This is a genomic window from Stenotrophomonas sp. Nf1, assembly GCF_003028475.1.
Taxonomy (GTDB): domain Bacteria; phylum Pseudomonadota; class Gammaproteobacteria; order Xanthomonadales; family Xanthomonadaceae; genus Stenotrophomonas.
This window is the reverse complement of record NZ_PYTV01000005.1, coordinates 171,653-229,323: the sequence shown is the minus strand read 5'-3', so window position 1 is coordinate 229,323 and position 57,671 is coordinate 171,653. Positions and strand designations below refer to the sequence as shown.

Here is a 57,671-nt window from a genome sequence, read left to right as displayed (position 1 = left end):
GGGCGCAAAGAAGTCTGTACAAGACGCCAGACCCGGCCAGTTTTCCGCCGTCATTCAGGCGGTTGCGGGCGCAGGGCGGGCCCGGCCAGGCACCCGCCCGGGGTCGATTGCGCAGGAAATCGCTTCCACAAGCCTATACTTGGGGCGGCGATGTCGGGGTAGAGTCGCGCTTGCTCGACTGCCCGGTCTGTAGAGTCGAGCTTGCTCGACTGCTTTGGTTTCCAGAGCAGAGGCAGTCGAGCAAGCTCGACGCTACGCAGCGCGGTTCCGATGATCGGGGGAACATCGGCTACGCTGTCGGCCACCGCCGTCAAAACCCAGTTCCAGGCAGCCAGAAGGGGAGTTCCGGCGTGTCACCCAGTGCTTCATTGATTGACCGCATCGAATCGATCCCTCGGCGCGAGCTGTACTTCTTCGCGCTGTACCGGGTGCTGATCGCCGCCGTCATCGCCGGCCTGCTGTACAGCCCGCTGTCGGCCATGGTCGGCGAAGCCCACCACCCGCGCCTGGCCGATACCGTCGCGGTGATCTACCTGCTGCTGTCGTTGCTGGCCCTGGCGATCGGCCGCAATGAACGCTGGCTGCGTCCGATCGTGGTCAGTGGCGTGCTGGTGGACATCGTCGCCGCCACCCTGCTTTCGCATGCCCTGCCCGGTGCCAGCGCCGGCATCTCGATGTCGCTGCTGTTCAACATCGCCGCCGCCGCTACCCTGCTACCGCTCAGCCTGGGCCTGGGCCTGGCGCTGGCCGCCAGCCTGGCCACCGGCGTGGAGTACACCTGGAAACTGCTGGAGGGCGGTGACCCCACCCGCACCCTGGCCGAACTGGCGATGTTCGCCACCAGCTACCTGGCCCTGGCCTTCATCAGCTACCAGGTGGGCAACCGCGCCCGTCGCAACCAGCAGCTGGCCAACCAGCGCGGCGACGAAGTGGCCAACCTGTTCCAGATCAATGAACTGATCATCCGCCGCATGCGTACCGGCGTGCTGGTGGTGGACGCCGACAACCGCATCACCCTGGCCAACGAAGCGGCCTCGATGCTGCTGGGCGACAATGACGGCAACGGCGAAAGCGGCCGCCTGGATCTGGCCAGCGCCGCGCCGGAACTGGCCCGCCGCCTGCAGCGCTGGCGCAATGGCTGGGCGCAGGAAGAACTGCCGTTGCAGCTCAACCCCGACCAACCGGAAGTGCAGCCGCGTTTCGCCCGCCTGCTGGCCGGCAGCGATCTGGCGCTGGTGTTCCTGGACGATTCCAGCGTGGTCTCGCGCCGCGCCGAATCGCTCACCCTGTCGGCCATGGGGCGCTTCTCGGCCAGTCTGGCGCATGAGATCCGCAACCCGCTGGCGGCCATCAACTACGCCGTGCAGCTGCTGGAGGAAGGCACCGGTTTCAACGAGAGCGACCGCCGCCTGCTGCAGATCATCCGCCAGCAGTGCCAGCGCACCAACGGCATCGTCGAAAGCGTGCTGGGCCTGGCCCGGCGCGAACGCGCCACGCCGGAGAACGTCGACCTGGCCGCCTTCGTCCGGCGCTTCGTGCTGGAGTACAAACAGGGCCAGACACTGGAGACGGACAGCATCGAGCCGATCATCAACGACACCTCGGTGATGGCCCAGGTCGACAGCAAGCACCTGTACCAGGTGCTGACCGTGCTGGTGCACAACGCGCTCAAGTACGGGCGCATCGGCCAGCAACCGGCACGCGTGCGCCTGCGCGTGGCCCAGCACGAACGCAGCGCGGTGATCGACGTGATGGACCGTGGCCCCGGTATTCCCGAAAGCGTGGCCGCGCAGCTGTTCCGGCCGTTCTTCACCACCTCCGAGCACGGCACCGGCCTGGGGCTGTATATCGCCCGCGAACTGTGCCGCGCCAACCAGGCGCGCCTGGACTACATCCCGGTGCCTGCCGGTGGTTCCTGCTTCCGCCTGGTGCTGCCCGGCCCGCACACCCTGCTGCCCACCTGATTCCGATTCTGTGCGTCAAACATTTGTCGCTTCCAGCCCCCTCGTTTATCTTCTCCGCCCATGAACGAAACCCGCAGCGCCCTCGTCGTCGACGATGAACGCGACATCCGCGAACTGCTGGTCCTGACGCTTGGCCGAATGGGGCTGCGCATCAGTACCGCGGCCAACCTTGCCGAGGCGCGCGAGCTGCTGGCCAGCAATCCGTACGACCTGTGCATCACCGACATGCGCTTGCCCGACGGCAACGGCATCGAGCTGGTGAGTGAGATTGCCCAGCACTACCCACGCACGCCGGTGGCGATGATCACCGCCTTCGGCAGCATGGACCTGGCCGTGGAAGCGCTGAAGGCCGGTGCCTTCGACTTCGTCAGCAAGCCGGTGGACATCGCCGTGCTGCGCGGGCTGGTCAAGCACGCGCTGGAACTCAACAACGCCGACCGCCCCGCACCCGGCCCCAGTGCCGAACAGGGCGCGCGGCTGCTGGGCGCCTCGCCGGCGATGGACGTGCTGCGCACCACCATCGGCAAGGTCGCGCGCAGCCAGGCGCCGGTCTACATCCTGGGCGAATCCGGGGTCGGCAAGGAGCTGGTGGCACGCACCATCCACGCCCAGGGCGCACGCGCGGCCGGCCCGTTCGTGCCGGTCAACTGCGGCGCCATCCCGGGCGAACTGATGGAAAGCGAGTTCTTCGGCCATCGCAAGGGCAGCTTCAGCGGCGCCCATGCCGACAAGCCCGGCCTGTTCCAGGCGGCGCATGGCGGCACCCTGTTCCTGGACGAAGTGGCCGAGCTGCCGCTGCAGATGCAGGTGAAGCTGCTGCGCGCGATCCAGGAAAAATCGGTGCGCGCGGTCGGCGCCGCCAACGAAGAACCGGTGGACGTGCGCATCCTCTCGGCCACCCACAAGGACCTGGCCGAGCTGGTCGAGGATGGCCGCTTCCGCCACGACCTGTATTACCGCATCAATGTGATCGAGCTGAAGGTGCCGCCGCTGCGCGAGCGCCGCCAGGATCTGCCGGAGCTGGCCGCAGCGGTATTGGCGCGCCTGGCACGAAGCCATGGACGCGGCACGCCGTTGCTGGCGCCTTCAGCCCTGGAGGCGCTGGCCCAGTACAGCTTCCCCGGCAACGTACGCGAACTGGAGAACATCCTCGAACGCGCACTGGCGCTGGCCGAAGAAGACTGCATCGGTGCTGATGACCTGCGCCTGCCCCAGCATGCACCGCGCGCACCGGGCAGCGCCGCGCCGGCTGAAGCCGTGGCCGACCTGCAACCCGGCAGCGCCGCCCTGCCCTCGTACATCGAGCAGCTCGAGCGCAGCGCCATCCAGCGCGCGCTGGAAGAGAACCGCTGGAACAAGACCCGCACCGCCGCGCAGCTGGGCATCACTTTCCGCGCGTTGCGCTACAAGCTGAAAAAGCTGGGCATGGAGTAAACCCAGGCTCGGAGCCCTTTCCAAGGGAAAGGGCTCTGACCCGACGGCGGACCGTGCCATCTACGCATGGCGTGGATCTACCCACCACCGTGGTAGTGCCGGCCGCTGGCCGGCAACCCCATGCATCCCGCATCCACGCATGGCGTGGATCTACCGCATCAATCCTTGGTCACGCGATTGATCTCGGCCAGGCTGGTGATGCCGGCCGCAGCCTTCTTCAACGCCGACTGGCGCAGATCATTCACTCCAATCTGCTGCGCCGCCTCGGCAATCTGCAGTGCGTTGCCACCGGCCAGCACAATGGTGGCGATCTCATCGGTCATCGGCATGACCTGGTAGACGCCGGTACGCCCCTTGTAGCCTTCGGTGCACTCATCGCAGCCCACCGCCTCATACAGCTCGATGCCGGCATCCAGCTGTGCCTGGCTGAAGCCTTCGGCCAACAGCGCGTGTTCGGGCAACTGCGCCGGGCGCTTGCAGTTCGGGCACAGGCGGCGCGCCAGGCGCTGGGCGATCACCAGCGTCACCGAACTGGTGATGTTGTACGGCGCGATGCCCATGTTCATCAGTCGCGCGATGGTCTGCGGCGCATCGTTGGTATGCAGCGTGGACAGCACCATGTGGCCGGTCTGCGCGGCCTTGATGGCAATCTCGGCCGTCTCCAGGTCGCGGATTTCGCCGACCATGATGATGTCCGGATCCTGGCGCAGGAACGAGCGCAGTGCGGCGGCGAAGGTCATGCCGCGCTTGTTGTTCTGCTGCACCTGGTTGACGCCGGGCAGGCGGATTTCCACCGGGTCCTCGGCGGTGGAGATGTTGCGGGTCTCGTCGTTGAGGATGCCCAGCGCGGTGTACAGCGACACCGTCTTGCCCGAGCCGGTCGGGCCGGTCACCAGCACCATGCCGTAGGGCTTGTGGATGGCATCCATGAACAGCTTCTGCTGGTCCGGCTCGTAACCCAGCTTGTCGATGCCCAGCTTGGCCGCGCTGCCATCCAGGATACGCAGCACCACCTTTTCACCGAACAGGGTCGGCAGCGTGCTGACGCGGAAGTCGATCTGCTTGGTCTTGGACAGGTTCAGCTTGATGCGCCCGTCCTGCGGCACGCGCTTTTCGGCGATATCCAGCTGCGCCATCACCTTCAGGCGCGCGGCGATGCGCTGGTTCAGCTTCACCGGCGCACGCGCCACCATCTTCAGCAGACCGTCGATGCGCAGGCGCACGCGATAGTCGTCTTCGTACGGCTCGAAGTGGATGTCCGAGGCGCCCTTGCGGATGGCATCGACCAGCACCTTGTTGACGAACTTCACCACCGGCGTGTCGTCGCCCTTGGCGTCGATGCCCGAGTCGCCACCGGCATTGTCTTCGTCGCCGAGGCCGACATCGAGGTTGGCCATCCCCTCGTCGTCGCCGCCGAGCGTATCGCCCAACGTGTCATGGCTGGCGTGCCACTGCTCCAGGGTGCGGCGGATCTGATCCTCGTCGACCAGGATGGTCTCTACCACCAGATTGGTGTGGAACTTGATCTCGTCCAGCGCGTGGGTCGGGTTGCTGGTGCCCACGAACAGCTTGCCGCCGCGTTTGAACAGCGGCAGCACGTTGTGCTTGCGCAGCAGCTCTTCGCTGACCAGGCTCATCGCGTTCTGGCTGGCGTCGAAGGTGGACACGTCGAACAGCGGCATGCCGAACTCGACCGCATTGGCCGCCGCCAGCTGCGAGGCGCTGACCAGCTTGTTCTGCGCAAACCAGGTGGGCAGTGGCTGGCGGGCCGCCGTGGCCTTGGCCATGGCATCGCGCGCGGTGGCCTCGTCCAGGGCACCGTCCTGGACCAGGCGCCGGGCCAGGCCGGTGATGCCGACCAGATTGGGGGGGGAAACAACGCTCATGGTCTTCCTCGTATCACTCTTGCCCTGACGGCTGGGAATCAGCGGTTGCAGCCGGCACCGGGCCGGTGGAGGCCAGGTAGCTCAGCAGGCGCAGCGGCCCGCTCCGTTGGGCATCAGGCGCGAGCGCCTTCCAGTACTGGTCCGTCAGTTGACGCGAGGCTGCGCTGTCGCCCAGCTGCCGCGCCGCATGTTGCATTGCACCGAACAGATAATAGCCGGAGCCGGCATCGGCCAGCAGCGCCGCTCCATGCTCGCCCTGCAACAATCGTCGCCCTTCCGTGAGTACGGTGTGGTGATCATCGGTGGCCACTGCGGCCACCAGCGCCAGGCTGGCCGAAACGGTCGGGGTCTGCGGCGGACACGCCAGCCACGCCGGCTGCGCCCACAGGGCCACGCGTTGTGCGGCCGGCAGGAACGGCGTGGTGTCACCCGACAGCGCAAACACCAGCTGGGCGCTCTGCAGCGGCGCCTTGTCCAGTTCACAGCGGCTGGCCAGGCCGCGAAGTGCCTGCGCGCGCAACCAGTCGGCGGCGCGAACGTCCTGCGCCGACGACGGAGTGCCCTGCAGGAAGGCAGCCAATGCGCGAGCAGCGGGACGCGGGTCGTCGCGGCTCGAATCGGGCTGGGCCCGCTTCTTCACGCTGTCGCCGGCATGCACGTCTTCCGGTCGTGCCACGATGGCCCAGGGCGCCACCATCACTTCCTGGAAGTCGCGGGTGAACGCGCTCTGGAAACGTGCCACCGGCGCTTTCAGCTTCAGCGTCGGGAAGTAGTCGGAGTTGCGCGCGGCCGGGTACAGCGGTACGAACGCCCTCAGCGCTGCATCGTCCATCGACAGCGTGTCCTGCAGATCGGCCAGCGAGTGCACACCGATCCGTGCCAGCTCTTCGCGCAGCGCCGGTTGCTGGAACAGGCGGTCGTTCATCGGCGGCAGCTTGCCCTTCGGCGTAGCTACCAGGATCAGGTCGCCGCGGTTGGCCAGGTAGGCGCGCGCATCGGAGAACTGCTCCAGCATGCCTGCCAGCACCGAGCTGACCAGTTCGGGAGTGATCTCGTACATCTGCAGCCACTGCACGAACACGCCGCCTTCGTTGAGCTGCTGCGGCACGAACCTGTAGAACTCGTCACTAAACAGCGCCGCCGTGCCGCCCACCCACGGGTTGGAGGGCTCGGAGATGATCAGATCGTACTTGCGCGGGCTCGCGGCGAAATAGGACTTGGCGTCATCGATCACCACATGCGAGCGCGGGTCCTTGAAGGCGCGTTCGACACGTTCACCGAACAGGCGCGCGCCCTCGACCATGGCCGGCTCGATTTCCACCGTATCCACCCGGCCGATGCGGCGATCGCCCAGCAGCGTGTGCGTGCTGAGGCCTGAGCCGAAACCGATCACGCCGACGCGCTGGTAGTCCTCGCGCAGTGCCAGCGGCAGCGCCGCCAGCAGGATCATGGTCGACTCGTCGCTGGTCGGTACCTGCTGCATCGACACCGACATGGCCGCGTCGACCTTGCCGTTGGTGGCGATGGCGCGCAGATGCCCGCCCGCATACGAATTCTCGTAGACCGCCACGGTCGCGGTCTGGCCATCGCGCGAGAACAGCATCCGCGCGGTATCGGCCAGGCGCACATTGCCATGGCGGTAGACGGAGGAGTTGAGCACCAGCGGGTCGAACCGCACCAGCAGCACCGCCGCGATCACCCCAGCGATGCCCAGCGCACCGGCCCGCAGCACCGGCGAATGCAGCCCACGTTCATCCGCCGCCCGCACCCGCTGCAGCAACACCCAGCCCAACGCGATATCCACCACCGCGGCCACCAGCAGGGCGTACTTCAAGCCCAGCAGCGGCATCAGCAGATGGATGGCCGCCAGCACGCCCACGATCGCGCCCAGCGTATTGAAGGCGTAGGCCTGGCCGATCGAACGCTCGCCGTGTCCGCTGCGCAGCAGGGCCAGGGTCAGCAACGGCAGCGTCATGCCTGCGAAGAACGCGGCCGGGAACATCACCAGCCCGGCAATCACCGCACTGGCCAGGTTGTACAGCACGTAGCCATCGGCGCTGCGCACGATGACCCGCATCAACCAGCCCACCCAATCGAACGCCTGGGCGTACACGAACATCGAGGCCAGCGCGGCCAGACCCATCCAGACCTGTACCCAGCCGGCCACACGCAGCGGCGACTGCATGCGGTCCGCGCGCCGGCGCAGCCACAGCCCACCGAAGGCGATACCGAGAATGAAGGCCGCCAGCATCAGTTCGAAGGAATGCAGCGTGGTGCCCAGCGCCAGCGACAGCATGCGCACCCAGGTGATTTCATACACGAACGACGATGCGCCGGTACCGGCGGCCACCAGCAGCACCAGCAGTACCGGCACCGCATTGCGGCGCGGCCCGTCGGACGCCGGGGCGGGCGCCGGGCTGGCGAGCACAGCCGGTACGCTGGCGTCACGGGCCACGGGATAGACGACGATGGCGACCACGATGTTGAGCAGGCCCGCACTGAGTACGGTGCCAGGCAGACCCACCGCTGGCAGCAGCAGGTAGGTGGCCACCAGCGCACCGGCCGCCGCGCCCAGACTGTTGGAGAAGTACAGACCGGCGAGCACTTCGCCCTGCGCCATCGGCTGCAGGCGCATGTAGCCGGCGCTCATCAACGGGAAGGTTGCCCCCAGCAGGATGCACTGTGGCAGCACCAGCGCGGTGGCCAGCGCCCAGCGCAGCGCAGTGGAGGACGACCCCTCCATGCCAGGCATCAGATGGGTGTAGGCCCAGCCGGTCACGCCCTGGAACAGACCGTCGAAGCCGATGCCGAGCACACCGATCACCAGTTCGATGACCGCATAGGCCAGCAGAGGCCGGCGCAGCAGCGCGCTGCGCCGGCTGACCAGCCACGCGCCCAGCGCCATGCCGCCCATGAACAGGATCAGCACCAGCGACTGCGCATGCGAGGAGTGCCCGAGGAACAGCCCCAGGTACTGCGTCCAGATGGACTGGTAGATCAGCCCGGCGAACCCGGACAGGATGAAGATCAGCAGCAGCCATGGGCCATGGCTGTTGGATGGACGGTTCATTGCGGCTCCCCAGTCGCACAGTCAATCGTCAACAAGACACCAACGCTGCACAACGTGCAAGTCCCGGAGGGGCAACGCAGGTGTGATCAATTTCTAATCTTCAGCTTTTCAACGCACCGCCATAGCTGCCTGATCGCCTGCTGGCCCGCTTTCTCCGGGTCGGCAGGATCACCGCTGAAGTGAGCGACCAGCAGACGATCATGGCCGTCGGTTGCGGCAATCGACACCATCCCAGGCAAGCGCCCGAAGTGCGTCCAGGCAGGCGGCCCGCTCTTCGCCGGCCAGTGCCTCCATCCAAAACCGTAATAGCTTCCGTCAGGCAAGGTAATCCGGCTTGGCAGGTCCTGGACGGGCAGCGTTCTCCGCAAGGCATCATAGGTTTCGCCCAGCGATGCCCTCCAGCCTCCTGCCCCGCCCAATGGGCTATGTAGCGCCTGCTGGAGCGCCGCCGGCAATCCTCGCGGGTCGCGCAGCAGAATCTCACCGAGCAGGCAGTAGCCCACATTGCTGTAAAGGATGGATCGCCCCGGGTGCTGCTCCGGCGGTCTTCCGACCACATACGCCACACCCGCCAGGCAGGCTTTCCTTTCGTCAATCAGTACCGGGTCCAGATGCGAGCGATCAAATCCCCCCTGGTGCTGCAGCAGCTGGCGCAGCGTTACAGCACCCGTAGGCGCCGCAAATGCGTGCCCGGGCAACAAGTCAGACAGCGGTGCATTCAATGAAAGTGCGCCGGCATCGACCCGTTTTCGAATCTCTCCTGCCACCATCGGCTTGGTCAGGCTGGCCATCCTCAGTGGACGCGGAGAACGGGCAATCGACCCATCTCCCAGATCAACAAACAAGCGATGGCCTGATCGTTCACCCACGAGCACTCGGCCTCCGGCCAGCTCAGGTTGCCTCAGTGCAGATTGCAGGCACGCCTCATCGCTTGCTTCATGACAGCCCGCCATCATCGGCAGAAGCACCGCCAGGCAGAAGACCCACCCCGTCGCCCTCTTATCGACCACGACGGAGGCACCACGCAAGCAGGCCTTCGCGTGCGATCCATGCGGCGTACTCGCAATAGACGGGGTCATGGCGTAGATGCCGCTCCTCGGTGCGCGCCCGCAGCCAGTAGATGGCGTTGACTGCCAACATCGCCAGACAGGAAGCGACCGCCGTCCCTGCCCCTGCCGTTGTCAGGAACGGGACGGAAATAAGCCACCAGGACAGATTCTTGCTTATGTAGGCGGGGTGCTTGCTCCAACGATACGGTCCATGGGTGATGACACCGCGATGGGTAAGGTTGGAAAAGCGAAGACCAAACGCCACGGTCGACCACGTATAGATGGCGGTCAAGAGCAGAATGGCCCCGCCCCACAGGATCGACACGACACTGCCGTCATCAAGCCACTGCCGCCAATGATGAGCATTGCGGGATATCAGCCAGGTATCCAGCACCAGCACACTCAACGGCGGGTAGCAGGCCAGGGCCGAAACCCAGCCGAGAAGGGTCCTGTCCACGGAGCGGATCTCTCCTCCCAGACATCTGGCCGTTGAAACATAGCCAATCACACCAAAGGCAGTGTCCACTGCGTACAACAACGCCATGCCGACGATATAGAAGTACAGATGGCGTTCTTCAGGGAGGCGATATTCGAGCCCTGCCAGCCATGACCAGGACCAGCCCAGCATCAGTGGCAGGAAAAAGCACTTCACGCACCAGCCCAGCAACGCCGTCAGCCCTGCTGCGTCGGGACGCCGCAGCGTTGCCAACTGAGAGAACGCGCGACCGGTCGCTGGAAACGTCTCACCCAACACCTGCGGGCTCACGGCCGCCACAATCAACATCGCAAGGCCTGCCACAGGCAGCAGCGGCAATGCGAACGCAACCGCGGCCCCGTGATCGCCGCCCATGGACAGCTGAAGGAAGAGAATCACCGCCTGCAATGCCGTGATCACCGCCACGCCCAGCAAGGCCCCCTTGCGATCCGCCCCACCTTCCGTCGCTGATTCTCTTCTTCTCCATTCCAGGCACCACATCGGCAAGGCCGCGCCCGCCAACAGGGCGCTCCATACCACGGCGGTGCCTGCACCGGCCCACCATGCGGAAACCAGACCCAACACCGCACCGGCAGCTCCCCAGCCACCGACACGCGCCCGAACTGCAGATTCAGGACGAACGTTCACACCGCCTCCCCAAAACGGAAACGGGGAGCCAATGGCCCCCCGTTTACATGAAACCCGAGCAATCGGCTGTTATCAGCCGCCGCTGGTGCCGCTGGTGCCGCCGCTGGACGAAGCACTGCCCTGGCAGGAACCCGGACGGTACTTGGCATCGATCGAGCCGGCGCAGGTCCAGCTCGGGACGACGCCACTCTTACCGTCGCCTTCCGGGGTCAGGGTGATGGTCTTGGTATCGATCAGAGTGTCACCGATCGACTGGGCGGTAGCCACGATGGCCTTGCCATCCCATTCCAGCTTGCTGACGTACTTGGTCGCCTGGAAGTCCGGCTTCCAGGATGCCGGCGGCAGCGAGTTGTTGCTGGCCACGTATTCCGACACGTCGGTACGCAGCGAAGAAGCCGCCAGGATCACTTCCGAGACCTTGGCCTTCTTGGTGTAGTTCGAGTAAGCCGGCAGCGCGATGGCGGCCAGGATGGCGATGATCGCAACGACGATCATCAGTTCGATCAGGGTGAAGCCCTTCTGGTTCTTCATGGTGGTACATCCCCAAGATGAGTGGTGGTTGATGTCGGGGCTGACGGCCGGCCGGCCAGATGACCGGATGAGCAGGCTGCCCGTCCCCGCGGGTGGATCGACGCAGGTAACGTGCCAATCTCCCATGGCAGCGTCTCCCCGATTTCCCCGCGCCAATGATGGCAGCAATTTCGCGGATGGGAACCCCCCCGCGTCGAATCTGCGATGGACGCGGCAATGTGACGCGGTACGTCACCTTTCGTCTCGGCAGGTCGAAAACCCTGCGCAGCGTCACGCCAGCGGGCTCCCCGGACGGCCCCGAACCGGCTACCATCGCCGGTCAGGATGCCCGCCTGGGGATGGCGGGCCTTGGGGAGCCAACATGTCTGTCAGTCGCAGTGCGATCAAGAAAGAGCCCGTGGCCCGTGCCACGATGGAACTGCAACCGTTTGTCTGGGAGGGGACCGACAAGCGGGGCATCAAGATGAAGGGCGAGCAGCTGGCCAAGAACGCCAACCTGCTGCGTGCCGAACTGCGCAAGCAGGGCATCAACCCGGGCCAGGTCAAGCCCAAGCCGAAGCCGTTGTTCGGTGCCGCCGGCAAGCCGGTCACCGCCAAGGACATCGCCTTCTTCAGCCGGCAGATGGCCACCATGATGAAGTCCGGCGTGCCGATCGTCTCGGCGCTGGAAATCATCGGCAGCGGGCACAAGAACCCGCGCATGAAGAAGATGGTGGACGGCATCCGCGCCGACATCGAGGGCGGTTCCTCGCTGTACGAGGCCATCAGCCGCCATCCGGTGCAGTTCGACGAGCTCTACCGCAACCTGGTCCGCGCCGGCGAGAGTGCCGGTGTGCTGGAAACCGTGCTGGACACGATCGCCTCCTACAAGGAGAACATCGAGGCACTGAAGGGCAAGATCAAGAAGGCCCTGTTCTACCCGGCGATGGTGCTGGTGGTGGCGTTCCTGGTCAGCACCGTGCTGCTGGTGTGGGTGGTACCGCAGTTCGAGGAGGTCTTCCAGAGCTTCGGCGCCGACCTGCCGGCGTTCACCCAGATGGTGGTGAACCTGTCGCGGTTCATGGTGTCCTGGTGGTGGCTGATCGCCATTGTGGTGATCGGGGCGGTGGTGGCCATTGCCATGACCTACCGGCGCTCGGAGAAGATGCAGCACACCGTCGACCGGCTGGTACTGAAGGTGCCGGTGATCGGCCAGATCATGCACAACAGCGCCATCGCCCGCTTCGCCCGCACCACGGCGGTGACCTTCAAGGCCGGCGTACCGCTGGTGGAGGCGCTGGGCATCGTGGCCGGCGCCACCGGCAACAAGGTCTATGGCGACGCGGTGCTGCGCATGCGCGACGACGTGTCGGTCGGTTACCCGGTCAACATGGCCATGAAGCAGCTGAACCTGTTCCCGCACATGGTCATCCAGATGACCGGCATCGGTGAAGAGGCCGGCGCCCTGGATGCCATGCTGTTCAAGGTGGCTGAATACTACGAGCAGGAAGTGAACAATGCCGTGGATGCCTTGAGCAGCCTGCTCGAACCGATGATCATGGTGTTCATTGGTACCATTGTCGGTGGCTTGGTCATCGCGATGTACCTGCCCATCTTCAAACTCGGCGCCGTCGTCGGCTAAAGGCATCAATGGCATTTCTCGACCAGCACCCCGGCCTCGGCTATCCCGCCGCGGCCGCTTTTGGACTGCTGCTGGGCAGTTTCCTCAACGTGGTCATCCTGCGCCTGCCCAAGCGGCTGGAGTGGCAGTGGAAGCGCGATGCGCGCGAGGTGCTGGAAGAGCCGGACTTCTACGAGCCGCCACCGCCGGGGATCGTGGTGGAGCCCTCGCACTGCCCGCACTGCAAGCACAAGCTGAGCTGGTACGAGAACATCCCCCTGTTCAGCTGGCTCGTTCAGGGGGGCAAATGCCGCCACTGCAAGGCCCCCATCTCGCTGCAGTACCCGCTGGTGGAGGCGCTGACCGCGGTGCTGGTGCTGGCCTGCGTCTGGCAGTTCGGCTTCGGCTGGCAGGGGTTCGGCGCCATCGTGCTGACCTGTTTCCTGATCGCCTTGTCCGGCATCGACCTGCGCACCCAGCTCCTGCCGGACCAGCTGACCCTGCCGCTGATGTGGCTGGGCCTGATAGGCAGCATCGACAACCTGTACATGCCGGCCAAGCCCGCCCTGGTGGGCGCGGCGGTGGGCTACCTGTCGCTGTGGACGGTCTGGTGGCTGTTCAAGCAGCTGACCGGCAAGGAAGGCATGGGCCACGGCGATTTCAAGCTGCTGGCGGCCCTCGGCGCCTGGTGCGGGCTGAAGGGCATCCTGCCGATCATCCTGCTGTCTTCGGTGCTGGGCGCCATCATCGGCTCGATCTGGCTGTACAGCCGCGGCCGTGACCGCGCCACCCCGATTCCGTTCGGCCCGTACCTGGCCATCGCCGGCTGGCTCTACTTCATGTGGGGCGCGCCGCTGGTGGAGCATTACCTGGTGTTGAGCGGGCTGCGCTGAGGGGATTCCCCATGAGCCGTTATGTGGTGGGCCTGACCGGTGGCATCGCCGCCGGCAAGAGTGAGGTGACCCGGCGCTTCGAGGCGCTGGGCATCGTGGTGGCCGACGCCGATCTGGCCGCACGCGCGGTGGTGGAGGCCGGCAGCCCGGCCCTGGCGCAGATTGCCGAGCGCTTCGGCGCCGGTATGCTGCTGGCCGATGGCCAGCTGGATCGGGCCCGGCTGCGCGCCCACGTCTTCGCCGACCCGGCGGAACGGGCGGCGCTGGAAGCCATCACCCACCCGGCCATCCGCCGGCTGATGCAGCAGCAGTGCGAGCAGGCTGAAAGCCCTTATGCGATTGCGGCCATTCCGCTGCTGACCGAGGTGGGTGGGCGGAAGGCCTACCCGTGGCTGGACCGGGTGCTGCTGGTGGATGCGCCGGAAGCGGTGCAGCATGCACGCCTGATGCAACGCGACGGCATCGATGCCGCGCTGGCTGACCGCATGATTGCCGCCCAAGCCAGCCGCACACAGCGCCTGGCACTGGCCGATGACGTGGTGGTCAATGATGGGCAGCCGGACGACCTGCAGGCGCAGGTGGAACACCTGCATGCGCGGTACCTGGGGCTGGCCGGGGGCTGAGGCGGGTTGCCGGCCAGCGGCCGGCACTACCGAGGCGCATTCAGCGCGCGTCCTGGATCTACGGTAGAGCCGAGCCCATGCTCGGCTGCGATCATCAAGCCGAGCATGGGCTCGGCTCTACACAACGCGTTCCGCATCCCATGCGCGGGCCTACTCCACCTGTTGCCGCGCGTGGCGGACCAGCTCTCGGGCGCCCAGCAGCAGGCCATCCACCACATCCGGGCTGAGCTGCTGGTGGGCGCCCCCCTGTTCACGCGCGGCGGCAGCGGCGTGCAGCACCTGGACCACCACCTCCAGACCCGCCAGCGTGCGGGCCACCCCGGCTTGGGTTGCAGCCTGCGCCGGGTTTAGGCCCTCTGCTTCAAACCGGCGGCCATCGGCGCCGTCGCGGCCATCCATGCGCGCCAGCAGGGCGGGCAACAGATCGTTGGGATCGTCGAGCAGGGCTTCGAGCCGCTCGGCGGCGTCGGCAGGCAGCCGGTTGACGGCCTCGCCGATCAGGGCGGAAAGATGGGGAAACACGGGACGTGCAGACATGGTGAGACTCCTCGCAGACGGCAAGCCACCCGCAGAGGCAAGGTGGCGGACGGTGCGGGTTGGCGTACCGGAGACCAACATTCAGCAAAGAAGCTCCAGCGGATTCTGATGAATCCCCACGCACCGACCGCCGTTGACTAGGCATGCGGTGCATTTTCCACGATGGACCTTCGACCACCGAGGGATTGCTGAATGTCGGTTTTTTTCAGGACGCCAATCCCGGCCAGGGCACCCGCCCCGGCCCCGCCATCACGCCACCGGAAGACGCCCATGTCCGTAGGGGAAATCGCGGCCGTGACGATTCGTGCAGCGACGCACGTCCGTGGCGCGGCGCGCATCACACAGGTGTCGCGATGCACCTCGGCATTGATACGCACGAGTAACGCTGAGCACGCCGCTTACGACAACCCGCGCGAGCGCTACGCGGCCGCCCCCTCCGCACGCGACCACCTGCGCGCCGATGCCTCGGCCACCGTCACACCGGGCGGGTTGAGGTAGCAGGTACGCCAGCGCAGATAGCCCCACTGCCAGTGGTATTCGCGCCCGGTCAGCTGCAATGCTTCATCGAAGTCATCCGGCCGCTGCCGCCAGTCGGTCAGCGCCTCCAGTTCCTGCACCGACATCGCCAACGGCACCCGTGGCTGGAACAGCTGTCCGGCCCGCTGCATGCGCTCCCGCTCCTGCCGGTGGGACCGCTCAATTGCATCCAGCTCACGCATCCGCTGCCGGTAGGTGTCCCGTTCGCGCTGCTGCACGTGCAGCCACTCGTCATCGTCCAGCCCGAACGGCTTGAACCACGCCCGCGAGTCGTGCACGTAGCCATCCAGGAACGTGGCCACCGCCTGCGGTGGTGCCTGCCGCGACTCCCATATCGATTGGATCTGGCCATCCAGCCACTGCTGTTCCTTCTGCCCACGCAGTTTCACCTGCACGAAATCCAGCGCCTGAACATTGTTGTACGGCGGCGACGGAGGCGTCGCCATGCCGTGGTGGGTCGCAACACTTCCGCTGCGGATGCGCCCCGTTGCGTTGTTGTAGCGCATCGCCCGCGCCTCCTGCACCAGCTCGGCATTGCCGCCGAGCAGGTCCGCGCGGTCCTGCGCTGAGGCCTGCAGGTAGCCCGGCAGACGATCGAAGTCATCCAGATGCTGCCGACGCCAGAGCAGGTACTGGCGATAGTGGGCGTACATCAGCACCGCGGTGCGGTTGGCCTTGGAGGCCGGAGTGCTGGCCGGCAGGAACGGCGCCATCGCCTTCAAGTACGCGTTGTAGTGCTGGCGCAGTTCCGGGGAGACATCGAACTGACGCTGCAACTCCACGCGCGCCTTCTCGACGGGCAACAGCGGCACGCCTGCCGCCACCGCATGCCGATACATGTCGCACAGCGGAATCTGCGAAAGCTTGTCAGCGTCATTCAGCGAGCGCCCCTGCTCACCGGGCGTGTAGCCGCCGCCCACGTCCGAATGTACCCCGGGATAAATGATCTGCTCGCAGTTCGCACCGTCCACCAGGTCCACCGGAAACGAGCCACGTACTTCATGCGCGGCCACCATGTGCACACAACGGCGCACATCGGCAGGAATGCGCAGGTCTTCACCTGCTGCCCAGCCGCCATGGCCGTCGAACACCGACTCAAAGAAGCTCTGCGCGGCACCTACCGAGGCGACCGTATCGAACAGGCCCACGAAGTCGATCTGCACCGGAATGCCACACAAGCGCAGCGGCCCGGGGCCGGGGTCACAGGCATCGCCGAGCCAGTTGCAGAACACGCGTGCCTCGGTGGCGCCGCGCGAGAAGCCGAACACCGACAAACGGATGCGGTCTACACGGGGATTCTGCTTCTGGAACGGTGCCACCTTCTTTTCCAGAAACGCGCGACGCTCCTGCAATACCGCACGGCGCGAGGTGTGATCGGCGCGGGCCAGATGGGTGCCCCTCACCCGTTGCGACGCGCCCACCATGTTCCAGAAACCGCCGCTGAGCGAGTTGCGAAGATCGATCTCCTCCTGCCCCTGGTTGACCGCCAGGTAGTTGGACAACGACATCCGCGCCGCCTGCGCCAGGCGCTCGACATCCTGCAGGTGCAGGCGAAGATCGGCACTCATCCTGCGCGCGACGGGGACGGTGGAATCGAAACCCATGGCTTTGGTGACAGTGGTACCCGCGAAATGATCGAGGAGATGGTCCTGAACCTCCATCAGCATCCAGTTCACCCGACCCTCGCCGCCCCAGCCGGCTGCCGCGCCGGCGCGCGCGTGCCAGCCTGTCCCCGTATCACCAATCTCCTTCAATGCCTCCGTACCAACACCTTGAATGTAGCTGGAAAATCGCTTGCGGCGTCCCCCTACCCCGCCAGACTGCCCTCGATCAAAGACATCGAACAACCGTGAAATATTGGACTGCGTAAAGTCGCCACGTCTCAACGAGTTCAAGCGATGGTTTCGTGTGCCATCGAAAAAGCAGCCAATGAAAATTTCAATACCGCATGGCGATATCGTGTCAACGGAGGATCCCGCCCATCGAGCCATCTCACGCATATCAAGATTTGTTGGATTCTCACGCAACAATTCCGAAGAACTGACTCTCATTGCATCTACTCCTCACCTTCCGTCTCATTGAGAAATCTCGCCACCCTCCCAGGGTCGCGCTCAAGCTCCGCATGATCGATGGTGTACGCGAATCCGGGGTAGCCCGGACTGTAAGGAGTCGCCACCACCCGCACCTGGTCACCCGGGAAGTAGAAAAAGTAAATGAACCCATCAAGAAATGGCTTATAGGGCGCGACGAGGACGTCCTTCTCAACATAGCTTTGGGGATCCTTCAGAAACATACTGCTGGTGCGGTAGGCCACCGTCACCTTCAACCCTGGATGCCAGAGGCGTGGCAACGTCACACAGCAGGTGGCGGCATTACCGCTGGCTCGTGGCTCCATCCCCCCTGCCCAAGCATCGTTGATGAAGACCGTCCCCAGCCCATCATCCGAGTAATTAGCGACACCAATCTTCAGGTGCATCTCTGGTGGCGCAGCGGTGATGTCATGGCCGGAAGTGTAGTCAATGATAATCGGCGCCGTGGGATCTGGCGGCAGCGGCCCGACCCTGAAATCCATGAACTTGAGAACGACACCCGCCACGGCCAGCATCGCAAGACCGATCAGAGCCAATCTGGTCAGCAACTTCGTCACGACCTTCACTCGATCAGGCTGTGTCATTCAATTGCACCTTCGGTTAAGGCGCACGCCGTGGCCATCAAGTACGGATTCAAAGAAGTTCTGCACGGCACCTACTGAAGCGACGGTATCGAACAACCCAATGAAATCGATCTGCACCGGAATGCCACACAAGCGCAGCGGCCCGGGGGCGGGATCGCAGGCATCGCCGAGCCAGTTGCAGAACACGCGTGCCTCGGTGGCGCCACGCGAGAAGCCGAACACCGATATACGGATGCGATCTACGCGGGGATTCTGCTTCTGGAACGGCGCTACCTTCTTTGCCAGAAAGGCGCGACGTTCCTGTAGAACCGCACGACGCGAGGCATGATCGGCACGCGCCAGGTGCGTGCCGCGCACCCGTTGCAACGCGCCCACCATGTTCCAGAAGCCGCCACTGAGCGAGTTGCGAAGATCGATCTCCTCTTGCCCTTGATTAACCGCCAGGTAGTTGGACAGCGACATCCGCGCCGCCTGCGCCAGGCGCTCAACGTCCTGCAGGTGCAGACGGAGATCGGCACTCATCTTGCGCGCAACGGGGACGCTGGAATCGAAGCCCATGGCGGAGGTGACGGTGGTGTCTGCGAAATGGGTCAAGAGGTGGTCCTGGACCTGCATCAACATCCAGTTCACCCGTCCCTCACCGCCCCAGCCCGCTGCTGCGCCAGCGCGAGCGTGCCACCCGGTGCCGGTATCGCCAATTTCCTTGAGCGCCTCAGTGCCAACGCCTTGGATGTAGCTGGCGAACCGGGACGCGCGCGCCGCGAGACTTGAGCCCTGATCACGATCAAATACCTCAAAGAGTCGAGCGACATTTGACTCCGTTTGATTCCCCTGCCGGCGAGAGTTCAGCCTGTGGTTTCTCGTTCCATCGAAGAAGCAACCAACGAAGAGTTCCAAACCGCAATCGAAAGATGATCCGATAGTTGCGCCTGCATTGCGCGCCAATTCACGATGGCTCAACTTGGTCACTCTGTCAGAAGCCGGAGGCGAAACAGCCACTCTCATTCTTCCAGCCCCTCTGTAGCGGTTTGCAGAAGGAATCGCGCCACCTTTTCTTCGTCACGCTCGCGACTGGCAAACCCTATGTCATAGGCAAACTTCGGATAGCCCGGAAAGTAAGGCGTCGCCACCACCCGCACCTGGTCATCCGGGAAGTACATGAAGTAAATGAATCCATCAAGAAACGGTTTATAGGGAGCAACAAGAACGTCCTTCTCAACGTAGCTTTGAGGATCCTTGAGAAACATGCTGCTGGTGCGGTAGGCCACCGTCACCTTCAACCCTGGATGCCAGAGGCGTGGCAACGTCACGCAGCAGGTGGCAGCGTTGCCACTCGATCGCGGCTCCATCCCCCCTGCCCAGGCATCGTTGATGAAGACCTTACCCAACCCATCATCCGAGTAGTTGGCGACACCAATCTTCAGGTGCATCTCTGGTGGCGCAGCGGTGATGTCATGGCCGGAAGCAGCGTCAATGATGATCCGCGCCGTGGGATCCGGCGGCGGCGGCCCGACCCTGAAGTCCATGAACTTGAGCACCACTCCGGCCACGGCAAGCACGCCAAGCCCGCTCAGAATCGCCACCGTCAGAAACCGCTTCATGGCTCCCCTTCATCGCCACGGCGAGCATTCCAAGCAGCAACCGCCTTGATTGTCATCCGGTGCGCCAGCGCGGGATGCTCAATGCCCCGGTGTGCCAGCCGAGCCAAAGCGTGTTCCGCACAGCGATGCACCTGCGAGGGCGGCATGCCGTCCGGGCGTAGCGCTGGTCTTTGCAGAACGAAGCGCGTGATGGCATCGGCCTGACTCCCGCTGCGCAGTGCGGCTTCCTGGCCGGCAGTGAAGGTCAGTGGCCTTGCGTCGACATCGAACTGCGCGCTGCCCTTCCCGGCCACCCGCGTCCACGCACCGTTGCGTGCAGGCAGATGCCAGTCGTGCAGACCGGTCAGCACGCGTGTCCGTTGTGCATCGTCCAGCACATCCAGCAGACCGGCGGCGGCACGCCCATCGCCCCAGCGCAGCAACCACGGCTGTCCGGTGCTGGAACAGCCTTCCCAGATCCCGCGCAGGTGCCCGGCCAGATCTTGCGGGTCAGCGGTAGTGCGCAGCGCCGAAAGCATCGGTGCGCCATGACTCAGCTTCAGCAGCATCTGCCAGCAATGCGCGCGTGCTGCGGCTTCGCCTGGCAGGACAACCAGGCAGGGCGACAACCGGTCCAGGCCTTTGCCCGCATAGCGATGGGTGAACAGCGGATCCATCTGCGCAGGCAACGCGCGCAGGTGCTTCCAGCCATCCGGTGCGAACGCCATATCCAGCAGCGCGCAGGCGGGCAGAACGTCCGCGACCTGATCGCCAACGCTTTGCCACGGCAACCGGGCATGCCGCCACGGATCGATCCACGGCACATCAACCATTCTTGGCAGCCCACGGCAGGCCGGCCTGCATCGCCTTCAGCAGGCACTCCACGCAGACCGTCTGCACGAACTGTGGCAGCGGATACAGCTCCTGCACCGGGCCGGTGAAGTGCCGGTCACCGGTCTCGAAGGTCAGCGTGCCGGGGCAGGTAACGTGCAGGTTTCCGTCCACCAGGGTGATGGCCGCGCCCTCCGCCGTCGCGATATGCAGGATGCCACCCGCCGCCAGCTGCACTTCCCCCTGTTGGCTGGCCGCCACCACATTGGCGCGAGCCTGCAGGCTCACGGCGTTTGCCTGCGCCTGGACATCGAGCGACTGCGCACCGGCCACCACGCTCAGTCCTGCATTTCCGGGGTTGCGGGTTGCGCCGGCCAGAACACCGATCGCCTGGCGGCCCTGCCAGCGCGCATGCCCGGCAACGATCACGCCCGAGCTGGCGCCACTGGCCAGCAGCGTGCTGTGCCCCGCCGCCAGCTGGATCGCCTGGCCGGCTACCTGACAGATGCCTGCCGGCGCCGACAAGCCGAGCACCGCCGAGCCGGTGGCGGGAACGCGCTCGTCACTGCCCGCGATGCATTGCGACGCTGCCACGCTGTCGGCCAGCGACTGCAGTGCACTCGCACCGACGGCGTCGATGGCATAACCGCGCAGCCGCACCGTACGCTGCTGCCGTGTCGCTTCATCGAAGGACTGCGCCAGCACGAGGGTCTGCCGCAGCAGCGCCACCGGCGCAGCACGCAGACCGGCCGGCGCGGAGGCGTTGCGTTGCATGGCGTCCAGCCAGAGCCCTGCGGTGGCACGCACGGCGCCCCAAGCGTCGCTGCGCAGTTCGTATCCGCTTCCGCGCAGGCTGCCTCGGAAGTTGTGCTGCGGGTAACGCAGATGGCCCATGCTGAGTGCGCTGTGGCACTGCGTTGTGGCCAGTCTCACCTGCAGCTGGTCATCGCTGTCGTCGAACTCCAGGCTGTTGCCGCCCTGGCCATCCCAACTCTGCGAACTGATGCCCCATACCGCGCCGGCATTACGCTGGGCCGCTTCGCCCGCACCGGCCGCATGCCAGCGCGGGGCATTGCCACCGGTCAGGTTGTTCTGGGCGCTGCTGCCGACATCGCTGGACTGCGCCAACGCTTCAGCGCGCGCTTCGCCACGGCCGTTGTAGAGCGCGCCGATCACGATGGGGCGGCAGAGGTCGCCGTGGATGAAGTCCACCACCACTTCCTGGCCCACGCGGGGCAGGAACTGACTGCCGACACCCGGCCCGGCGTAGGTCTGGGCGACGCGCAGCCAGCCGCTGTCAGCCCTGCTGTCGGTGGCAAAGCCGAACCGCACGCGGATGCATCCGCTTGCATCCATCTGCAGCGGCGCACCGTCATCGCCGCCGAGCACCGTGGCCAGTTGCGGACCCAGCGCCGTCGGCCGCGCTGCCGTACGGGCCGGCGAACGTCGCCAGCGGCGGTCAAACGGCATCGCCTCGAAACGGTTGGCATAGCCCAGCCGCTGCGCGCGGTCGGCGGGCACGGTGTCGGACGGTGCGGGCAACGGCAGCTCCTGCTGCAACTTGACAACCGCAGGCAGTTGATTGACCGCCGCGTGATGCACCGTCGTCAGCAACAATGCCGGCACCGCACGCTGGCCCGGCTCTGCCAGCACCTCGAACGCGTAGCCGGGCTGAAAGTCCGGCTCGGTACTTTCGCCGCTCCAGCGTCGCTGCTCGCAAAGCGCCGCTTCGGTATCACGCATCACCTCGGCCAAGGCTTCGCGCGAGGTCTCCCATGCCGTGTGGCCGGCCGGCGAAAAGTCTTCCAAGGGTCCAGTGCCCACGGTGCGGACAGGCAGGCTGGCCGAAACCACGCGCAACGGATCGTCCAGGTCCGCCACGCGGGTCATCTGGGTCGGTACCACCCGGTACACCTCGTGCAGCGCGGCGATCCCCGCCCCGTCGGGCACGCGCTGGCTCTGGTGCAGGCGTCGCGGCCGTGGCAGCAGCGAGCATCGCGTGCTGTCGCCGAAGATCATCAGCGTGTGCCCGCCGGGGGCCTCGGGCAGCGTGCGGATGCACCAGCCCAAGCCTTCATCAGCCATCAACTGCTGCAGGAACGCCATGTCCGATTGCCGGTACTGCACGCGGTAGCCCCGGCACCTGCGCTCGAGCGCAGCAGCGCTTCCGATGTGCCAGGACCAATGCGCCAGCGGTGCGTGGACCGACAGCACCGTGCTGATGATGCTGGCCACATTCTCATCCTGGAACACTCGGCTGTGGAGGCTGTCATGCAGCCAGGCGGTCCAGTCGGCAAGGTGAATGCGGTACCGCATAAGTGGGCCTGCGCAGTCCAGTTGCTCCACACTGCGGATCAACCCCACCCGGACAATCTCGGCCCCATCCGGCAGACGCGTGGTAATGCTTGCCGGCCGGGTCAGCCAGTCATCCAGGCTGTGCCCGCATGCCTCGCCGAGCAGATCGATCTGGCAGTGCAGGCCTTCGGACAACGATTCGCTGCCGTGCCAGCGCTCCACGATCAGCCGCAGGTCGGTTGGACCGCAGAAACGATGGACGCGCGATGACGCCTCGCAGGCAGCAACGAATGATGCTCGGTGATCCATGGCAGTTCCTCAACGAATACAGCGCGCGAGCGCGCGCTTTCCCGTGGTTCAAGCCTTGGCGGATCGATACGGAGCACGCAATCTGAAAAGTGTCTGAAAAGCGCCGAGGATCGATTCCGGTCCGGCATACCGGGCCTCGCCGGTTTCCACGTGGCGACGTGAGGGCCGTTGCTGCGCCGCCGGGATGGTGGAATGCGACAACGCGGCGGGAGACCGCGCGTGCCCAGGTGTGGTGCGGCTCCGGGCCGGCAGCGGGTACGGCGGCTATTGCAGGGTTGCTGCGCCCCGGGCCATTTCGGCCTGCAACTGCTGCTGCGCGTAGCAGGTCAGCTCGCGCGCGGCCAGCAGCAGGCCTTCGATGGCATCCGGTGGCACGACCTGCAACGGACCTCCACGGGTACGCGCGATATGCGCGGCATACATCATCCGGGTCAAGGTGGAGATGCCGGCCACGGTGTGCCTCAGGCCGGCCGGCGTGCCGGCCTGCGGGGGCTTCAAGCCGGCGCGCCGCGCAGCGTCTGCAGTGAAGCCGTCGACGTCCATCTGTGCCATCAGGATCGGCATCAGGCCATCGGGCCGGGACAGCACATCCTCGACGCGCTGGGCGACCTCGGTGGAGAGCTGGCTGACCGAGTCGCCAACCAACTGGTGCAGGTTCGGGTAACGGGCATGGTGTGACACAACGAGGCTCCTGGCAGGCGACGGACGATCCGACACTGGCATCTGGCCATCTGCGCTTCGGTCCGTCAGGAGGCAAATGCGTCAACGAGGATGCGGGTGCTCGGAACCGTGAGCCACCGCACGCCGAGGCAGGCGGAAACAGTCATGTTCCGGTAGATCCACGCCATGCGTGGATAGCCAATGCCGAGTGCCAGGCATCAGTGCCAACCAAGGTTGGCACCTACCAGGGCAGATTCATGTGCCAACCCAGGTTGGCACCCACCCATGCAGATCCATGTGCCAACCCAGGTCGGCCACGCCGCCGTTACAGCGGCTTGGGCGAGAACGTCAGTGTGGCGATCACGCCGCGCTGGCCACCGGGCCGCACGCTTACCTGCCAGCCGTACAGGTCGCACAGGCGGCTGACGATCGACAGGCCGATGCCGCCGCCCTGCGAATGGCCCGCGTGGGTACCGCGGTAGCCACGCTGGAACAGCTTGGCCGCGTCTTCCTCGCTCAGCCCGGGACCACTGTCGGTCACCGAGACGGCGTTGGCGCCCACATGCACGCGCACTTCGCCATCCTGGGAATACTTCACCGCGTTGCCGATCAGGTTGCCCAGCGCCACCGACAGTGCGGCTTCGGGTGCGTCGATCACCAGATCGCGCTCGCCTTCCAGCGCCAGTTCCAGCGGCTTGCCGCCCAGCTGCGCGCGGTGTGCATCCAGCAGCTGCTCGGCCACGCGGGCCACGTTGCTGGTGCCCTGCCCGCGCTCGTTTCGCGACAGCAGCAGCAGCGCGCCAATCAGATCGCTGCATTGCTGTTCGGCACGCTGGATGCGCTGCAGGCGCTGCAGCACCTTCTCGTCCAGGCCGGGGCGGGTCAGCAGCAGTTCGGTGGCGCCACGGATCACCGCCAGCGGCGTGCGCAGCTCGTGGCTGACGTCGGCGTTGAACTCGCGGTCACGCTGTACCACTTCGGTCAGCCGCGAGGAGTAGTCGTCCAGCGCCTGCGCCAGCTGCCCCACTTCGTCATCGGGGAAGCGCGGCGCCAAGGGCTCCGGATCACTGGTGCCACCACGGTAGGCACGCAGCCGCGCGGCCAGGTCCGACACCGGCTTCATCACCTTCGAGGCCGACCACCAGCCGAGCACCAGCGACAGCACGCTGAACACCAGCACCGACAACACCAGCGCGCGGTTGAGCTGCTTGCCGCCGCGCACGCTGTCGGTCATGTCATAGGCGAGGAAGAACCAGGCGTCAGGCGTCTTGCGTACAGCCAACTTGTACGAGTACGGCTCGCCGTGTTCATCGCCGCTGACGCTGTGAATGCCGTCAGAAAAACCCGCCCATTGCGCCCGCTCTTCGCGTACCCGGTCAAACTTGTCCTTGGAATAGGCATATGCCCGGATCTGCAGCACCGGCGCGTCCGGGTTGTGTCCCGGGTGTTCGTAATAGCGCCGCGCGTACTCGTCGATATTGCGGTTCATCAACTCTTCCACCAGCTGGTTTTCCACGCGCAGGCGGGCCCAGTTGGTGGCGAAGGCAAACAGTGTCGTCAGGCAGAAGCCCAACAACACGAATGAAACGATGATGCGGCTGCGCAGACGCCGCCGATAGGGCGTACGCCGGCGCTCCCCCTTGGTTGCCACGGAATCAGGCTTCCGGGGTAGCGATGCGGTATCCGATGCCATGGCGGGTCTGGATCAGCGGCACTTCAAAGGGCTTGTCGACCACGGCGCGCAGGCCATGGATATGCACGCGCAGCGAATCCGAGTCGGGCAGTTCTTCGCCCCACACGCGGGTTTCCAGTTCCTGGCGGGTCACCACGGCCGGGGCCGCCTCCATCAGTGCCTGCAGGATCTTCAGCGCGGTCGGATTGAGCTGCAGCAGCTTGCCCTGGCGGCGCACTTCCAGCGTGTCCAGGTTGTATTCCAGATCGCCGGTCTCCAGCACGCGGGTCTGCACGCCCTTGCCGCGTCGCGACAGCGCGTTCAAGCGCACTTCCACTTCCTGCAGCGCGAACGGCTTGATCAGGTAGTCGTCGGCGCCGGAGTCGAAACCGGCCAGCTTGTTGTCCAGCGAATCACGCGCGGTCAGCATCAGCACCGGGGTCTGCTTGCGCGCTTCGTTGCGCAGCTTGCGGCACACTTCAATGCCATCCATGCCCGGCAGGTTCAGATCCAGCACGATGGCGTCGAACTCGTGGACCACCGCCAGGTGCAGGCCGGTCACGCCGTCGGCAGCGAAGTCCACGGTGTGGCCACGATCCTCAAGGTAGTCGCCAAGGTTGGCGGCGATGTCGCTGTTGTCTTCGATTACGAGAATGCGCACTGGAACCTCTGGTTCTTGAAGGGTCGTCGGGGGCCAGGCCCACCGCCCCAGAATGGCCTGGGGGCGGTGGACGCGACGTCTACCTGCTGAACGATACAGGTTCCAGTCTTAACATTTCGTACCGAAGGCACGAGGCGGCAAGGCCCCCGTGGGCACCGCTCAGCGGCTGAGGCGCTGCTGGTCGGTCAGTGCCTGGCGGCTGTCGTCCTGGGCCTTGCGGCGCTGGGCCACGGTCAGGCACACGCTCTGCGGCATGTTGCTGCCGGTCAGGCGCTCGCGGCGGCAGATCATGCGGCTGTCGGCCTGGGCCCGGCTCATGATCGTGTTGACGATCTCCTGCTCGTTGAAGACGTCCGTGCGCTCCTGCGCTGCCAGCTCGTCAACCTTCTCGCGGCCGTTCATCTTGACCTTGATCCGGTTCAGCGCCTGCTGCACGCGGCTCTTGTCTTCCAGGCCGATCTCGCTGTAATCCTCGCTGCCCATGGCCGTTTCAACGCGGCGGATCTGTTCGGAGACCGGCGTGGTGGCGTCCATGCGTACGGCCTCCTTCTGTGCCTTGGCCTGCACGGTGGCTGCCAGGCCCAGGGAAAGCATCAGCGCGAGCGTGGTGGTGCGGTACATGACGAGCTCCATGTTCGTCCGTGAATAGGGCCCCGACTTTACGGTTCCACCGATGCGTTCACAAGGGACGCACGGCAGGGTGACCGTTGGCGGGGCCCTGCCAGAACGCCAACCATCAGCGCCTGAAGTTCTTGTCGTCCGCCGGGAAGTTCTGGATGCCATTGAGCACCTTGCGGCTGTCCTCCTGCGCCTTGCGCCGCTGGGCGACGGTCATGCAGACGCTCTGCGGCATGTTGCTGCCGGTGGAGCGCTCGCGGCGGCAGACCATGCGGCTGTCGGCGCGGGCCCGGGTCAGGATCGTGTTGATCACTTCCTGGTCGTTGAAGACCGCGGTCTGGTCATTCGGGCTGAGCTGCTCAACACGCTCGTGCTCGCCCATCCGGTCGCGGATACGCCCCACCGCCTGCTGCACACGGCTCTTGTCTTCCAGCCCGATCTCACTGTAGTCGTCGCTGTTGATGGCGGTTTCCACGGTGCGCAGCTGTTCGGCCACTGGCGCGCTGCCATCGAGCTTCACGCCGGCCTTCTCGGATTTGGCCTGGGCGGTGGTGGCCAGGGCCAGGCCCATCGCCAGGGTGAGGGAAATCATGCGCTGCATCGTTATCTCCAAGTCATCCATGAGTGGAACGTCCGCTGCGGTTGCATCGGCGCCCCGCAGGGCAGCGCCGGCACAGGCCGACAGACGGTGCGATCAACGCCCCGCGGGCGGCGGTGCGAGGGTGTTGTAGCTGCGCTGGTCATTGATCAGCGCCTTGCCCTTCTCTTCGATACGGCGCCGCTCGGCCACCGTCAGGCAACGGCTCTTGGGCATGTTGCTGCCGGTGGTGCGCTCGTACCTGCAGATCTGCCGGCTGTCGTCGTGCCCGCGCACCAGCAGGGTGTTGATCCGCTCCTGCTCGTTGAAGACTTCGGTCTGCAACTGCGGCGGCAGTTCCTGCACGGTCTGCCGCTCACCCATGTGCTGGCGGATGCGCGACAGCGACTGCTGCACCTGGTTGCGGTCCTCCAGGGACAGTTCAGCGTATTCGGGGGTGCCCAGGGCGGTTTCCACCTGGCGCATCTGTTCGGCCACCGGCGCCTGCCGGTCCATCTGTACAGCGGCTTTCTCTGGTTTGGCGGCAACACCGCCAGACAGGCCCAGCAACAACGCGATCATCATGATGCGGTACATGCCAACCTCCCGATCCATCCCGGAACGAAGGCCCAACTCTACGACCCTCACGCGGCCTCCACAAGGGACCGGCGCTGCTGCCCCGCAGCATAAAAAAGGCCCAGACGGTGCACCCGCCTGGGCCTGAAGTCGTATCCCGATTACCGATCCTGCTGAGAGGCAGAGCTGCGGTTCGCTAAAGCCTACGCCGGGTCCGATTAAAGCCTTGTTAAAAGTCCGGCTCACCCGCCATGAGAATCTCAAGCCGCTGAATAATCAGGGCTTTTTCAGCTTCTCGACATGCGCGATGATGCGCGTGGCGACATCGACGCCGCAGGCTGCCTCGATGCCCTCCAGGCCAGGGGTGGAGTTGACCTCCAGCACCAGCGGGCCACGGGCGGAGCGGATCAGGTCCACGCCACACACCGACAACCCCAGCGCCTTGGCCGAGCGCACCGCCACCTGTTGTTCGGCGCGGCTGGCCTTGGCCGCCACCGCAGTGCCACCGGCATGCAGGTTGGAGCGGAAGTCACCTTCCGGGGCCTGTCGCTGCATCGAGGCCACCACCTGGTCGCCGACCACAAAGCAGCGCAGGTCGGCGCCCTTGGCCTCGCCGATGAATTCCTGCATGAGGAAATTGGCGTACAGGCCGCGCAACGCCTCGACGATGCCGCGCGAGGCGCTGGCTTTCTCGGTGAGGATCACGCCACGGCCCTGGGTGCCCTCGTTGAGCTTCACCACATGCGGCGGCGGCCCGAGCATGGACAGCAGGTCCACCGTGTCATCGGGGTTGTCGCCGAACACCGTCACCGGCATGTCGATGCCCTTGGCCGCCAGCAGCTGGTGCGCACGCAGTTTGTCGCGCGAGCGCAGGATCGCGTCGGAGGGATTGGGGGTGCGTGCGCCCATCAGCTCGAACTGGCGCAGCACGGCGGTGCCGTAGCGGGTGATCGAGGCACCGATGCGCGGGATCACCACGTCCACGCCGGTCATCGGCCGGCCCTTGTAGTGCATCGAGAAGCCATCGGCGGCGATGCGCATGTAGCAGCGCAGCGGGTCGAGAATGCGCACCGTATGGCCGCGCGCGCGCGCCGCCTCGACCAGCCGGCGGGTGGAATACAGGGAGCTGTTGCGGGACAGGATGGCGAGCTTCATCGCGGCAGGATCGGTCGGCAGGCGCGAAGCATAGCGCGGGCGTGTGGCGGATGGATGATGCCCCGCAGGCCGCCGCATCTGCGTGCATGCCGGGGCTGTGCGAAGATGCCTTTCGCCGGCTACAGGACAGGACACGGCCGGCTTACATAATCCAAGGAGAACTACAGATGCGAATGGGAATTCCGCTGTTGTTGCTGTTTGGCCTGGTGGGAGGCGCCGCACACGTACAGGCTGCGCCGACCCATGCAGTCTCCCGGCTTTACTTCGATGCCAACAACACCCTGATCGGCCAGGGCCTGCGCTACTGCACGGGCAAGACACAGCACCAGGGCGTTGCCTCACACGCCAATACCCGCTGGATCGATGTCTCCTACGCCTGCCAGGGCGATTCGACCGAGGTTTCCTACGGCAGCTGGGTGCCTGCGCAACTGCGGCAGGACTTCTGCACGCTGTATGACGCCTGCACATCCCTGATGCCGTGGCCGGAACCCGGCCTGCCCGGCACCCTCGGCAATGGTTTCTACTCTGACTGACAACCGATAGCCGCCGTACTGTCTCCGGCGATGGCAGCATCGTCGCCGGAGATTCCGCCCACTACGCCCCCGGAGACTTCATGCCGCTGACGATCCTTCCGCGCTTCTCCGAAGTGGACGTACTCGGCCACGTCACCAACACCGCCCTGCCCGTCTGGTTCGAGGAGGGCCGCCAGGAGATCTTCCGGCACTTCAGTGGTGAGGCCAGCATGCGCGACCTGACGCTGATCCTGCGCCGCTACGAGATCGACTTCCTGCAGCAGATACAGGCAGGACACGAGGTGCGTATCGAGACCCGCATCGAGAACATTGGCCGCTCCTCGCTGTCGATCATGCAGCAGGCATTCCAGTTCGATGCACTGGTCGCCAGCGGACGCTGCGTGATGGTGCATTTCGACTATGCGGCCAGTACGTCGCGCGAGATCGATGCAAGGCAGCGACAGGCGTTGTCGGCGCTGTTTACCGAGGAGTATGCGCAACGACTGCGCGAAGCAGGCGAGCCCGCCACCCAGACCTGATCAGGGAGAAGGGATGCGAAGGCTGAAGCGTCCATTGCGAACACGCAGTGCCAATGGAGTGTCCCGCCACTCCACAGGAAGTTCCAACGACGTGTGTACTGTCGGGCAACGCGTGATGTCGTCAACCTCCCAGCGTTCCTCGTAGGCCTCGCATCGGAGCGTGCCGTCATCGCCGGCCTCGATCACGTCGATCCAGGCCCCACCCCGGGCCTTGCCGCTGCCGCCCATCGCACGGCGGCCAATGGCCTGCCAACGCCCCTGCCAATGTATGAGCCACACGCCCTCGATGGGGCGCAGATCCGCATCAAGCACGCTCCCTCTCACCACCAGGCATCGCCCTGCCGGGCTGGTGATCACCGTATCCAGATCGCAGGCATGGCGGTCACTGCGTTCGCCATCAAGACACAGGGCGTACGGACAGATGCGCGTGAACAGGGCCGGATGCGCGGTCAGACGCAGGTCGTCGGGAAGCAGCGGGATGGCCTGCAGCACCCGGGCATCAGGCAGGACATGCCGCAATGCCTGCGGCAGCCCGGCGGCCAGCGCCGGATGCCCCTGTTCCAGCCACAGACAGCGGCAGGGATGCAGCTGGCTGGTGTTGCTGGGCAGGCTGCGCAGCCACGACACTGCGCCAGCGTCTCCTTCGGATTGCCGCTGCGCGTTCAGTTGCTGACAGAACTGCCAGCAAGGCATCGCCAGCGCATGCACCACCTTGTGATGCTCGTCGTAGACGATGACGGCCTCGCGCCGGTCAACGTAGCCGGAGGCCCAGCGCAGTGCGCTTCCCGGAATGTCCTCCCATCCGCAGCTGGCATCACGGCCACCTGCAATGGCGATGTCTTCGACGATGGCACCATCACGCAGCATCTGGGTGCTGAAGACGGGCCCTCCCATGCCCAACTCGCCCCATTCCAGCTGCACATCGTGGGCAGGCGGCCGGTGGGCAAAGCGCCCTGGTGATCGCGAGCGCAACCGTTCACCGCCTACCGCATCGCCGATCAGATCGAAGCGCTGCAGCACGCCGCCCACTACAAGGCACGCGACAAGGGCGACAACCACGCCCAGCGGAGACCACCAGGCCACACAGACGGCGACCAGGACCAGGAACGGCAACCATTGGGTCAAACGACGGAGAGCGATTCGATCAACGGACATGCGGGCATGCTGGCTACGACTGTGCACCATTCGAACCTTCAAGGTCGTGGCAGGCAATGTCTGCCCACAGTTTCCTTCCGACCTGGTGGACTTCGTCCTGTGCTGAGTCAGGCGCCCGGCAGGCCGGAAATGCCGCCGAATCGATTCTCCTCCTCGCTACCCGGCAGGAGCATGACAGGGAAGAGAACGAATACACCCAACGGGATGAAGGCGATCACGACGTACCAGCCAGACTCGTCGATATCGTGCAGTCGTCGCACAGCCAGGGCCAGCATCGGTGGAAGGAGGACGATGACGGCACCAACCGTCATGAACCACCCCAGCGTCCGGAACGGGTCGAAGGCATCCCCATCGAGGAGCACGGTGCCCGTCAGCCAGTATCCGCCGTCCATCAAGGTGTAGCTCACCGCCACCACCAGCGCAGCAAGCAGGGAGTACGACCAGAATTCCTTGCGGTTGGATCGCCCTGAAAAATCAAAGCAACGCCTGATGGGCACAAGTGCGGAAATCATTCACGCTCCGGGCAGCGGACGATGGGGGCAACGGTTAGCGATCTTTTAGCATTGCCACGCCCAGCACCAACTGAACCCTGCGGCAGTACGGCCCCGGCAGACAGCGCAGGTTGCCTGAGTAAGCCATCGCTGCCAGGGTCGTTGCTGCGCAAGCGGGCGCATGAGCCACTCGGGCAAGTGCCGTGAAGTCTCCAGACGGTCAGCGCGAGCCTCGGCAGAAGAGCTGCGTGCCGCGACGAGAACAGTCAACGGCGAGAAGGCCCCCAGAATGTAGGGGCCAACCCGATGGACATGGGGAGGGAGCGGAAGGAGCACCGGGTAAAGATCAATTACGAACTACTACAGGGCAATTCGGATTGATCAAAATCCAGATGCTGGCCAACCAGCCAATTGCCAGCACTCTTCGGATCCCGGCAATCACTGGACCATCGTTGGCGGGTCGACCGTTACTCTGCCGCAGCAAGACCCACCGCCGCCGGTTCCACCACCGACCCAGCCACCACCGCCGCCACCGCCGCCGCCACCGCCGCCGCCACCGCCACCGCCGCCACCGCCTCGTGCGGGAGGCGGAAGGATGTTCGATACTTCCTTGCCAGAGTCGAAGTTCTCACCGCGCCAGGTGTACTCGACACAGGAAATGCCATTGCAGACGGTAACAATGTCACCGACCATGATGCGATCAGGTCGTGTGACCTGCCAGATGCTGCCACGCGTGGGATTGCGGCGATCTATTTCGTCGGAAAGAAGTTTACTTGTTCCCTCGTCTGGATTCGGTGTAGTCAGCATGCAACCTATGCTGCACTGAATAACTCCTGGATGCTTCCTGGCCTGGAGGCTTCCGGACGCCAGCAGCAGTGCGACCCCGAACAGAATTGAGATAGCCGAGCTATCAAGAGAAACAACACTCAGCGCATTCCTAACCTGCATAGATATTCCTTATCTTGAGATGCAACAGTTCTTGAAGATTTCCTCAGACAGCGCGAGCGCCTCGGATCGCTGTCTGCTTGTGAGATCACTCTCGGCTTTGACAATGTCGTTATTGTCGTAAAGCTGGGGATTGATGCGATTCAGAACACGCGTATAAGCAAGTGCTGCAACCGGATCTCTATCGCGTGTTCGCCCATAGCTGTAGGCCCTTCTTAAACTTCCCAGCGCCGCAATGTTTCCTTGATTGGCCATCTCGTTGAGATACCTGGATGAATTTTCCTTCCATTGAGCAAGCCTTTCTGGATCATGGATGACGTCATCAAGCGACCCGAGGACTTCTTGTGGCGACACTGCATAAGCGAGCATTGCCTCTTGCGACCCCATGGCCGCAGCTTTTGATAGCCAATCGGCGTGATAGATATCTTGATCCAGCGCCAGTGATTCACACTCCTTGAGAAGTCGTTCTGATCTTTCAAGGAACCAGCCGCCGGAACCGAGGCTGGTGGCGGATTGGGCCAACTCGTCAGCGCGATCAGAGGTGAATGCCTGGCATTGCTCGATGGTGAGATAGATTTCGTAGGTCGCCGTGGCGTCACCCGCTTCGGATCGCCGAATCAGCTGCTTCACATGGGCCAATGCGTCGCCTGGCGCACGGAATTCACGACCACGGATGATCTCGTAGGCTTTGGGGCCCAAAGGCTTGTATGACCCTGGCGGGATTTTTTTTTCGGTCTCCAGTTTATGGGCTGTCGTTTCGCGCAAGGAGGCTGAACTCCCGTTCTGAACGGGCGCATTCTCTTGCACCTCGTTCTTATCGAGCTTTCGCTGAGCGTCATTCGTTTGTAGCCGGTAACCCCAAACCACACCGATCACAATGCTCATCGCCACTACGGCTACACCGATGCCGATTAGCTTTTTCTTCATCTATTGATCTCACGTCTCCGTCGAAACGGAATGGTTACAGGGGGAGGCAAGGTTCTAGTTTTACCGCCAACCTGTACAGAGTAAAAACGCTGAACGAAGCACATCTCCCCCGGTGCCTGCCGGGACCGGATTCATGATTCGTTCACATGCGGACGTATGAGCAGAAGAGACGCTGCTTGGGCAGATGCGACATGAGCACCCAGACTGTCCCAATGCCTGTCAGTGTCGTACTCGCCGGCGCTGTTTCGACGTTGCGTCTGGAGAGCGCAACAACCGCCAGAACACTGAGGTCGCAATACAGCGTGTGCTTGGTTGCGTTTCCGGGCCGATCCTCCACTGCGTCCATGCAAGCGGACATCCGCCGTGCCCTATCACGGCAGGCTGATGAAGAGCACGAACGAGGAAGCGCGAACCAATGAAGGCGCGCAGATCGATGGGCGCAAGAAGGCGGACGTATCGCCCACTGAGGCGAGGAGGAAGCAACGGCCTAGGCAAAGACGATACGCCGAACGATACCTGGACAGGTCGTTTGAGCATTCGTTCTTCTGCCGGTTCACCTGTGCGCCATCAAGAGCCTGGGCGCAGATCCGGTGACAAATGGAGCGGGCGATGGGAATCGAACCCACGTCAGTAGTCGGGTGGGAAGGTGGCCTCGCGGCCACCCTCCCCCCTCAGAACCGTGCGTGAAAGTTACCCTTCACACGGCTCAAGCAGTCACAAACCCCCTTCGTCTATGGGAGAGGGCGACAGCCGTAGCCTGGCACGGGCGTGAAGCTGCTCGTGACAGGTGGTGTGGAGCAAAACAAGGTTGGAGAGGCGGTCAGACCCCCCGTACACCCTGAAAACCTTGTGGTGGATGTGCCAGCTGGTGCTGGTCAGTTTCCGCCCACAGCAGGCGCACTTGGCCTCTTGCTTTGTCCAAAGCCATAGCAGTTTCCTTTTCCCGGTCAGCGAGCGCTTCATGCGGTATTGCAACCGCTGATTAAAGTAGCTCTCGTCCTTGGGGTCGTAGGGGCTAACGTCAGACCGCACCTTGATGTATTCGCCGACCTTGAGGGACGACAGGCGCATCAGAGTGTGTTTACCGACACCGAAGATCCAATCGCGGGACTTGTCGCGCCGGAAGTACCGACGTTTGATCCAGCGGAGACCTTTGGTGGGGTGACGGCGTTTGGCCCAACACCAGACCGCGTGGTGGATAAGGTGATCCAGTCTTGCGAACGGTTCTGAGGCGTTCACAACTTGGTGATACATACCCCACCCCCGAATGATCGGGTTCAGGACATGCAGCACGTCGTCTTGCGTGGATCCCCGCAGCAGCCGGAGCTGGCTGCGGATCTTAGCCATGAAGGCGTTGGTGTTTTGTTTCGACGGCCTTCTAAGGAGGAGATTTCCAAATTTCCGGAAGTTCCAACCCAAGAAGTCGAAGCCTTCGTCCATGTGCGTGATCTTCGTCTTGCTTTCGGAGAGCGTGAGCCCTCTTTCCGCGAGGAACTTGACGACGATCGGCTTGACCTTGCGTTCCAGGATCTCCGCAGAGGCTCCTGTGATGACAAAGTCGTCTGCGTAGCGGACAAAGTTGCACTTGTTGCGGCGTGGGAGCGCGTCGATGAGCCGGCCCAGCCCGTCAAGGACAATGTTTGCGAGCACAGGGGAAATGATGCCGCCCTGTGGTGTGCCCGCATCCGTCGGAAACAACTTACGGTCTTCCATGAAGCCTGCTTTCAGCCACTGCGACAGCACATGCCGGTCGATTGGTACGTGTTTCATCAGCCAGTCGTGACTGATGTTGTCGAAGCAACCTTTGATATCCCCTTCCATCACCCAGCGTGAGCTGGTCTTCGTGCTCAGACAGGTCTTCAGGTGGGCGGCAGCGTCGGCTGTCGACCTGAAACTACGGAACCCGTATGAGTGAATGTCCCCATAAGCTTCGGCGACGGGGTCGAGTGCATACAGATACAGCGCCTGCATTGCTCGATCTTTCATCGTCGGTATACCGAGAGGGCGGGTGCCACCTCGGGCCTTGGGGATGTGGATTCGGCGAAGCGGTTTTGCCTTGTATCCCTTACGTTGCAAGGAGTTGATGGCATTCCACTTGGCCGCAGGTGTCGACCACGTTGCACGGTCTACACCCGGGGTACGACGGCCTTGGTTCTCCGTGACTCGACGTACAGCCGTTGCTTTGGCTGCAGTTGAGCGGACAAGTAGCTTTTGTAGGCGTGTAACCCTACGCCACTGCTTGTCCTTAGCTGCCTTCGCTATTCTTGCCTGCATCCTCGACACAGCGCAGCTTGTGGCTTTCCAGTTGATGGAGTGCCAGTTGCTGAGGTGTGAGGAGGCGACATCACCATCGATGATGGCGTCCATATCTACCTCCTGGAGTGGAGCGGGTGAAGGGAATCGAACCCTCGTCAGTTGCTTGGGAAGCAACAGCTCTACCATTGAGCTACACCCGCCCAGAGCCCGTCAGGGGATAGACGCCCCAAAGGGGAGTCGTTCCCCGTTGGGTATGAGTTTGCGAAGCCTGTCTAGCGACAGACCACCCGGTGGAAGTCAGCACCCTTTCGGGTTGGGGCGATCTTTTCATCCCCTATCCCCTCGATTACAGAGAGGCGTTCGCTTACTCCACCATCCTATACCCACTTGGTCATCGTTTCTCCTTGCGGAGAACCTAGTCGCCGAGGCGACAACCAGTTGGGCTTACCACGTTCCGTACATGCAACAGAATACCTAGGATCTCGCCTTTTCGCCGGAGGTGCAATTGTCAGCGTGTCTCTACCAAGCAGAGAAACATCCGACCTCGTCCCGTTTTGGGTAGGGCCCAGTCGCAGTTGGCCCGTCTAGCTTGACGACGTTTATATGGCGATTCGTTTGTACTGATCCTTGGTACTCAGCCTAGCGCCTACTCGGTTACGACTACCGAGGTCACGAGTCCTCCCTCACGGGAGAATCGTATCCGTGAGGATGGCTACATTAACGGAGAGCTTAGCACCGGAGAATTACTTCTCCCGCACCACTCCTTGGCTACCGGTGGCTGAACACCGGGTTGGTTCGAGAACCCTTGGCAGGGTGGACGACCAACAATTGCATGCACAGCCTTCGCCGTGCCAGTAGGGATGTACTCCTACCGTTCAACGTATCGTCCACCGTGTTGCTGGGGGACGTTTTGCTGCCAGACCGAGATCTGTACAGCTGTGGCCAGGAAACCGCCTGGTCGGTTGAACGTGCGGCACGGCTCGTGTCGCACGCTTGGGAAGCTACAGCTCTACCATTGAGCTACGCCCGCATTGCGGGTGAAAGTCTATGCGGAGCGGCCGGTGTTGCGCAATGGTGGCCGCCACATCCACCGGCAATGGGGTCAGATCCGTGTCCGGGCGGAAACGGATCTGACCCCGTTCTGCATCAGAAGCTGCCGCTGAAGCTGGCGAAGATCGAGGTATCCATCGCACGCTTCTGCAGCGTGGTGGTGCTCAGGCCGATATTGCTCTGCAGGCCGAACAGGTCCATACGGGCACCGAGGATGGCGGTCGCATAGTTCTTGTCGAACTCCATGCCCGGCACGCGGTACATGCCCACGCCCGGCAGGCTCTGCACCCACGCGCTGGCCTGCTTGGTGTCCTCGAACTCGTGGTCGTAGGTCACCTGCACGTACGGCTTGACGCTGCCGCCGTCGAAGCGGGCCTGCCAGCCGATGCGGCCGACGGTGGAATCGACGTCCTGCTTGCCGTACCCCAGCGCGGTGGCCATCGTGCCGGCGTCGGCGCTTTCGGTGTAGCCGTCGATCTTCACCTTCTGCCAGATCACCGAGGCGATCGGGCCGTGGCGGAAGCCGCCTTCGGTGCCGAACTCGTAACCAGCGTTCAGCGCGGCGGTCAGGTTGCTGCCGTCCGGCGAACCACCATGCTCGCGGGTGGCTGGGCCGAGCTGCACCTTGCGGTTCACGTCATAGGACAGCCAGCTGTAGCTGACCTGGCCGTTGACCCAGATGCGGTCGCCGTACCAGCCGGCGAACAGACCGGCGGTGGTGTCCTTCTGGGTGAAGTCGCCACGGCTGTTGCCGAAGTCGGCATCCATACGGCCGAAGCCGGCGAAGCCGCCGAACACCATGCCGTTGCGGGCCCAGTCGACACCGAACAGGCCGGCCGGGGCCATGCCGTCGTACAGGTCGGCGTGGTCGTAGCGCTGCATGTCACCACGCAGGCCACCCCACCAGGACAGGCCATCGGCCGGTCGGCCGCTGCGGTGCAGGCTGACCTGGTCGGCACGCGAACGGCCGATGGTCTGCGCCGAATGGCTCAGCACCTGCTGCAGGCGCGGGCCTTCCAGGATCGAGATCGCGTACTGGCCCAGCATCTGGTGCGCGGCCGAGGTCGGGTGCACGTCGTCAGCGAACAGATAGGTGCTGGCCGCATCGGGACGCACGTAGGCCAGCGGGCTGCAGCTCAGCGACGAGGCCACCAGGCAGGCGCGGCCGGTAACGTTGCTGAAGCCGTACATGCCCGGGTTGGCGATGATTTCATGCAGCAGGGTGTAGGTATCGAGCGGGATGAACTCGATGCCGGCCTGCTTCAGGCCGCCGTACAGGGCGTTGTTGTACGCGGTGGCCAGGGCGGTGCCCTGCGCGCGACCGGCCGCGCCGCGGTCGATGAAGCCCGGGCTGCTGCCGATGTCCGGCAGGTTCGGCACCATCACGTACTGCGCGCCGGCCTGCTTGAGGCTGGCCACGATGCCGATCTGGTCGGTCACTGCGGCGCCGATGACCGCCGGGGCCTGCGCCGGTGCGGTGATGGAGAACAGATCGTTGGCGCCGCCCCACACGGTGTACAGGGCGTTGGCGTCGGCCTTGCCGCCATTGGCGGCCAGGTAGCGGGCGGTCTGCGTCTTCAGCGACGGCACCGGCACGTTGCCGAACGCCGGCTGGGTCAGGTCCACGCCGACCCGCGCGCCGCCGACGGCGTAATTGTCGCCGACCTGGCCGTTGCCGTTCGGGTTGGCGTCGGTGCCGTAGTAGCCAGCCACCACCTGCGCCCAGACCAGGCCCGGGTTGGTGGTGAACTGGCCGGTGACCGGACGCGCGTCGGCCGGCTGGATGAGCGGGCGGTAGTAGCCGCTGTCGGTCAGGCTGTCACCGAGGAACACGGTGCGCGAGAACGGGGATTCGCCTGCCATGGCCGGAAGCGCGGCCAGCGCGATCGCGGCCGCCATCAGGGAGCGGATCGGGCGTTTGCTGAGCTGCATGTAAGAAACTCCTGTGGGGATATCGTTGAGGACCCGGCGCACGTACGCCGGCGCACGGTGAATGGTTTCACCGGACCGCCGTTTGCTCACGCTGCGCCGCCGCATGGATTGTCGCCGTCCTTGGCCACGACCGGGTGTGCGGCAGGTGGCGGAACCGGCAATTTGCAAGGGTTCCGATCCGAGCAGGCCATCAGCGACAATGTGCGGATGGACATCCAGCTCAACGGCGAACCCCGCACCCTGCCCGCTTCGGCGACCCTCCATGACCTGCTGCAGGCCGAGCAGCTGCTGCAGCGCCGGGTGGCGGTGGAGGTCAACGGCGAGATCGTCAGCCGCAGCCGTCACGGCGAGCACGTGTTGGCCGAAGGCGACGTGGTGGAGATCGTGCACGCGCTGGGCGGCGGTTGAGACCTGTCCGGGTTTGCCGGGGTCAGATCCCTTCGCCCGTTGCGAAGGGATCTGACCCCACCCTCCCCCCGCCCGCTGCATGACCCCATCTTCAGGCGGATAAGCGATAATCGCGCCATGAACGCTCATGTCTCCCCCGATTCGCTGGTGATCGCCGGCAAGACCTATGGCTCGCGGCTGCTGACCGGCACCGGCAAGTTCAAGGATCTGGAAGAAACCCGTCTGGCCACCGAGGCCGCAGGCGCCCAGATCGTCACCGTGGCCATCCGCCGCACGAACATCGGGCAGAACCCGGGCGAGCCGAACCTGCTCGACGTGCTGCCGCCGGAGCGCTACACCATCCTGCCCAACACCGCCGGCTGCTACACCGCCGAGGACGCCGTGCGCACCTGCCGCCTGGCCCGTGAGCTGCTGGACGGCCACAACCTGACCAAGCTGGAAGTGCTGGGCGACCAGAAGTCGCTGTACCCGGACGTGGTGCAGACCCTCAAGGCCGCCGAACAGCTGGTCAAGGACGGTTTCGAGGTGATGGTCTACACCTCCGATGACCCGATCCTGGCCAAGCGCCTGGAAGAGATCGGCTGCGCGGCGGTGATGCCGCTGGCCGCGCCGATCGGCTCGGGCCTGGGCATCCAGAACAAGTACAACCTGCTGCAGATCATCGAAGACGCCAAGGTGCCGATCATCGTCGACGCCGGCGTCGGTACCGCCTCCGATGCCGCCATTGCGATGGAGCTGGGCTGCGATGGCGTGCTGATGAACACGGCCATTGCCGGTGCGCGCCATCCGGTGCTGATGGCCAGCGCCATGCGCAAGGCGGTCGAGGCCGGCCGCGAAGCGTTCCTGGCCGGGCGCATTCCGCGCAAGCGCTACGCCAGCGCGTCCTCGCCGGTGGATGGGCTGATCGGCTGATGACCAATCCTTTCGACAGCGCCGGTTCCAAGGCCCCGCCCAAGCCCTTCACCGTCAGCGAAGGCCGCCGCGAAGTACGCAGCTTCGTGCTGCGCCAGGGCCGTTTCACTCCCGCCCAGCAGCGCGCGTTCGACGAACGCTGGCCGCGCTTCGGCATCGACTACAACGGCCAGCCGCGTGACCTGGACGCGACCTTCGGGCGCCCGGCGCACAAGGTGCTGGAAATCGGCTTCGGCAACGGGGCCGCCATGCGCTTTGCCGCACAGCACGACCCGTCGCGTGATTACATCGGCATTGAAGTGCACGCGCCTGGCGTGGGCCGGCTGCTGAACGCACTGGCCGAGGACAACGCCGACCACGTGCGGCTGTACCACCACGATGCGGTGGAAGTGCTGCAGAACGAGATTGCCGATGGCGCGCTGGATGAAGTGCGCATCTACTTCCCGGACCCGTGGCACAAGAAGCGCCACAACAAGCGCCGCCTGCTGCAGCCGGCGTTCGCCGAGCTGATCGTGCGCAAGCTGCGCCCCGGTGGCCGCCTGCACTGCGCCACCGACTGGGAGGACTACGCCGAACAGATGTGGGACGTGCTCGACGCCACTGCCGGGCTGGTCAACCGTGCCGGCCCGCGTGGCAGCGTGCCGCGCCCGGACTGGCGCCCGCAGACCCACTTCGAGACCCGCGGCCAGAAGCTCGGCCACGGTGTCTGGGACCTGTTGTACGACCGCACCTGATCAACGCCTGAGGACGCCGCGCCCCACATGGATACCGCGCTGACGCTGACCAACGACATGAAGCTCGTGCTCGGGCTGGTCGGCTTCACGATGGCGATGTTCCTGTTCGAGCGCATCCGCGCCGACGTGGTCGCGCTGGTGGTGCTGGTGGTGCTCGGCGTCACCGGCCTGATCGCCCCTGAGGAAATCTTCGGGGGCTTTTCCGGTAACGCGGTGATGAGCATCATCGCCACCACCATCCTCGGCGCAGGCCTGGACCGCACCGGCGCACTGAACCGGCTGGCCGCGTGGCTGCTGCGGCGCGGCCACGGCGTGGAGCAGCGGCTGTTGATGATGACCACCGCCATTGCCGGCTTGAACTCTTCGTTCATGCAGAACCCGTCGGTGATGGCGTTGTACCTGCCGGTGGCCTCGCGGCTGGCCGCGCGCACCGGGCTGACCCTGCAGCGCCTGCTGCTGCCCATTTCGGCTGCGATCGTGATGGGCGGTGCGCTGACCATGGTCGGCAATTCGCCGCTGATCCTGCTGAACGATCTGCTGGCCTCGGCCAACAACAACCTGCCCTCCGGCCTGGCCACCATCGAGCCGCTGCGCATGTTCGCGCCGCTGCCGATCGGCGTGGCGCTGCTGGTCGCCTCGCTGCTGTACTTCCGCTACTACGGCGACCGCAAGCTGATCGAGGAAGAGAACCTGGTCAACGACGGGGTGACCCCGGCGCGCACTGAGAGCTACTTCGCCAAGACCTACGGCATTGAGGGCGATGTCTTCGAACTGGTGGTGACCGCCGAGAGCCCGCTGGTGGGCATGACCCTGGGCGAGGCCGAGAACCTGCACGATGCGCCGCTGCTGCTGGCGCTGAAGACCGGCAACGATACCCGCCTGGCGCCGCCGGCGGAGATGCGCATCTGGGTCGGCAGCGTGCTCGGCGCGATGGGCCCGCGCGAACAGATCAGCGATTTCGCGCAGAACCAGTTCCTGCGCATGTCTTCGCGCCTGAAGCACCTGGGCGATCTGTTCAACCCCAGCCGCGCCGGCATTTCCGAGGCCGTGGTGCCGCCGACCTCGAACGTGATCGGCAAGAGCGCGGCCGATCTGCGCCTGCGCAAGGAACGTGGCATCAGCCTGCTGGCGATCAACCGCGACAAGCAGGTGATCCGCGAGGATGTGCGCGACGTGCAGCTGCGCGCCGGCGACATGCTGGTCTTCCACAGCATCTGGACCGACCTGGCGCAGGCCGCACGCAGCCGCGACTTCGTGGTGGTGACCGACTACCCGACCGGCGAGCAGCGCCCGCACAAGTTCAAGATCGCCATGGCGATCTTCGCGCTGACCATCCTGATCGCGCTGACCAGCAAGCTGCCGGTGGCGCTGACCCTGATGACCGGCGTGGCCGGCATGCTGCTGACCGGCGTGCTGCGCATGGACGAGGCCTATGCCTCGATCAACTGGAAGACGGTGTTCATGATGGCCGGGCTGATTCCGCTGGGCTGGGCGATGGATTCCAGTGGTGCGGCGGCGTGGGTGGCCGGGCACACCATCGACAAGCTGCCCACCGGCATTCCGTTGTGGGTGCTGGAAGTGGCGCTGGCGCTGCTGACCACCGCGTTCTCGCTGGTGATCAGCCACGTGGGCGCGACCATCGTGATGGTGCCCATTGCGGTGAACCTGGCATTGGCGGCCGGTGGCAACCCGACCGCGTTCGCGCTGATCGTGGCGCTGTCGGCGTCCAACAACCTGATGACGGCCTCCAACCCGGTGATCTCGATGATCACCGGCCCGGCCAACTACACCCCGCGCGAGATGTGGCGGGTTGGCGGCCCGCTGTCGCTGATCTACACGCTGGTGGTGGTGCTGATGATCAACCTGATGTTCTGAGGGGATTGATCGGCAGGGCTGCGCCCTGCACCCGCCGGATCAACGTCAACGTCAACGTCAACGTCAAAGGCTGGCATTCCGTGGGATGGCGGGGTGGGTCCGGTTACGGGGGACGCCGTAAACCCATCCATGGGGGCTTGGCCGCGGCATCCATGCCGCGGACACCCCCGCAACCGGACCCACCCCGCCTTCGACAGATTGCTGCGATCTGCCAGAACGGCGTCGTGCGCCGCTTTGGTAGGTGTCGACCTTGGTCGACACAGTAGATCCACGCCATGCGTGGATGAATCTCTGGATACCCATTGATCCTGTGGGTGCGAACCTTGCTTCGCACGCCGGTTGCCTCAAGCCAGGTAGACCTGCCCGTCGCGGATATCCACCGGCACCGCGCGCAGGCGGTCGCCCTTGCAGGGGCCGGCAATGCAGTCGCCGCTGTCCAGCGCGAACGAGGCACCGTGTGCGGCACACACCAGATGGCCCTCGCGGCTCTTCAGGAACTGGCCCGGCGCCCAGTCCAGGCGGCGGCCGGCGTGCGGGCAGATGTTCAGGAAGGCGCGCACCCGCTCGCCGTCGCGATACAGCAGCAGCGATTCGGCATCGCCATCAACCACCGCTTCGACCTCGGCAAACGCGCCATCGGCAATGGCTTCAAGGGCGATCAGGGCAGCAGCGGTAGTCATGGCGAAGGCTCGGACGGTAAAGCGGAATTGTCGCATGCCTGCTCAGGTCACTGGCTGCGACATGAACACAAGTCATTGATTGGTAATAAGCCTCGGCTATATTTAACGAGTTTTTCACTCAATGACAGTGGCACCTCCCGATACTCTGGTTTCGCTGATCCCAGCCTATCGAGCCGCCATGTTCAATCGCGCATCCGCCTTTACCCAGTTCCGCACCCTGTTCGCGCCGCGCAAGCCGCGTCACCCGCTGGTGCGCATTGCCGTGGGCCTGCTCGGCCTGGCGATCCTGGCCGCGATGGTGTTCATCGGTGTGTTCGTGGGTGCAGCGATGATCCTGGTCGGTCTGGCGTGGAAGCTGCTGGCTTCGCGCAAGCCGGGCAGCGCGCGCCCGGTCGATCCGACCGTGGTCGAGGGCGAGTACCGTGTGGTGCGCAAGCCGGTACTGCCGGCCTCGCACTGAGCCGCGCCATTAGCGCCCGCTGACGGCGGGCGCCATGCGTTCTAGACTGCAGGCACGCCCTTCCTGGATGCCCGCATGTCCGATGTCTCCGATGTGATTCCTGCCGCAGCCCTGCCCCGTGTACCGGTGGTCGGCGGTGGCAGCTTCCCCGTGCACCGCGTCTACTGCGTCGGCCGCAATTTCGCCGACCATGCCCGCGAAATGGGCGCCGCAGTGCCGGCCGCCGATGACCGTGGCCGCCCGATGTTCTTCTGCAAACCGGCCGACGCGATCGTGGTCGGCCACGACGATGCCATCCCCTACCCGCCGGCGACCGCCAACCTGCACCACGAAGTGGAGCTGGTGGTGGCGATCGGCCGTGACGCGTCGGCCGGTGAGCTGGCCGTGGCCGACGCCGATGCGCTGGTCTACGGCTATGCCGTGGGCCTGGACCTGACCCGCCGCGACCTGCAGGCCGCCGCCAAGGAAAAGGGCCACCCGTGGGATTCGGCCAAGGGTTTTGATGCCTCCGCGCCGATCAGCGAGATCGTGCATGCCGCCGAAGTGGGTGATCTGGCCGCGTTGAACCTGTCACTGGAGGTCAACGGTGAGGTGCGCCAGCAGGCGCTGCTGGACCAGATGATCTGGAACGTGCCGGAGATCCTGCACGAGCTGTCCAAGCTGTGGCAGCTGCGTGCCGGCGACCTGGTGTTCATGGGCACTCCCTCTGGCGTGGCCGCGCTCAAGCCCGGCGACCGCTTCAGTGCGCGCCTGGAGAACGTGGCCGAGCGCCACGGCGTGATCGCCGGCTGACATCACCTGCGCTACCCTGCGCGCTGTCCACTTCCCCCACCGGAGAAAAACAACAATGGGAATGCTCACCGAGTTCAAGGAATTCGCGATGCGCGGCAACGTCATCGACCTCGCCGTCGGCGTGGTGATCGGCGCAGCCTTCGGCAAGATCGTCACCGCACTGGTGGAGAAGATCATCATGCCGCCGCTGGGTTACGTGATCGGCCGTGTGGACTTTTCCAGCCTGGCCTGGACGTTGTCGCCGGCCCGGCTCGGCCCGGATGGCAAGGAGATCCCGGCGGTGGTGGTTGGCTACGGCGACTTCATCAACACCGTCATCCAGTTCGTGATCGTGGCCTTTGCCATCTTCCTGGTGATCAAGGTGATCAACCGCCTGTCGCGCAAGCAGGAAGCCGCCCCGGCTGCACCGGCCGAGGAAGTGGTGCTGCTGCGCGAGATCCGTGACAGCCTGAAGAAGTAAGGTCGCCTACCGGTAGTGCCGGCCGCTGGCCGGCAACATCGGAACCTGCGGGGAGCCGGCCAGCGGCCGGCACTACCGCTACCGCTTTGCCGGACGTGGCGGAAAACAGCGTTCGCGCCAGCCATGACCTCCCGCCCATGCGCCGGCCTGAACGACTGTTAAGCTCCAAGGCTTGGTCCCTTCCGGAGTTGCCCATGCGTCGCCGCGTCCTTGCCATCGCATCCTCCCTCGCCCTGCTGGCCGCTCCGGCCTTCGCGGCGCCGCGCACCACCACTCTGCCCCCGGCCTCGCTGGCCACCGCCGCGCAGCTGCGCGACCAGGCGCTGGCCGACGACACCGGCTGGAAGGTGGTCGAATCGCTGACCACCGAGATCGGCCCGCGCATCGCCGGCAGCGAAGCCGACGCCCGCGCCGTGGCCTGGGCCGAAGCCAAGTTCAAGGCGCTGGGCTTTGACAAGGTGTGGAAGGAACCAGTGACGTTCCCGAAGTGGGAGCGCCGCAGTGAACACGCCGCCGTGACCGGCAAGAATCCGCAGCCGCTGCAGATCACCGCACTGGGCGGCAGCCCCGGCGGCACCGTGGAAGCCGAAGTGGTGCGCTTCGCCGACCTGGCCGCGCTGCAGGCCGCGCCGGCCGGTTCGCTGAAAGGCAAGATCGCCTTCGTCGATTACCAGATGCTGCCGTTCCGCGATGGTCGTGACTATGGCCGGGGCGGCGCGATCCGCAGCAAGGGCCCGTCCGAGGCGATCCGAAAGGGCGCGGTCGGCTTCCTGATGCGCTCGGCCGGTACCGACTCGCACCGCGTGCCGCACACCGGCATCACCCGTTTCGATGACGGCCTGACCCCGGTGCCGTCGGCCGCGCTGTCGGTGCCCGATGCCGACCAGCTGGCGCGCCTGCTGGCGCGTGGCAGCGCTACGGTGAAGGTGGCGCTGGATTGTGGCTGGGATGGCACGGCGACGTCGTACAACGTGATCGGCGAGATCACCGGCCGCAGCCTGCCGAAGGAAGTGGTGGTGATCGGTGGTCACCTGGATTCGTGGGACCTGGGCACCGGTGCCGTCGATGACGGCGCGGGCGTGGGCATCACCATGGCCGCCGGCCACCTGATCGGCCAGCTCAAGCAGGCACCGAAGCGCACCATCCGCGTAATTGCCTTCGCCAACGAGGAACAGGGCCTGTATGGCGGCAAGGCCTATGCCGAAGCGCACGCGAAGGACGTGGCCCTGCACCAGCTGGCTGCCGAGAGCGATTTCGGCGCCGGCCGCATCTATGCCTTCAATACCGGTTCGCCGAACCCGGAAGGCTCGCGCGAAGCGACGAAGCAGATTGCCGAAGTGATGAAGCCGCTGGGCATCGAGTACCAGGCCGACAAGGGTGGCCCGGGCCCGGATGTCGGTCCGCTGGCCGCCAAGGGCGGCGCGTGGGCGTGGCTGGCGCAGGATGGATCGGATTACTTCCACCTGCACCACACTGCCGACGACACGCTGGACAAGATCGACCCGAAGGCGCTGGCGCAGAACGTGGCCGCGTACACCGTGTTTGCCTATCTGACTGCCGAAGCCGATGGCAACTTCGGCAGTGAGGCGAAGGCGACGACCCCGCCGAACGAGTGATGCGGTAACGCGGTGCGTGGGTCAGAGCCCTCGCCGTTGGCGAGGGATCTGACCCTGCTGCTGGGTCGGTGGGGTCAGATCCCTCGCCAACGGCGAGGAATCTGACCCCGATCACGTCAGCCTTCCCAGACCCGCGTGTTGCGTACACCGATCTGCTCCGGGTTGAACAACGGATCACGCTTGTTGCGCTTCTGCTGCTCGTAGTCGCGCAGCGCAGCCAGTGCGGGCTTCTGCAGCAGCACGATGGCGATGATGTTCAACCAACTCATCATGCCCACGCCGATATCGCCCAGCGACCAGGCCACAGTGGCACTGTTCATGGCCGAATAGCCCGTGGCGGCCAGGAACAACAGCTGGAATACCCCCATCACCCACGGGCTGGGCCGGTCACGGCACAGGTAGCTGACGTTGGTTTCAGCCATGTAGTACAGCGCCAGGATGGTAGTGAATGCGAACGGCAGGATCGCCAACGCCACGAACGAACGACCGAAGCCCGGCAATGCCGATTCCACCGCGTGCTGCACGAAGCGCGGCCCGGCCTCGACGCCCGGCAGATTGCCCAGCAGCAGGCGTGCCTCGTCCGGAACACCGTTCACCGCCGGGTCGTACACGTTGTACAGGCCGGTGGAGAGGATCAGGAAGGCGGTGGCGCTGCACACCACCAGGGTGTCGATGTAGACCGAGAACGACTGCACCAGGCCCTGCTTGACCGGATGCGAAACCTCGGCGGCTGCGGCGGGATGCGCGCCACTGCCCATGCCCGCTTCGTTGGACAGCACGCCACGGCGCACGCCCCACTGAATGGCGGTGCCGATCATCGCGCCAAAGGCCGCGTCCACACCGAAGGCGCTGCGCACCACCAGCAGGACCACCTCGGGTACCTTCTCCGCATTGAGCACCATCACCAGTGCGGCCACCAGCAGGTACGCCACCGCCATCAGCGGCACCACCCACTCGGCCACGCGCGCGATGCGGCGCACGCCCCCGACCAGGATCGCACCCAGCACCACCAGCAACACGGCCGTGGTGGTCATCACCGGCACATTCCAGGCCTCGTTCACCGCGCTGGTGATCGCATTGGACTGCGTGCCGGCCAGCATCGCGCCAGCCATCACCGTGACCACCGCAAACAGCACCGCGTACCAGCGCTGGCCCAGGCCCTTTTCGATGTAGTACGCCGGGCCACCACGGTACTGGCCCTTACCATCACGGTCCTTGTAGATCTGCGCCAGGGTGGATTCGATGAAGGCGCTGGAGGCGCCCAGGAAGGCCACGATCCACATCCAGAAGATCGCGCCCGGTCCGCCGAAAGCGATGGCCATGGCCACGCCGGCGATGTTGCCCACGCCGACCCGGCTGGACAGCGACAACGACAACGCCTGGAACGGCGAAACGCCCGCGTCGGAACGCTCGTGGCGGAACATCAGGCGCAGCATGTCCGGCAGCGCGCGCAGCTGGATGAAACGGGTGCGGATGCTGAAATACAGCCCGGTCAGCAGGCACAGCACCACCAGCAGCGGGCTCCAGACCACGCCCAGCACGCTGTTGACGATGGATTCGACAGTCATGGCGGGCCCCTTAGAAGAACATGCCCAGGGCGACCTGGGGGCTGACGATGCGGCCGCTGTTGCGCCCGGCCACGGTGAACTCCACACCGGCAATCACGCCCAGCGAGGGGCTGAAGTGATACTCCACCGCCGGCGCCACGGTCACGCTGCGGCTGGCCGGGCGATGTTCGTCGATGCGCTCGATGGCACCGCTGGCGCCGCGCGCGAAGCCACTCAGGCGCTGGCCGGTTTCGCGGCTGGCGGCCACTTCCATCACCCCGACCCAGCGCGAACTGAAGCTGTACTCGGCGCCGACCGACAGGCCCAGCACCGAGCCGCGCGCGATGTGTCCCTGGAAGCTGTCGTCGGTGCCATACACACTGGCCCCGGAAATGGCCGTGCGCGAGGGTGCCGGCCCGGCACTGAGCTGGGCACGCCAGCGCAGCGGCCGATCATTGCCCAGCCACACCACCTGCTGCACGCCCAGCGCAGCGGTGGTGCGCTGCACGCCGTCGCCCTGGGCGTCCAGCGCGTTGCCGGTGATGCGATCGTGGCTGCCGGTGCTGAAGCGCTGCACCAGGGCCACCGACACCGCCGGCCGCGTGCCATCGGCGTTGGGCGCCTGCAGCAGATACTGCAACCGCGCGGTGGTATCACCGGCGCGGAAACCACTGCTGTGGGTGCTGCCCGATTCGGCACGTGAGGCGCTCAGGTTGACCTGGCCGGTCACCCGTTCACTGAAACCGTAGGCAATGGGCACCACCACCGCCCAGGCGCCGCTGCGTTCATCGCTGCGCCGGCGATCGCCGTGGTCGTCGAAGTACGCGGTGCTGTCCACGCGCACCAGATAAGGTTCGATGTACCAGTGCCCGGCCGCCATGCCGGCGGGGTTGGGGGTGATCAGCGGGCCGGTGAAGTTGACGCCTTCCAGACTGTGTTCGTTGGCCGCTGCGTGGGCGCTGGCGAGGACGCTGGCCAGCACCAGCGATGCGACGAGGGTACGGCGAGGATGATGCATGACAGCCACTCCTGGACAGCATGGGATGGAGTTCCACCCTGCGTCGCCGGGAGCAGCTGACCAATAAGGAAACTTTCAAAACATCGCGCGTGCTTGACGCATTTGCCGGGTCAGAATGGGGTCAGAGCCCTCGCCACAGGCGAGGGATCCGACCCCGATCATGAAGGGGTCGGATCTCCTGCCGCAGGCAAGGGCTCTGACCCCGATCAAGCCCTCAACCGCGACGGCTGGCCCACTGCGCCAGCAGCACCGCCGTGGCGGATGCGACATTCAGGCTTTCCACCGCGCCGCTGCCCGGAATCGAGACCTGCTGGTCGCACTCGCTGGCCAATTCGCGGTCCATGCCCTCGCCTTCGGCCCCCATCACGTAGACCAGACGCGCCGACAAGCTCGCGCGGAAGACGTCTTCGCCGCCGTCCACCAGAGTGGCGGCCAGGCCGAAACCGGCAGCGCGCAGCTGCGCCATCGCCTGTGCGGTCTCCGGCAGCTGCACCAGCGGCACCGCCTCGGCACCGCCCTCGGCCACGCGCGCGGCGGCACCGGACAGGGCCAGCGTGCTGCCGGCCGGCAGCAGCAGCGCCTTGGCGCCGAAGTGTGCGGCCGAGCGCAGGATCGCGCCGAGGTTGTGCGGATTGCCCACACCGTCCAGCCACAGCGCCAGCGCCGGGCCATCACCCACCTGCTGCAGCCACTGCGCCAGCGGCAGTGCCGGTGCGCGCAGCACGTCGGCCACCACGCCTTCGTGATGGGTGGTGCCGGCGAGCTTGTTCAGATCGCCATCCTCGACCACGCGGTAGCCCACGCGGTTGGCCACGCACCACTTCAACAGCGGCTGCAGGCGCGGGATGCGTGCCTCCAGCAGGTACAGCTTGCGCAGCGCCTGCGGCCGCGCTTCGAACGCGGCCAGCACGGCATTGAGGCCGTACAGGCGCAGCTCATCGCTGCCACCGCGCCCGCCACCGCCCGTGGCCGGCACCTCCGGGCGCGGCAACGGCGTTGCACGCGGCGGACGGGCGGACGGGCGGCGGTTGTTCCAAGGGTTGTTCACTTACACACTCTCCTGCTTGCGCTGGCGCCAGAAATCGGCGTTCTTGATGCCCAGGGCATCAGGGTCGAACACCGGATCCAGGCCCAGCTTCTTCTGTCGTTCGTAGTCACGCAGGGCCAGCATCGCCGGCTTCTGGATGATGAGGATGGCGATGATGTTCAGCCAGGCCATCAGGCCCACGCCGATGTCGCCCAGCGCCCAGGCCAGGGTCGCATTGTGGAACGCGCCGAACACCACCATGCCGATGATGCCCAGGCGCAGCAGCAGCACGGTCAGCGGCCGCTTCCTGTTGTGGTTCACATAGCTGAGGTTGGTCTCGGCCATGTAGTAGTACGCCATGATGGTGGTGAAGGCGAAGAAGAAGATGGCCACCGATACGAACGCCGAACCCCAGCCCGGCAGCACCGCTTCCACGCCGGCCTGGGCATAGCCGGCGCCTTCGGGAATGCCGGCCAGGCCCTGGAAGATCGGTGCGCCGCCAGCCACCGGCGAATACACGTTGTAGGTGCCGCTGGCCAGGATCAGGAACGCGGTGGCGGTGCACACCATCATGGTGTCGAAGTAGATGGCGAAGGCCTGCACGTAGCCCTGCTTGGCCGGGTGCGAGACCTCCGAGGCGGCCGCCGCGTGCGGGCCCGAACCCTGGCCGGCCTCGTTGGCGTAGATGCCGCGCTTGATGCCCCACTCCACCGCCAGGCCCATCATCGCGCCGAACGCGGCGTGGGTGCCGAAGGCACTGCTGAAGATGATGTTGAACATCTCCGGCACGCGGTCGTAGTTGATGATCATGATGATGATGGCCATCAGGATGAAGCCGGCGGCCATGAACGGCACCACCACTTCAGCGAAATTGGCGATGCGTTTGACGCCGCCGAAGATCACCACGCCAAGCAGCAGCGCCACCACGATGCCGATGCCCAGCTTCAGCGCCTGCACCGATTCCATGCCGAAGGCCTGGCCATCGAGCGGACCGCACAGCGCGGTACCGCGGCAGGCATTGATGATGCTGTCGGCGATGGCATTGGCCTGCACGCCCGGCATCAGGAAGCCGGCAGCAATGATCGTGGCGATGGCGAAGGCCAGCGCATACCACTTCAGGCCCATGGCCTTTTCGATGTAGTAGGCCGGACCACCGCGGTAGCGGCCTTCGGCGTCCTTGGTCTTGTAGATCTGCGCCAGGGTGCATTCGACGTACGAGGTGGACGCGCCGAGGAAGCCCATCACCCACATCCAGAAGATCGCGCCGGGGCCGCCGAAGGCGATGGCGGTGGCCACGCCGGCGATGTTGCCGATGCCCATGCGGCCGGCCATCGACATGGCCAGGGCCTGGAACGAGGACACGCCGGCGTCGGATTTCTCGCCCCGGACGGTGAGGCGGCACATCTCAAGGAAGCCGCGGATCTGCATGAAGCGCGTGCGCAGGCTGAAGAACAGGCCGGCGCCCAGGCACACGAAGATCAGTGCCTTGCTCCAGATGATGCTGTTGATGAAATGTACGGTAGCTTCCACGCGCGCTCTCTCCAGTCGGCGGGTTGTAAGGACGTCCCGTCGGCTGGAAGGGACCGGTCGATTCTCCCTGATCGAAGGCCGCTGCGGTAGCGCTGTTTTGTAGAGCCGCCCGCGCGTCAGGGCAGGTGCGTGCGCACCCGGGCGAAGCGGCGCAGGTCGTGCAGCACGCCGCGCTTGTAGACCGCGCAGCGGTCCACGCCCTCTTGCTGGAAGCCGTTCTTTTCCAGCACCCGCGCCGAGCCGAGGTTGAAGTCGACCACCCCGGCCTGCAGCCTGAACAGGCGCAGTTCGTCCATCACCCACGGCGCGAACAGGCCGACCACGCGGGTCATCAGGCCTTGGCCCCAGTAGGCCTGGCCCAGCCAGTAGCCAAGTTCAGCCATATGACCGCGCTCGGCGCTGCCCTGCTGCGCACCGACGCTGCCGCAGGCCTGGCCGTCGATCTCGATGGCCAGATTCAGGGTGCCCGGCGTGAGCACGCGACCGGCGAGGAACGCCTCGCCGTCGGCGCGCGTGTAGGGGTACGGGAAGCGGTCGCGCAGGCCACGCGATACGTCGGGGTCGTTGGCGTGGTGCAGCAGTGATTCGAGGTCGTCGGGGTGCCAGGGGCGCAGAACGAAGCCTTGGCCTTCCAGGCGTGGGGTCAGAGCCCTTTCCCGTTGGGAAAGGGATCCGGCCCCGTCAGGCGCCCCGCCGGCGTGCCGGTCAGGCATGCCCGCCAACCGAGGGCGACTCGGCTTCCTGCTTCTCCAGTTCGCGCTTCACCGCTTCGGGCGAACGGGTGTACGGGGCCAGCCGCGCGTAGAACGCCGGCACCACGAACAGCGACAGGAACGTCGAAAGGGTCACGCCGAAGATGATCACGATGCCGATGGTGCCACGGCTGGCTGAGCCGGGGCCACCGGCCACCACCAGCGGGATGGCGCCGACCACGGTGGCGATCGAAGTCATCAGGATCGGGCGCAGGCGCACCATGGCCGATTCGATGATCGCCTCGCGCACCGTGCGTCCGTCGTCGCGCAGCTGGTTGGCGAACTCGACGATGAGGATGCCGTTCTTCGCCGCCAGACCGACCAGCATGACGATGCCGATCTGGCTGAACAGGTTCACCGTGCCCCCGCTCACCCACAATCCCACCAGCGCGCCGAGCACGCCCAGCGGCACGGTCAGCATGATGGTGAGCGGGTGGATGAAGCTCTCGAACTGCGCGGCCAGCACCAGGTACACCACCAGCAGGGCCATGGCGAAGGTCAGCAGCACCGCGCCGCCAGCGCTCTGGTATTCGCGCGACTCGCCCTTCCAGTTGACCTGCGCGTACTGCGGCAGCTCCTCGCGGGCCACGTTCTGCGCCCAGGCGATGGCTTCGCCGAGCGGATAGCCCGGCGCCAGGCCGGCACTGATGGTGATCGAGCGCAGGCGGTTGAAGCGGTTCAGGGTGCCGGCCTCGGCCACTTCACTCAGCGTGACCAGGTTGGACAGCGGCACCAGCTCGCCGGAGGTGGCACGCACGCGGATCGCGGCCAGATCGGCCGGGCTGGCGCGGCCATCGCGGCCGGCCTGCACCAGCACGTCGTACTCCTCGCCGTTGTCGACGAAGGTGGTGACGCGGCGCGAACCCATCATGGTTTCCAGCGCCGAACCGATCGCGGTGACCGGCACGCCGAGGTCGGCCGCACGCTGGCGGTCGATGTTCACCCGCATCTGCGGCCGGGTTTCCTTGTAGTCCGAGTCGGGGCCGACCAGGCCCGGGTTGTCGGCCATGCGCAGCAGGATGCGGTCGCGCCACTGCGCGATCTCGGCGTATTCCGGGCCGCCCAGTACGATCTGGAACGGCTGGCCGCCACTGCGCACCAGGCCGCCGCCCACCTGCGTACGCACGCGCACGCCACGGATCGTGTCCAGTTCCTTCTGCAGTTCATTGGCCACATCCGGCGTGGCCTCACTGCGCTGCCGCCACGGTTGCAGGAAGATGCTGACGCGGCCGGTGTGCATTTCCTCGCTGGCACCGAAGCCGCCGGGCACGCGCGGGTTGGCACGCACGATCGGCTTGTCGGCGCCGACATGCGGGGCCAGCAGCGCTTCCACCTGCTGCACCTGCTGCACGGTGTAGTCGTAGCCGGCACCTTCCGGGCCGTCAATCATGATCTGGAACGAACCGCGGTCTTCGGCCGGCGCCAGCTCCGACGGCAGCAGCTTCAGCAGGCCCCAACTGGCGGCCAGCGCGGCCACCATCACCAGCAGGTAGATCCAGGTGCGATCGACATGGTGGTCGAGCACGCGGCCGTAGCCCGAGGCCAGGCGTTCCAGGTTGCGGTTGATGAAGCCATGCAGGCCACGCGGTGCCTGACCGGTGTGCGGCTTGAGCAGCTTGGAGGCCATCATCGGCGTCAGCGTCAGCGCCACGAATGCAGACAGCGCCACCGCTGCGGCCAGCGCCACCGCCAGTTCGCGGAACAATCGTCCGGTATTGCCTTCCAGGAAGCCGACCGGCAGGAACACCGCCACCAGCACGGCGGTGGTGGCAATGACCGCGAAGGCGACCTGCGCGGTGCCGCGCTTGGAGGCCACCAGCGGGGGCTCGCCCAGATCGATGCGGCGCTGCACGTTCTCCACCACCACGATCGCATCGTCCACCACCAGGCCGATGCAAAGTACCAGCGCCAGCAGGGTCAGCAGGTTGATCGAGAAGTCGAACGCATACAGCGCGATGAAGGCGGCCACCAGACAGACCGGCACGGTCACCGCCGGAATCAGCGCAGCGCGGAAGCTGCCGAGGAACAGCCAGATCACCGCCAGCACCAGGATCATCGCTTCCACCAGCGTGGCGTAGACGCGGTCCACGGCGGCTTCGATGAAGGTGGTGTTGTCGAACGCCACGAAGATCTGCGTGCCCTTGGGCAGCGACAGCGCCACGCGCTCGGCCTCGGCACGTGCGGTGCGCGCCACGTCCAGCGAGTTGGCGGTGGAGGTCTTGACGATGCCCAGGCCGATGCCCGGCTCGCCGTTGCTGCGGTAATACGCGCGACGCTCGGCCGAAGCCAGCTCGATCTTCGCCACGTCGCCCATGCGCACCACGTAGCCGTCGCGGCCCTTGCCCAGCGGGATGGTCGCGAAGTCTTCCGGCTTGATGTAGTTGCGCTCCACGCGCAGGGTGAAATCGCGGTCGGTCGACTCGATGCGGCCAGCCGGCAGTTCCACGTTCTCGTTGCGCAGTGCGGTTTCCACATCGCCGGTGGTCAGCCCGCGTGCGGCCAGCTGGTCACGGTCCAGCCAGATGCGCATCGCATAGCGCTGGCGGCCACCGATGCGGACCTGGGCCACGCCATCGAGACTGGAAAAACGATCGACAACATAGCGGTCGGCGTAGTCGCTCAGTTCCAGCGTGTCCATGGTCGAAGAGACCATGTTGAACCAGATGATCGGGTCGGCGTCGCTCTCGACTTTGGCGATTTCCGGCGGGCGCGCTTCTTCCGGCATGCGGTCGGCGACGCGGCTGACCGCATCGCGCACATCGTTGGCCGCTGCTTCGATATCGCGGTTGGAGGTGAATTCGATGCTGACCTGCGAGCGGCCGTTGGTACTGCGCGCGTTGATCGTATCGATGCCTTCGATACCGGCCAGCGCATCTTCCAGCACCTGGGTGATGCGGCTTTCGATGACCGCCGCCGACGCGCCGGTGTAGTCCACCGACACCGAGACGATCGGCGGATCGATGGCCGGCAGCTCGCGCAGGGTCAGTCGGGTGAAGGACATCACGCCCAGCACCAGCAGCAGCAGGCTCATCACCACGGCGAACACTGGCCGCTGGATGGAAATGTCGGACAGCTTCATCCGCCGTGGCCCTCGGCCGCGACCGGCGCCGGCGCGTCAGCCGGCTTCGCACCGCTGGCAGGTGCGGCGTCCTTGGCCGCCACCTTCAGGCCCGGGCGCAGCTTGCCGGTGCCATCGACCACGATGCGCTGGCCGGCGTCCAGGCCCTGCTTGATTTCCACCACGCCGGCGCGGCGTGCTCCGGTGACCACATCGACGCGCTCGACGCTTTCATCGGCCTTGATGCGGTACACAAACGTATCGCGGCCGACCTGCACCACGGCGATTTCCGGCACCACCAGCGCCGGGCGCTCGGGCCGGAACAGGCGCACATCGAGCAGCATGCCCGGGCGCAGCGCGTGATCGCCGTTGGCGAAGTCGGCGCGCACAGTCACCGCACGGGTGGCCGGGTCGATGCGCGCGTCGATGGTGCTGACCACGCCCTCGAAGCTGCGGCCCGGCCACGCCACGCTGGTGGCACTGACCTTGTCACCGACACCGAGCGCGGCCAGCTCCACTTCCGGTACCTGGAAATCAACATGCATGTGCTCGATGTCGTCGAGCGTGGCGATCACCGTGGTCGGTGTCAGCAGCGTGCCGGGGCTGACCTGGCGGATGCCGAGCACGCCGGCGAACGGCGCGCGCACACGACGGTCACCGATGTCCGACTGCATCTGCGTCACACGCGCCTCGGCGGCATCGCGGATCGACTTCTGCGTATCCAGCGTGGCGCTGGATACCAGCCGCTGCGTGGCCAGCTCGCGCTGCCGCTTGTACAGCTGGTCGGCTTCGTGGAAGGTAGCCTGCGCCTGCACCAGCGCCGCTTCCTGGGCCTGCCCGCGCAGGGTCACAATCGGCGCACCGGCGGCGATGTGCTGGCCGCTTTCGAAATGCACTTTCTCGACGATCTCGCTGACCTTGGCGGTGACGCTGATCGACTCGCGCGCCTTGGCCGTGCCCAGCGCCTGCAGGGTGTCATTCCACGGCCTGGACTGCACGACCTGCGCGGTGACCGGCACCGCTTCCCCCTGCCGGCGTGCGGCGGCCTCCGGTTTGCCTGCGCACCCGGCCAGCACGGCCAGGCTGAGGCCGAAGGCCAGGGTCGAAGCGATACGAGCCAACATGAACGGTCCTGATTGATCCACGGCCGCCGAGTGTAGGCAAGGGCCCGTAAAAGCGGTATGTGCCAAGCGTTTACCGTCGTGGAACCGATGTTGCGATGGCGCCTTGAACCCGTTCCGTGCAAGGCTGAAGGGCGCGGTGTCGGCGTGTGTCGGGGTGTATCCGGTGCCCCATCGACTGCGCTGTCATCGTAGAGTCGAAGCTGCCCGGCAGAGGGCGTCGGGTGGGGGCGGATCCTGGCGGGGATCCGGCCCCGTTTTTTTGCCCGATGCATGGCTAGCGCCGGGCCATGCGCGGCGGATCAATACCGGTAATTCACCTTCATCCACACGCTGCGACCGGGTTCGTTGATGCGGACCGGATCGGCCGGGAAGCCGAAGTCGGCACTGCCGGCCAGGTTCAGATGCTCGCTGTAGGCACGGTCGAACAGGTTGTCGACGCCGGCGCTGAGCTGCAGCTGCGGGTTGAAGCGGTAGGCCGCATTGAGTGCGAGGGTGGCGAACCCCGCGCTCGGCCCGAGGTCCTGGGCCACCACGTTGCCCTGTCCATCTGCGACACGATGCTGCTGGGTCACCGCACGCACCAATGCACCGGCACTCCAGCGCTGGCCTTCCCAGTTGGCGCTCAGGCGCGCTTCGAGCGGCGGCATCTGCGGCAGCGGACGCTGCTGGTCGCGGTTCTCGCCCCAGGCGTAGGCCAACGTACCGCCCAGCTTCCATTGTTCGCCCACGCGCACATCCAGCCCCGCCTCGGCGCCGGCGATGCGCGCATCGATGTTGCTGGCCTGGCTCATGCCCATCATGCCGCTGCCGTGATAGGTGAACAGGATGTAGTTCTGGATCTGCCCGGCGTAGGCCGAGAGCCAGGCCTGCACGCGCGGGCCCTTGTACTGCAGGCCGACGTCGAGCTGGGTGGTGCGCTCGGGCTGGATGCCGGCAAACGCGTTCGGTGCACCGGCCGGGCCGTGATCGGGCGAGAACAGCTCCCAGTAATCGGGCATGCGCTGGCTGTGGCCGAG

General features: G+C 65.4%; 49 protein-coding genes and 1 tRNA gene (1 of these 50 cut by a window edge). 15 read left to right on the top strand and 35 right to left on the bottom strand.

Annotated features, from left to right (window positions below):
- The first annotated feature begins 350 nt into the window (after window positions 1–350).
- Together C9412_RS11515 and C9412_RS11510 are read left to right on the top strand one after the other, a co-directional pair.
- Entirely contained in the window at window positions 351–1,964 is a 1,614-nt protein-coding gene (locus C9412_RS11515; protein WP_107231744.1) for an ATP-binding protein, read from the top strand.
- A 60-nt stretch (window positions 1,965–2,024) separates the two neighbouring features.
- Window positions 2,025–3,398, top strand: coding sequence for a sigma-54 dependent transcriptional regulator (locus tag C9412_RS11510; protein ID WP_107231743.1), 1,374 nt, complete (start codon window positions 2,025–2,027; stop codon window positions 3,396–3,398).
- Window positions 3,399–3,556: 158 nt separating this feature from the next.
- Here the strand turns inward: C9412_RS11510 and pilB are convergent, their stop codons facing one another.
- The 5 genes from pilB to C9412_RS11485 all read right to left on the bottom strand — a co-directional run bounded on the left by pilB (window position 3,557) and on the right by C9412_RS11485 (window position 11,057).
- Window positions 3,557–5,284: a type IV-A pilus assembly ATPase PilB gene (pilB, locus tag C9412_RS11505; protein ID WP_107231742.1), complete on the bottom strand. Its 1,728-nt coding sequence runs from the start codon at window positions 5,282–5,284 to the stop codon at window positions 3,557–3,559.
- A 13-nt stretch (window positions 5,285–5,297) separates the two neighbouring features.
- Window positions 5,298–8,354, bottom strand: a complete 3,057-nt coding sequence (locus C9412_RS11500; protein ID WP_107231741.1) for a fused MFS/spermidine synthase — start codon at window positions 8,352–8,354, stop codon at window positions 5,298–5,300.
- A gap of 86 nt (window positions 8,355–8,440) precedes the next feature.
- Entirely contained in the window at window positions 8,441–9,145 is a 705-nt protein-coding gene (locus C9412_RS11495) for a serine hydrolase domain-containing protein (protein WP_181358725.1), read from the bottom strand.
- 208 nt (window positions 9,146–9,353) lie between these two features.
- Window positions 9,354–10,526, bottom strand: coding sequence for an isoprenylcysteine carboxylmethyltransferase family protein (locus C9412_RS11490; RefSeq protein ID WP_146160165.1), 1,173 nt, complete (start codon window positions 10,524–10,526; stop codon window positions 9,354–9,356).
- Window positions 10,527–10,598: 72 nt separating this feature from the next.
- Complete coding sequence (locus tag C9412_RS11485; RefSeq protein WP_107231738.1) at window positions 10,599–11,057, bottom strand: pilin; 459 nt, start codon at window positions 11,055–11,057, stop codon at window positions 10,599–10,601.
- A 361-nt stretch (window positions 11,058–11,418) separates the two neighbouring features.
- Here C9412_RS11485 and C9412_RS11480 point away from each other — a divergent pair, with 361 nt between their 5' ends.
- From C9412_RS11480 to coaE, 3 genes are read left to right on the top strand one after another with little or no spacing between them, the layout of a single operon-like run.
- Window positions 11,419–12,678 carry a type II secretion system F family protein gene (locus C9412_RS11480; RefSeq protein WP_107231737.1) on the top strand — a complete coding sequence of 420 codons (1,260 nt, stop codon included), beginning with the start codon at window positions 11,419–11,421 and terminating at the stop codon, window positions 12,676–12,678.
- 8 nt (window positions 12,679–12,686) lie between these two features.
- Window positions 12,687–13,550 (top strand): A24 family peptidase, encoded by an 864-nt coding sequence (locus tag C9412_RS11475; protein WP_107231736.1) that lies wholly within the window; start codon window positions 12,687–12,689, stop codon window positions 13,548–13,550.
- An 11-nt stretch (window positions 13,551–13,561) separates the two neighbouring features.
- The gene (coaE, locus tag C9412_RS11470) at window positions 13,562–14,173 is read left to right on the top strand and encodes a dephospho-CoA kinase (protein WP_107231735.1); all 612 of its coding nucleotides are present in this window, start codon (window positions 13,562–13,564) and stop codon (window positions 14,171–14,173) included.
- Window positions 14,174–14,323: 150 nt separating this feature from the next.
- Here the strand turns inward: coaE and C9412_RS11465 are convergent, their stop codons facing one another.
- The 14 genes from C9412_RS11465 to rimK all read right to left on the bottom strand — a co-directional run bounded on the left by C9412_RS11465 (window position 14,324) and on the right by rimK (window position 28,855).
- The gene (locus C9412_RS11465; RefSeq protein ID WP_107231734.1) at window positions 14,324–14,710 is read right to left on the bottom strand and encodes a hypothetical protein; all 387 of its coding nucleotides are present in this window, start codon (window positions 14,708–14,710) and stop codon (window positions 14,324–14,326) included.
- Between the two features lie 419 nt (window positions 14,711–15,129).
- Window positions 15,130–17,298: a DUF2235 domain-containing protein gene (locus C9412_RS11460; RefSeq protein ID WP_107231733.1), complete on the bottom strand. Its 2,169-nt coding sequence runs from the start codon at window positions 17,296–17,298 to the stop codon at window positions 15,130–15,132.
- Window positions 17,299–17,303: 5 nt separating this feature from the next.
- A complete protein-coding gene (locus tag C9412_RS11455; protein WP_181358724.1) occupies window positions 17,304–17,894 on the bottom strand; it encodes a DUF3304 domain-containing protein in 591 nt (196 codons plus the stop codon).
- 27 nt (window positions 17,895–17,921) lie between these two features.
- Window positions 17,922–18,890, bottom strand: coding sequence for a DUF2235 domain-containing protein (locus tag C9412_RS11450; protein ID WP_181358723.1), 969 nt, complete (start codon window positions 18,888–18,890; stop codon window positions 17,922–17,924).
- 32 nt (window positions 18,891–18,922) lie between these two features.
- The gene (locus tag C9412_RS11445; protein ID WP_107231730.1) at window positions 18,923–19,522 is read right to left on the bottom strand and encodes a DUF3304 domain-containing protein; all 600 of its coding nucleotides are present in this window, start codon (window positions 19,520–19,522) and stop codon (window positions 18,923–18,925) included.
- Window positions 19,519–20,325 carry a DUF4123 domain-containing protein gene (locus C9412_RS11440; protein ID WP_181358722.1) on the bottom strand — a complete coding sequence of 269 codons (807 nt, stop codon included), beginning with the start codon at window positions 20,323–20,325 and terminating at the stop codon, window positions 19,519–19,521. Before C9412_RS11440 ends, C9412_RS11445 begins: the two co-directional genes overlap by 4 nt.
- Window position 20,326: 1 nt before the next feature.
- Window positions 20,327–22,936 (bottom strand): type VI secretion system tip protein TssI/VgrG, encoded by a 2,610-nt coding sequence (gene tssI / locus C9412_RS11435; RefSeq protein ID WP_107231728.1) that lies wholly within the window; start codon window positions 22,934–22,936, stop codon window positions 20,327–20,329.
- Between the two features lie 264 nt (window positions 22,937–23,200).
- Window positions 23,201–23,617, bottom strand: coding sequence for a hypothetical protein (locus C9412_RS11430; protein WP_107231727.1), 417 nt, complete (start codon window positions 23,615–23,617; stop codon window positions 23,201–23,203).
- Between the two features lie 304 nt (window positions 23,618–23,921).
- Complete coding sequence (locus tag C9412_RS11425; RefSeq protein WP_107231726.1) at window positions 23,922–25,289, bottom strand: HAMP domain-containing sensor histidine kinase; 1,368 nt, start codon at window positions 25,287–25,289, stop codon at window positions 23,922–23,924.
- Window positions 25,252–25,929 (bottom strand): response regulator transcription factor, encoded by a 678-nt coding sequence (locus C9412_RS11420; RefSeq protein ID WP_005410804.1) that lies wholly within the window; start codon window positions 25,927–25,929, stop codon window positions 25,252–25,254. The genes C9412_RS11425 and C9412_RS11420 overlap by 38 nt, the downstream gene beginning before the upstream one ends.
- Before the next feature lie 159 nt (window positions 25,930–26,088).
- Window positions 26,089–26,550: a hypothetical protein gene (locus C9412_RS11415; RefSeq protein WP_107231725.1), complete on the bottom strand. Its 462-nt coding sequence runs from the start codon at window positions 26,548–26,550 to the stop codon at window positions 26,089–26,091.
- A gap of 115 nt (window positions 26,551–26,665) precedes the next feature.
- The gene (locus tag C9412_RS11410; protein WP_107231724.1) at window positions 26,666–27,148 is read right to left on the bottom strand and encodes a hypothetical protein; all 483 of its coding nucleotides are present in this window, start codon (window positions 27,146–27,148) and stop codon (window positions 26,666–26,668) included.
- Window positions 27,149–27,241: 93 nt separating this feature from the next.
- On the bottom strand, window positions 27,242–27,721 hold the full coding sequence (locus C9412_RS11405; protein WP_107231723.1) for a hypothetical protein: 480 nt from the start codon (window positions 27,719–27,721) through the stop codon (window positions 27,242–27,244).
- Window positions 27,722–27,976: 255 nt separating this feature from the next.
- Window positions 27,977–28,855 carry a 30S ribosomal protein S6--L-glutamate ligase gene (gene rimK, locus C9412_RS11400; protein WP_107231722.1) on the bottom strand — a complete coding sequence of 293 codons (879 nt, stop codon included), beginning with the start codon at window positions 28,853–28,855 and terminating at the stop codon, window positions 27,977–27,979.
- Window positions 28,856–29,022: 167 nt separating this feature from the next.
- Here rimK and C9412_RS11395 point away from each other — a divergent pair, with 167 nt between their 5' ends.
- Together C9412_RS11395 and C9412_RS11390 are read left to right on the top strand one after the other, a co-directional pair.
- A complete protein-coding gene (locus C9412_RS11395) occupies window positions 29,023–29,388 on the top strand; it encodes a hypothetical protein (protein WP_258190165.1) in 366 nt (121 codons plus the stop codon).
- Window positions 29,389–29,468: 80 nt separating this feature from the next.
- Window positions 29,469–29,906, top strand: coding sequence for a thioesterase family protein (locus C9412_RS11390; RefSeq protein WP_107231720.1), 438 nt, complete (start codon window positions 29,469–29,471; stop codon window positions 29,904–29,906).
- Here C9412_RS11390 and C9412_RS11385 read toward each other — a convergent pair whose 3' ends face one another.
- The 7 genes from C9412_RS11385 to C9412_RS11360 form a co-directional block, all read right to left on the bottom strand.
- A complete protein-coding gene (locus C9412_RS11385; protein ID WP_107231719.1) occupies window positions 29,907–31,091 on the bottom strand; it encodes a hypothetical protein in 1,185 nt (394 codons plus the stop codon).
- Window positions 31,092–31,168: 77 nt separating this feature from the next.
- The gene (locus C9412_RS11380; RefSeq protein WP_107231718.1) at window positions 31,169–31,573 is read right to left on the bottom strand and encodes a DUF805 domain-containing protein; all 405 of its coding nucleotides are present in this window, start codon (window positions 31,571–31,573) and stop codon (window positions 31,169–31,171) included.
- Window positions 31,574–31,990: 417 nt separating this feature from the next.
- The gene (locus tag C9412_RS20690) at window positions 31,991–32,359 is read right to left on the bottom strand and encodes a hypothetical protein (protein ID WP_181358721.1); all 369 of its coding nucleotides are present in this window, start codon (window positions 32,357–32,359) and stop codon (window positions 31,991–31,993) included.
- 150 nt (window positions 32,360–32,509) lie between these two features.
- A complete protein-coding gene (locus C9412_RS20555; protein WP_146160164.1) occupies window positions 32,510–33,424 on the bottom strand; it encodes a sel1 repeat family protein in 915 nt (304 codons plus the stop codon).
- A 714-nt stretch (window positions 33,425–34,138) separates the two neighbouring features.
- Complete coding sequence (ltrA, locus tag C9412_RS11370; RefSeq protein WP_107231717.1) at window positions 34,139–35,791, bottom strand: group II intron reverse transcriptase/maturase; 1,653 nt, start codon at window positions 35,789–35,791, stop codon at window positions 34,139–34,141.
- A 15-nt stretch (window positions 35,792–35,806) separates the two neighbouring features.
- Window positions 35,807–35,880 (bottom strand) — tRNA-Gly (locus C9412_RS11365).
- 946 nt (window positions 35,881–36,826) lie between these two features.
- A complete protein-coding gene (locus tag C9412_RS11360) occupies window positions 36,827–38,662 on the bottom strand; it encodes an autotransporter domain-containing protein (protein ID WP_107231716.1) in 1,836 nt (611 codons plus the stop codon).
- 207 nt (window positions 38,663–38,869) lie between these two features.
- Between C9412_RS11360 and thiS the strand changes: the two genes are divergently transcribed.
- The 4 genes from thiS (at window position 38,870) to C9412_RS11340 (ending at window position 42,591) form a co-directional block, all read left to right on the top strand.
- On the top strand, window positions 38,870–39,070 hold the full coding sequence (gene thiS, locus C9412_RS11355) for a sulfur carrier protein ThiS (RefSeq protein ID WP_057498832.1): 201 nt from the start codon (window positions 38,870–38,872) through the stop codon (window positions 39,068–39,070).
- A gap of 117 nt (window positions 39,071–39,187) precedes the next feature.
- Entirely contained in the window at window positions 39,188–39,982 is a 795-nt protein-coding gene (locus tag C9412_RS11350; RefSeq protein ID WP_107231715.1) for a thiazole synthase, read from the top strand.
- Window positions 39,982–40,716, top strand: a complete 735-nt coding sequence (gene trmB, locus C9412_RS11345) for a tRNA (guanosine(46)-N7)-methyltransferase TrmB (RefSeq protein ID WP_107231714.1) — start codon at window positions 39,982–39,984, stop codon at window positions 40,714–40,716. The genes C9412_RS11350 and trmB overlap by 1 nt, the downstream gene beginning before the upstream one ends.
- A 27-nt stretch (window positions 40,717–40,743) precedes the next feature.
- On the top strand, window positions 40,744–42,591 hold the full coding sequence (locus tag C9412_RS11340) for an SLC13 family permease (protein WP_107231713.1): 1,848 nt from the start codon (window positions 40,744–40,746) through the stop codon (window positions 42,589–42,591).
- A gap of 344 nt (window positions 42,592–42,935) precedes the next feature.
- On the opposite strand, the gene C9412_RS11335 is transcribed toward C9412_RS11340, so the two are convergent.
- A complete protein-coding gene (locus C9412_RS11335; RefSeq protein WP_107231712.1) occupies window positions 42,936–43,271 on the bottom strand; it encodes a Rieske (2Fe-2S) protein in 336 nt (111 codons plus the stop codon).
- A gap of 178 nt (window positions 43,272–43,449) precedes the next feature.
- Here C9412_RS11335 and C9412_RS11330 point away from each other — a divergent pair, with 178 nt between their 5' ends.
- From C9412_RS11330 to C9412_RS11315, 4 genes are all read left to right on the top strand, one after another.
- Window positions 43,450–43,731, top strand: a complete 282-nt coding sequence (locus C9412_RS11330; protein WP_107231711.1) for a hypothetical protein — start codon at window positions 43,450–43,452, stop codon at window positions 43,729–43,731.
- A 75-nt stretch (window positions 43,732–43,806) separates the two neighbouring features.
- Window positions 43,807–44,523 (top strand): fumarylacetoacetate hydrolase family protein, encoded by a 717-nt coding sequence (locus C9412_RS11325; protein ID WP_107231710.1) that lies wholly within the window; start codon window positions 43,807–43,809, stop codon window positions 44,521–44,523.
- 55 nt (window positions 44,524–44,578) lie between these two features.
- The gene (gene mscL, locus C9412_RS11320) at window positions 44,579–44,983 is read left to right on the top strand and encodes a large-conductance mechanosensitive channel protein MscL (RefSeq protein WP_107231709.1); all 405 of its coding nucleotides are present in this window, start codon (window positions 44,579–44,581) and stop codon (window positions 44,981–44,983) included.
- Between the two features lie 194 nt (window positions 44,984–45,177).
- Window positions 45,178–46,599 (top strand): M28 family peptidase, encoded by a 1,422-nt coding sequence (locus C9412_RS11315; protein ID WP_107231708.1) that lies wholly within the window; start codon window positions 45,178–45,180, stop codon window positions 46,597–46,599.
- 116 nt (window positions 46,600–46,715) lie between these two features.
- Here the strand turns inward: C9412_RS11315 and C9412_RS11310 are convergent, their stop codons facing one another.
- The 8 genes from C9412_RS11310 to C9412_RS11275 form a co-directional block, all read right to left on the bottom strand.
- Entirely contained in the window at window positions 46,716–48,167 is a 1,452-nt protein-coding gene (locus C9412_RS11310) for an alanine/glycine:cation symporter family protein (protein WP_107231707.1), read from the bottom strand.
- 10 nt (window positions 48,168–48,177) lie between these two features.
- Window positions 48,178–49,164: a hypothetical protein gene (locus C9412_RS11305; RefSeq protein WP_107231706.1), complete on the bottom strand. Its 987-nt coding sequence runs from the start codon at window positions 49,162–49,164 to the stop codon at window positions 48,178–48,180.
- Window positions 49,165–49,378: 214 nt separating this feature from the next.
- Window positions 49,379–50,212, bottom strand: a complete 834-nt coding sequence (locus C9412_RS11300; RefSeq protein WP_107231705.1) for a TrmH family RNA methyltransferase — start codon at window positions 50,210–50,212, stop codon at window positions 49,379–49,381.
- Window positions 50,213–51,721, bottom strand: a complete 1,509-nt coding sequence (locus C9412_RS11295) for an alanine/glycine:cation symporter family protein (protein ID WP_107231704.1) — start codon at window positions 51,719–51,721, stop codon at window positions 50,213–50,215.
- Between the two features lie 116 nt (window positions 51,722–51,837).
- Entirely contained in the window at window positions 51,838–52,434 is a 597-nt protein-coding gene (locus C9412_RS11290; protein ID WP_107231703.1) for a GNAT family protein, read from the bottom strand.
- Complete coding sequence (locus C9412_RS11285; protein ID WP_107231702.1) at window positions 52,427–55,552, bottom strand: efflux RND transporter permease subunit; 3,126 nt, start codon at window positions 55,550–55,552, stop codon at window positions 52,427–52,429. The genes C9412_RS11290 and C9412_RS11285 overlap by 8 nt, the downstream gene beginning before the upstream one ends.
- Window positions 55,549–56,655 (bottom strand): efflux RND transporter periplasmic adaptor subunit, encoded by a 1,107-nt coding sequence (locus C9412_RS11280; RefSeq protein ID WP_107231701.1) that lies wholly within the window; start codon window positions 56,653–56,655, stop codon window positions 55,549–55,551. Before C9412_RS11280 ends, C9412_RS11285 begins: the two co-directional genes overlap by 4 nt.
- A 299-nt stretch (window positions 56,656–56,954) precedes the next feature.
- Window positions 56,955–57,671: the end of a TonB-dependent copper receptor gene (locus tag C9412_RS11275; RefSeq protein ID WP_107231700.1), read on the bottom strand. 1,353 nt of this gene lie beyond the right edge of the window; only the last 717 of its 2,070 coding nucleotides appear in the window; the start codon falls outside the window, past its right edge; its stop codon occupies window positions 56,955–56,957.

Excerpts from the sequence above, each read along its gene's own strand:
- C9412_RS11510 (WP_107231743.1), top strand. The coding sequence starts at position 2,025 with ATGAACGAAACCCGCAGCGCCCTCGTCGTCGACGATGAACGCGACATC.
- pilB (WP_107231742.1), bottom strand. The coding sequence starts at position 5,284 with ATGAGCGTTGTTTCCCCCCCCAATCTGGTCGGCATCACCGGCCTGGCC.
- C9412_RS11500 (WP_107231741.1), bottom strand. The coding sequence starts at position 8,354 with ATGAACCGTCCATCCAACAGCCATGGCCCATGGCTGCTGCTGATCTTC.
- C9412_RS11495 (WP_181358725.1), bottom strand. The coding sequence starts at position 9,145 with ATGGCCAGCCTGACCAAGCCGATGGTGGCAGGAGAGATTCGAAAACGG.
- C9412_RS11485 (WP_107231738.1), bottom strand. The coding sequence starts at position 11,057 with ATGAAGAACCAGAAGGGCTTCACCCTGATCGAACTGATGATCGTCGTT.
- C9412_RS11480 (WP_107231737.1), top strand. The coding sequence starts at position 11,419 with ATGTCTGTCAGTCGCAGTGCGATCAAGAAAGAGCCCGTGGCCCGTGCC.
- C9412_RS11475 (WP_107231736.1), top strand. The coding sequence starts at position 12,687 with ATGGCATTTCTCGACCAGCACCCCGGCCTCGGCTATCCCGCCGCGGCC.
- coaE (WP_107231735.1), top strand. The coding sequence starts at position 13,562 with ATGAGCCGTTATGTGGTGGGCCTGACCGGTGGCATCGCCGCCGGCAAG.
- C9412_RS11465 (WP_107231734.1), bottom strand. The coding sequence starts at position 14,710 with ATGTCTGCACGTCCCGTGTTTCCCCATCTTTCCGCCCTGATCGGCGAG.
- C9412_RS11460 (WP_107231733.1), bottom strand. The coding sequence starts at position 17,298 with ATGAGAGTCAGTTCTTCGGAATTGTTGCGTGAGAATCCAACAAATCTT.
- C9412_RS11445 (WP_107231730.1), bottom strand. The coding sequence starts at position 19,522 with ATGAAGCGGTTTCTGACGGTGGCGATTCTGAGCGGGCTTGGCGTGCTT.
- tssI (WP_107231728.1), bottom strand. The coding sequence starts at position 22,936 with ATGGATCACCGAGCATCATTCGTTGCTGCCTGCGAGGCGTCATCGCGC.
- C9412_RS11425 (WP_107231726.1), bottom strand. The coding sequence starts at position 25,289 with ATGGCATCGGATACCGCATCGCTACCCCGGAAGCCTGATTCCGTGGCA.
- C9412_RS11415 (WP_107231725.1), bottom strand. The coding sequence starts at position 26,550 with ATGTACCGCACCACCACGCTCGCGCTGATGCTTTCCCTGGGCCTGGCA.
- C9412_RS11410 (WP_107231724.1), bottom strand. The coding sequence starts at position 27,148 with ATGCAGCGCATGATTTCCCTCACCCTGGCGATGGGCCTGGCCCTGGCC.
- C9412_RS11405 (WP_107231723.1), bottom strand. The coding sequence starts at position 27,721 with ATGTACCGCATCATGATGATCGCGTTGTTGCTGGGCCTGTCTGGCGGT.
- rimK (WP_107231722.1), bottom strand. The coding sequence starts at position 28,855 with ATGAAGCTCGCCATCCTGTCCCGCAACAGCTCCCTGTATTCCACCCGC.
- C9412_RS11395 (WP_258190165.1), top strand. The coding sequence starts at position 29,023 with ATGCGAATGGGAATTCCGCTGTTGTTGCTGTTTGGCCTGGTGGGAGGC.
- C9412_RS11390 (WP_107231720.1), top strand. The coding sequence starts at position 29,469 with ATGCCGCTGACGATCCTTCCGCGCTTCTCCGAAGTGGACGTACTCGGC.
- C9412_RS11385 (WP_107231719.1), bottom strand. The coding sequence starts at position 31,091 with ATGGTGCACAGTCGTAGCCAGCATGCCCGCATGTCCGTTGATCGAATC.
- C9412_RS11380 (WP_107231718.1), bottom strand. The coding sequence starts at position 31,573 with ATGATTTCCGCACTTGTGCCCATCAGGCGTTGCTTTGATTTTTCAGGG.
- C9412_RS20690 (WP_181358721.1), bottom strand. The coding sequence starts at position 32,359 with ATGCTGACTACACCGAATCCAGACGAGGGAACAAGTAAACTTCTTTCC.
- C9412_RS20555 (WP_146160164.1), bottom strand. The coding sequence starts at position 33,424 with ATGAAGAAAAAGCTAATCGGCATCGGTGTAGCCGTAGTGGCGATGAGC.
- ltrA (WP_107231717.1), bottom strand. The coding sequence starts at position 35,791 with ATGGACGCCATCATCGATGGTGATGTCGCCTCCTCACACCTCAGCAAC.
- C9412_RS11360 (WP_107231716.1), bottom strand. The coding sequence starts at position 38,662 with ATGCAGCTCAGCAAACGCCCGATCCGCTCCCTGATGGCGGCCGCGATC.
- thiS (WP_057498832.1), top strand. The coding sequence starts at position 38,870 with ATGGACATCCAGCTCAACGGCGAACCCCGCACCCTGCCCGCTTCGGCG.
- C9412_RS11350 (WP_107231715.1), top strand. The coding sequence starts at position 39,188 with ATGAACGCTCATGTCTCCCCCGATTCGCTGGTGATCGCCGGCAAGACC.
- trmB (WP_107231714.1), top strand. The coding sequence starts at position 39,982 with ATGACCAATCCTTTCGACAGCGCCGGTTCCAAGGCCCCGCCCAAGCCC.
- C9412_RS11340 (WP_107231713.1), top strand. The coding sequence starts at position 40,744 with ATGGATACCGCGCTGACGCTGACCAACGACATGAAGCTCGTGCTCGGG.
- C9412_RS11335 (WP_107231712.1), bottom strand. The coding sequence starts at position 43,271 with ATGACTACCGCTGCTGCCCTGATCGCCCTTGAAGCCATTGCCGATGGC.
- C9412_RS11330 (WP_107231711.1), top strand. The coding sequence starts at position 43,450 with ATGTTCAATCGCGCATCCGCCTTTACCCAGTTCCGCACCCTGTTCGCG.
- C9412_RS11325 (WP_107231710.1), top strand. The coding sequence starts at position 43,807 with ATGTCCGATGTCTCCGATGTGATTCCTGCCGCAGCCCTGCCCCGTGTA.
- mscL (WP_107231709.1), top strand. The coding sequence starts at position 44,579 with ATGGGAATGCTCACCGAGTTCAAGGAATTCGCGATGCGCGGCAACGTC.
- C9412_RS11315 (WP_107231708.1), top strand. The coding sequence starts at position 45,178 with ATGCGTCGCCGCGTCCTTGCCATCGCATCCTCCCTCGCCCTGCTGGCC.
- C9412_RS11310 (WP_107231707.1), bottom strand. The coding sequence starts at position 48,167 with ATGACTGTCGAATCCATCGTCAACAGCGTGCTGGGCGTGGTCTGGAGC.
- C9412_RS11305 (WP_107231706.1), bottom strand. The coding sequence starts at position 49,164 with ATGCATCATCCTCGCCGTACCCTCGTCGCATCGCTGGTGCTGGCCAGC.
- C9412_RS11290 (WP_107231703.1), bottom strand. The coding sequence starts at position 52,434 with ATGCCTGACCGGCACGCCGGCGGGGCGCCTGACGGGGCCGGATCCCTT.
- C9412_RS11285 (WP_107231702.1), bottom strand. The coding sequence starts at position 55,552 with ATGAAGCTGTCCGACATTTCCATCCAGCGGCCAGTGTTCGCCGTGGTG.
- C9412_RS11280 (WP_107231701.1), bottom strand. The coding sequence starts at position 56,655 with ATGTTGGCTCGTATCGCTTCGACCCTGGCCTTCGGCCTCAGCCTGGCC.